The following is a 56,135-nucleotide window of genomic DNA, read 5'->3' on the forward strand; positions in this document are numbered from 1 at the left end:
AACGACGCGTGCAGAAAATCGCGCCGCGCGGGCCCTACTTCATCAGCGCCTCGGCCTCGCTGCGGAACGCCTTGCGGGCATCGTCGCGGGAATAGAACATGTGCCCGCCCGGATAGACCACCAGCTTCACCCGCGGCGGCCGCGCGAAAGCCGGCAACTGGTCGAGCAGGATCTTCGAGCCGTAATACGGCGTGGCGAGATCGAACAGGCCGTGCCCGACCAGCAGCTTCAGCTTGGGATCGAGCGCGAGGATCTGGCGGATGTCGTTGGCCGATTCCGGTGGAGTGATGCCGCGGCCGAAATCCCAGCTCATGTTCACGGCCCCGCTCAGCAACTGATAGGAGCCGTCGGGGCGCCAGTTCAGCTTGCGCGTCGTGAGCTCGACCGCGGCGCTGGTGAGCGGCGCATTCAGCACCTCGCCCGACGGATCGGAGCTGCGTGAATGGCTCGAATCCGGATAGGGATCGATGCCGAGCACCGAGCCGTCGTAGCGGCCGGTGACGCGGCCGTTCTTGCGGTCGAACTCGCGACGAAACTCGGAGACGTCGAAGCGGCCGGCGAGTCGCCGGCTGACCGCCTGATCGATTCCGGTGAGGCTCGCGACCTTGTCGGCCAGCCGGTTGGTCGCTTCCACATCGGCCTCGCCCTTCACCAGATCGAGCAGGAAGTCGCCGCTCGCGTAACGCTCGACGTCCGCGAGGTCGGCCCGCGTCACCGGCCCCTTCGTCTGCCTGGCGACGGCGGCATAGCTCGGCAGGCTGGCGACATATTGCATCAGGCTCGAGCCGGAATAGTCGCGGAAGTCCATCAGCGGCGACAGCAGGATCAGGCCGCTCACGCCGACGCCCTGGTCGTGCTGCAGATTGCGAATGATCTTCGGCCCACGGATGCCGCCATAGCTTTCGGCCGCGATGTATTTGGGTGACGCCAGGCGATCGTGCTTTTCCAGCCAGCGCCGCACCACCAGCGACAGTGACCGCACATCGCCGTCGACCGAAAAGAACCGCTTGCGGACCTCGTCGCCCGACGCCACGAAGCGGCTGTAGCCGGTGCCGACGGGATCGACGAACACGAGATCGGTGAAGTCGAGCCAGGTGTCAGCGTTGGGCAACAGCTCCGGTTGCGACGACGGCGTCACTCGGGCGGCATCGATTCCGATCCGCCACGGCCCGGCATTGCCGAGCTGCAGATAGGCGGAGGACGCGCCCGGCCCGCCATTGAAGAAGAAGGTCACCGGACGGCTGCCGCGCTCAGCGCCGTCGAGCTGATACGAGGTATAGGCGATGTCGGCCTGGGGCTCGCCCTTGCCGTCGAACAGGCGGATGGAGCCGGCGGTGGCGCTGAACGACAGCTTGCGGCCGGGCAGCTCGAGTGTCTGCGTGGTGGTGGAATCGGCCGGCAGCCGATGCTGCTCGGCCGTCGACGGCGACGCCGCAGGGCTGGACGGGCGCGTGCTTGCAGCGCCGCTGCGGGACGAGCCGGGTGGCACGGCGTCCTGCGCCGCTGGGGGCGCGTCCTGGGCGCGCACGGGCTGGCCGGCGATCAGTGCGGTCAGGACCAGGGCCGCCAGACTCTGCCTCGCAACAAACGACTTCAGACGTGCCATCAACACCCACTCCTCTGCCCGCGCCGGACCCACTCGGTCGAAAGCACCACTCTGTAGGGCATGAACCGCGGCGCACCCACAAGCTCAACCAACTCTTCCGTGATCCAGATCACTGAGGAGCGGGTGCGAGGTGCGGCCAGTTGTGCTATGGGCTCGAACCTCTCGATCCGGTCCGACGTCCTATCCATGGGACAGAAGGCGCGCCGCCGGGTGCGATCACGGAGTTCATCATGACATACCGGACGTTCTTCGCCGCAGCCCTGACCGGGCTCGCCGCCCTGGCGCTCGTCGGGCCGTCGGCGGCTTGGGCGGGGCCGCCCGCTGCGCTGGTCGAGGACGTTCAGGGCGAGGTCGCCGGCGCCGAGCTGATGGACTATGTCGCGCCCGGCCAGGTGATCAAGCTCGGTCCCGATGGGGCCGTGGTCATGAGCTACCTCAAGTCCTGCCGTCGCGAGACCGTCAGCGGCTCCGGCAGCGTCACGGTGGGGCCCGGCGAGAGCAAGGTGGATGGCGCGACGCTCAAGAGCGACATCGTCAATTGCGACGCCAGCCATGCCCAGGCGACCACCCGCGAGACCAGTGAGGTGGCGGCGACCATCGTGCGCAGCATCGGGCCGGACTCGGCACCGGTGGCGCAGGCCGTCATCTACGGCGCCTCGCCGATCGTCGAGGCCAAGGGGCGCGGCACGCTGATCGTCGAGCGGCTCGACCAGCCCGGCGAGCGCCAGCAGATCGAGCTGACGGGGCGGCAATACAAGGGACGATTCTACGATTTCGCCGGCACCAGCCATCCACTGACGCCGGGCGGCATCTACGTCGCGAGCTTCGGCGCAGCACGCCTCGTCTTCAAGGTCGACGCACAGGCCAAAGCGGGCCCCGGCCCCGCGGTCGGTCGATTGATCCGGCTCAACTGAGACCGAAAGCAGCTTGCGGTGGCGATCGGACGCCGGACGCGCGACGCGCTTGCCGTCATCGCCATTGCGCTGGCCTGCGCCGGCCTGCTCGCGTCGCCGGCGTTCGAGCGCGGCCGCGGCCTGTCGCTGGATGCGCTGACATGGCTGCGCTTCGAGACATTCGGTAACCGCCACGACGCCGTCACCAGTCCGGCCGTCGTGATCGCGATCGACGAGGAGAGCTACCAGGCCGCGCCCTTCAAGGGCGCGCCGCTCCTGACCTGGACCGGCGAGATCGGCCGGGTGCTCACGGCCACGCTCGAGGGTGGCGCCAAGGCTGTCGGTTTCGACATCGTGTTTCAGACCTCGATCGAGCAGTCGGAGATTCCGCTCGGCGATTCGACGCTGGGCGAGAAGACGCGCGGCTTCGACCGCGAGTTTCTGCGCGCACTGGCGGCTGCGGCTGCCGGCGGCAAGGTGGTGCTGGGCGAGATCTTCGGCGAGCCACCCATCCTTCCCGCCCCCGGCCAACGCATTGCCGTGCGACAGCAGCAGAATCTGAGGCCGCTCAACACCTACACCGACAACGACGATGTCGTCCGGCGCCATCCGCTGACCCTGTCGGCAGAGAACAAGACGATCCCGAGCATCGCGCTCGAACTGGCTGCACGGGCGATCGGTCGATCCCCGGTGATCGCCGCCGATGGCGTCACGCTCGGCGACTACCGCGTTCCCGGCAGTGTGCCCGGCACGATGACCCTGAATTTCGCCGGTGGCGCCCAGGACATCCCGACCTACTCCTTTGCCGATCTGCGCGCCTGCGCGCTCAAGGGCGACAAGGACTATTTCCGCCGCGAGTTCGCCGGCAAGGTCGTCCTGGTCGGCACCGTCGGCATCGAGGACCGGCGGCTGACCTCGAAGCGCTTCGCGACCCGCGCCGAGGGCGCGCGCCGCCCGCGCTGCGTGCTGGAACCGCGCGAGGTCGCCAAGACGTTCGCGCGCAGCACGATCGCCGGCGTCTACATCCATGCGACAGCGGTGAACAACCTGGTGCGGCAGGACGCCGCGGTCGAGCTGAGCCGGCCCGCCATCTTCGCCATCACGGCCTCACTTGCGCTCGCCGCCGCGCTGCTCGCGCGCCTGCTGCGGCCGACCCTTGCAGCAGCCATCCTGGCCGCGCTGGCCGTGCTCTACACAGCGATCGCGACCGCCCTCTTCAACCAGTCCCACGTGCTGCCCATTGCAGAACCTCTGGCCGCCGGCGTGCTCGCGCTGGCGGCCACCACCTTCTATCGCTTCATGGTGACGGACAAGGACCGCCGGCTGCTGCAGAAGAGCTTTGCCTATTATCTCGCACCGCGCGAGATCGACCGCATGCTGGCCTCGCGCCGACTGCCGCAACTCGGCGGCGAGACCCGCGAGGTCACCGTATTCTTCTCCGACATCGAAGGGTTCTCGCGCATCGCCGAGCAGATGACCCCGGAGCAACTGATGGCGCTGACCAACGAGTATCTGTCGGCGATGACCGACGTGATCGAAAGCCATGACGGCTATGTCGACAAGTATATCGGCGACTCAGTTGTCGCCGTGTTCGGCGCCCCGCTCGACGATCCCGACCATGCGCGCAGCGCCGCGCGCGCGGCGCTCGATTGCAAGGCGAAGCTCGCCGAGCTCAACCTGATGTCGACCGCCTTCCAGGGCATCAAGGTGGCGCAGCGCATCGGCATCAACAGCGGCGCGGCGCTGGTCGGCAATTTCGGCTCGCAACGCCGCTTCAACTATTCGGTCATGAGCGACGCCGTGAACGTGGCCTCCCGTCTCGAAGGCGCCAACAAGTTCTACGGCACCACGATCATCGGCTCCCACAGCACGGTGGCGCTCGCCGGCGACGAGTTTGCCTGGCGAGAGCTCGATACCATCCGCGTCAAGGGCCGCGAGCAGTCGCTGAGGATCTACGAGCTGCATGGCCGCGCTGCCGAGCTCTCCGCGCCGGAGCACGCTCTGCTCGCCGGCTACGCGGCTGGCCTCGCGCATTGGCGGGCCGGCGAGCTGCCGCAGGCCGCCGATTGCTTCGCGCAGCACGCGGCGGACGATGCCCCGCATCGTCTGTTCGCCGAGCGTGCAAAGGCCGCCGTGGAGGGCGGCCCCGCCGCCTGGGACCCGGTGCGCAGCCTTCAGGAAAAATGACGCGGCGATGACGGTTTCGCAGCTGCATGTCGTTGCGCCGATCCGGGTGACGGACCAGAGCGCCTGCTGGAGAAACGATCCGTCACGCAGCGGCCTCTGACGCCCATTTCCGAGCGAGATCGGCCCTCATCCCGGCCCCATTGCCCCACCATACCGGCCGCGATGGACAAGCACGGCCAAGGTCGGCTAGACGACACGGCGCTTCAACCGACCAGCGAGCCCGAGCGACGCATGACCACGCCCAAGCGATACGAGCGGATCGCCTTCGTCGCGAGTCCGAGTGCCGAAGCGCAGGCGGCGCTGACGCAGCTGAGCGCCCTGTACGGCAACGCCGATCCGGACCTCGCGGACGTCGTGGTCGCCCTCGGCGGTGACGGACTGATGCTGCAGACGCTGCACGATCACATGCGGTCGGGAAAGCCGATCTACGGCATGCATCGCGGCACCGTCGGCTTCCTGATGAACGAGTTCAGCACGATCGATCTGCACGGCCGGCTCGAGGCGGCGCAGGAGTCGGTCATCCATCCGCTTCTGATGCGGGCAACCGACGCCGACGGCGTGGTTCACATTCACCACGCCATCAACGAGGTCTACCTGTTCCGCCAGACCGCGCAGACCGCGCGCCTTCGCATTCTGATCGACGAGCGCGAGCGCATGCCGGAGCTGATTGCCGACGGCGTGCTGGTGGCGACGCCGGCCGGCTCCACCGCCTATAATCTTTCGGTGCAGGGCCCGATCCTGCCGATCAACGCGGCGCTGCTGGCGCTGACGCCGATCAGCGCGTTCCGGCCGCGGCGCTGGCGCGGCGCCCTGCTGCCGAACACCGCCTATGTGATCGTCGAGGTGCTCGAAGGCGACAAGCGCCCCGTCGCGGCGGTCGCCGACCATGACGAGGTCCGCAACGTCAGGCGCGTCGAGGTTCTCTCCGACAAGACGATCTCGATGCGGATGCTGTTCGACGCCGGCCACAGCCTGGAAGAGCGGATCCTGAGCGAGCAGTTCGGGTATTAGAACTTTTCTTCTAACCGCCGCCAGTGTGTCGCGGGACGATGCCCCGCTCTCTCCGACGTCATTCCGGGGCGCGCGCCGCCGAAGGCGGCGAGCGAGCCCGGAATCCATAGCCACAGGATGGTGTGAGGCACGAGCAGGTCGTGGCGCTTGCCTTCGCCACCCCCCCCCCGCTCGGGGTTATGGATTCCGGGCTCGCGCCGCTGCGCGACGCGCCCCGGAATGACATGCGGAGACAGCGGCACGTCCGCTCGAAACACCATACTCCGCAACGCTTTGTTAACCCGGCGCTCCGTATGGTTAATGCGCGTTGACCACCTTCACCGGTGATGCCTTCAGGCCGGCCCAATGTATCGCATCGACTTCAACAAGCTGCGCTTCCTCGTCTGCGACGACAATCCGCACATGCGCCGCATCCTGCGGACGCTGCTGCATTCGTTCGGCGCCCGCGAGGTCAACGAGGCCGAGGACGGCGCCACCGCGCTCGAAATGTACACCCACTTCTCGCCGGACATCGTCATCACCGACTGGGCGATGCCGATCTTCGACGGCCTCGAGCTGGCGCAGATGATCCGGCAGCCGGAGGCCAAGGGCAATCCCTACGCGCCGATCATCATGCTGACGGGTCATTCCGAGAAGCGCCGCGTTACCGTGGCGCGCGACGCCGGCGTGACCGAATTTCTCGCCAAGCCGATCTCGGCGAAGGGCCTCTATCAGCGCATTCTCAACGTGGTCGCCAATCCCAGGCCCTTCATCAAGACCAAGACATATTTCGGTCCGGACCGGCGCCGCAACACCAACACCGCCTATATCGGCCCCGAGCGCCGCATCGGCGGCGAGGCCGAGATTTTCCAGCAGCCGTCACTTCTGGATAAAGCGCGCTCCGCAGTTTAGGCGCGCAGCAGTGAGCCGTTGTTAACGCCGTCCCGCAATCGCCGAGCAGTACGGCCGGCTCCTCGGCTATGAGTCTTCACGTCCACAAGTTTGCGTTGGTCGGCATCACCTGAGGATATCGAGATGGCGAAAGACAAGGCCCCGGCAATCCAGGTCAAGACCTACGCCTCGCACCACGTGATCACGCAACCCAATCCGCTGAAGAAGGTGCTGCGCCGCGCCGAGGAGAAGGATCTCGACGATCCCATCGCACGGGCCGAAGCAGCCCTCGCCGGGCTGTCCGGCGAGTTCAAGTCGTGGATGGACACCGAGGCCGAGCGCCTGTCGAAGGCCTACGCAGCCGTCCTGAAGGACGGCTTCGACGACGACGCCTGCGAAGAGATGTTCCGTGCCGCGCATGACATCAAGGGCGATGCCGCGACCTTCGGCTATCCCGCGGCTGCGGCTGTGGCCGACAGCCTGTGCCGGATCATCGAGCACGCCCCCGATCTCGAAAAGGTCCCGGCCGAGCTGTTCGAGCATCACGTCAACGCCATCCAGGCGATCGTGCACGATCATACGAAGTATGACAGCGCGACGGTGGCGAGCGAATTGAGCCGGCGCCTGCGCCGCGTCGCCGACGACTACCTGGTTCAGGTCAACCGCAACCGCCCGGAGCATCTCGAAGCGATCCTGGCGCCGAGCCTGGTGCCGAGCGACCAGCCGTGATCGCGTAGGCTGGCGCTCGAGACGCAGCGAAATAACGAACGCTATTCAACAGCGTCGACTGCGAACCCCACCGCAAACTTCGAGCGCACTCTCTCTGCGTCATTCCGGGGCGCGCTACGCGCCCCGGAATGACCCTGAGATAGGGGTCCTCCCTCCTGACGTAGTCGCCGCGGGGCCGCGGGTCGCGCGTCACGCGGCGATCAGCCCGAACTCGAGCCCCGCCACGAAATCCTCGGCCATCACTTCGTCGCAGAATTCGCGGGCCTCGTCGCGGGCCGACTCGGTGGCGAACCTTCGGAGCAAGATCAGCAACGGTGCGGCAGCATCGCGGTCGGTCGCGCAATGGGTGAGCACGCGCTCCACCATCTTGCGGCGCAGGATGGCGGCGCCGCTGAGCGTGTCGGCAAAACCGTTCTCGCGGCAGACCTCGAGCGCGACGGCAAATGCATCGAACGTGGTGTCGGGAATGCCGGCCTTGCGCAGCAATCCCTGCAGGCTGGCGCGGCCGCGATCGTTGAGCAGCGCCGATACCCGCGCCCGCGGCATGTCGGCAAGCTCCGACAGCGCGATCTCGAACAATTCGACATTGCCCGAGAGCAGCGCCCGCAGGATCAGACCGGCAGTCAGTTGCGAGGTCGCACGCAGATGCGCGACGAGCCCGCGCAACTCCTCGCCGCGCGAGCGCGATGCGATGTTGATGGTCGAGCGGTCGCGCGCCTCGCTGGTGATGCGCCCTGCCCGGTCGGCGCTGAGCCAGTTCCGGGCGACCACGAACTGCGCCAGCGTCTCGGAGAGCTTGTCAACCAGCGCCGCCCGCGTCGCGGCCGGCAGATCGTCCAGCACCAGCATGGCTTCGCGGATCGCGGCGAGATGGCCGTGCCGCTCGACGATGCGATCCCAGGAGAATGGGGCAAGCTCGGCATAGGCATTCTCGATCAGCTCGAGCGCAGCCGCCGCGCTGCCGACCTCGGCGATCGCGGCGCAGACCGGCGCCGGCAGGCCGATGCGGCGGGCAATGGCGCATTGCGTCTCGGAGTTGCCGGTCGCGACGATGTCGACGAGGTCGGCATCGATCAGCAGCGGCGAATGTTCGAGGATGATGGCTGCGACGGATGGCTGGTCGGTGGCCAGCGCCTGGACGATGGCGGCGGGCGCCTCCTCCGAGCGGGCGAACACCTCCGCCATGGCCTGCCGCACCAGCGGCGACGGATCATCCAGCAGCATGAGGAGCGCGCCCTCGGCGGCGCCGCGATCCTCGTCGCAGAGATCCGACAACAACCATGCCCGCGCGAGAGCCCTGGTGGCCTCTGCCCGCTCACCGGCGGGCGCGGTTCTGACCCAACTGAGAAACTGCCGAACAATCATGGTCTTTCCGGCTTACGCAACTTTGCAAACAAGGCCACGAGGGCCTCAACAGCACCGAAAATAAACCACGACGCTTAACAAAGCGTTCACCATAAGTCGCTGGTTTTGTTGATGTTTTGTTAAGGTCGGAAATGAAAAACATACTATGATACCTCTACCCTATCCAATTCGCCGTAGTCCAACGGGCAAAACATGGCGACGTCCGGCCGCAAGAGCCGCGGCCGAACGCTCGAAATAGATCTTTTGGATCAATGACTCGGACCTGGCTCCGCTCGGGGCGTCAGCCCGAGAAGGTGCCGTGGGGGTCGCTGAACAGGTCGAGCCTGCGCTGACCATTGCCGCTGCCATTATTGTTGCTGCCGGCGTCGGCAGACCCGGCGCTTGCCACCGAAGACCGCCCCCACAATTCGCGCACCGTCGGCGACACGGTGGACTCCGACTGGCCGTCGACCTGGAACAGCGAGCGGAACATCGGATCGGCCGGGCGGCTGGAGGTCGATGCCGTGGCGGTCACGGCTGCCGCTTGGGTCGAGCCGCGCGCGTCCGGGAACATCGAGAGAAAAGTCGCGGTGTCCGTCGTCGGCAGCGCACTTCCGCCGGCGGCGTTGGCCGCGACATTGGTCGTTGCCCCGCCATAGAGCGCGAGTGCTCCGCGCGTGGTCGAAGAATTGGCGGCTCCAGAATAACGTGTATTCAAGACCGAATAGACCTGGGAGACACTGCGGGCCTGGCCGTCGCGATCGTAGAAGATCGGGCGGTTGGCAGCTGCCGCGCTGGGAAACAGCCGGGCCGCCGAGGCGTTCGGCGTATCCTGCGCGCTGGTGATCAGCTTCGCCGCGCCGCCCGCCCCCATGAAATGCGCCATATAGAGCTCGGCGTCGGTCGGCCGCCGGCCGATCATGCCGGTGAGCTGGAAGCTGTTGGACTGCGTCAGCGCCGCAGCCATCGCGGAGGACGCCTTGGGATCATCGCGCAGCTTCATGATCGCCTGCCGCATCGCGGGGTCAGCGACGGTGTAGTCCCCGGACGATGTCCGGGTGATGGCGTCGGCATATTGGCCATAGCCGAGATCGGCGCCGGCCTGCTTCACCGTGCCGAGCCAGGTCTGGTCGATGAACTGGTAGAGCCCCCGCGCCGAAGACGTTGATGCGCCAGCGGTCGGGTTGAAGTCCGACTCCATCTTTGCCGTCGACAACAGATATTCGAAGCTGGTGCCGACGGTATCGGCCGCCTGCTTGATAGCCCCGGCGACCTTCGCCCGGACGCTGTCGAGAAGCCCCGCAGGTGAGGAGTTGGAAGCGTCGACCGACATGAGAAGACCCGCTGTTTGCAGATTCGCTGGCAGACGAACGCGCCGGAAATCTCCGGCAAAGTGCGGCGGGTATGGTTAATGGCGGGTTAATTTGGCGCCCGGAGCAGGGCCAATGAACGACCCGGATATTCCCGGAGGCAGGTCTCTGACCTACTTGCGATAGACCGCAGCCGGATCAAACAGCCGGTCGGCCTCGACGAACACCAGCCGGGCACCACCCTCGCCTTGCTCCACCTTGCGATAGAAGCAGGAGCGGCGGCCGGTGTGACAGGCCGCTCCTCGCTGCTCGACGCGCAGCCAGACCGCGTCCTGGTCGCAATCGGTGCGCATCTCGACCACGCGCTGGGTCTGACCCGAACTCTCACCCTTGCGCCACAAGGCATTGCGCGAACGGCTGAAATACCAGGCCTCGCCGGTTGCGACGGTTTTCCGTAGCGCTTCGTCGTTCATGTGGGCGACCATCAGCACGTCGCCACTGGCGGCATCGGTGGTCACGCAGGTGACCAGCCCGGCCGCGTCGAATTTCGGCAGGAAGGCCAAGCCTTCCTCGCGCTCGACTGAGGATGAGGACACGAAACTCTCGCTAAGATGCTGCTGGGCTTACCGTTGCGGCGAGCGCACCATCGACAGGAAGCGCCCCTGCTCCGCCGGATTGTCCCGGAACATGCCGGTGAAGCGGCTGGTGAAGGTGACGGCACCGTGTTTGGCGACGCCGCGCACGGACATGCAGGTATGCTCGGCCTCGATCATCACGGCAACACCGCGCGGCTTCAACACCTCGTCGATCGCAGCCGCGATCTGGGCGGTGAGATGCTCCTGGGTCTGCAGCCGGCGGGCGAAGATGTCGGTCAGGCGGGCCAGCTTGGACAGTCCGACGACACGCTCGACCGGCGTATAGGCGATATGCGCGCGACCGTAGAAGGGCATCATGTGATGCTCGCATTGCGACGTGAACTCGATGTCGCGAATCAGCACGAAATCGTCGTAGCCGGCGGTCTCGCCGAAGGTGCGGTCCAGCACCTCGGCGGGGCACTGGTGGTAACCCTGGAACAGCTCGTCATAGGCCTCGACCACTCGGCGCGGCGTATCGATCAGGCCCTCGCGGGTCGGATCCTCCCCGATGTAGTTGAGCAACGTATAGACCGCGGCCTCGGCCTCGGCCCGCGACGGACGCGGCCGATCGGGCCGTACGGCGGCGGCGAGGAATTCGGCTGGATCGAGCTCCGCGGGGCGCTCCCCAGCCAGCTTCGGATCGGACGGCTTGCCGTCCGGCTTGGTGCCACGCAGCGTCTTGATCAAAGCGTCCATCTCGTCTCCGTTCGACCGGTCGGCGGTCCCGACCGGAGTGTCACCGGCAGAGCGTCACCCGAACTCAGGTGTTTCCCCCAGACGAGGCGCGAGCAGACCTGAGGTCTCTGGCACCGCACGCCTGTGGATGTGGCTGGAATTCCTGCCAATCGTTTCCATATAGTCGCAATATAGGGCGATGAAACCCGGCCGCCAAGGCCGACCCGCCGGGAATTCCGGAACGGAAGCCACATGCTGAACGACATCTACAACAAGCGCATCATCGAGCTCGCAGGCAACATTCCGCGCCTCGGACGGCTGGAGCACCCGGATGCGACTGCCACGGCCCATTCCAAGCTGTGCGGCTCCACGGTCAAGGTCGATCTGAAGATGGACGGCCCCGTCGTCACCGATTTCGCCCACGACGTGAAGGCCTGCGCGTTGGGCCAGGCCTCCTCCTCGATCATGGCCCGCCACGTGGTCGGCTCGACTGCTGCCGAACTGCGCGAATTGCGCGACACCGTCCGCCGCATGCTGAAGGAAAACGGCGCCCCTCCGGACGGCAAATGGGCCGATATCGCCCTGCTCGAGCCGGTCCGCGACTACAAGGCCCGCCATGCCTCCACGCTGCTGACCTTCGATGCGGTGGTCGATGCGATCGGCCAGATCGAGGCCAAGGCGAACGCCGAGGCCGCAACTCCGTAGCCCGCACGATCGCATCAGTCTCTACTCAAAACAGCCAGAGCTCCCCGGGAAAGACTGCGCTCGCCCGGGCTATTGCTGTGGCGTCGCTGCGACCGTCGCTGTAGGAAGAGCCTCCGCGGTGCGAGAAAGCTGCTTGTCGAGCGCCACGGGGAAGCGGTCCTGCTGCTTGTCTCTTGCCTTGTCCTGAACCTTCGGCGCGAGCTCGGCGACCGGCGTCGTGCCCTTGGCCGGAAGCACGTCCGCCAGCAGCTCCGTGGTCATGACGTTGGTGGTGCGAAGCTCGGCGCGGGACAGCTCGTGCAGGTCCTCCCACGGCGGGACGTTGAGGGCGAGCAGCAGGAGGTCGCCGGCGCCGCCCATGTCGAAGGTGTATTTGGCGAGGCGCCCGATGTCGCGTTCGACGATCATCAGATCCTGCGCCGAGTAGCTCGCCGCCTTGGCGTCGTCGGCGCGGTCGCCCATCCAAATCTGGTGAACGCGGACATGCGCCGTGTCGGGCACATAGCGCGTGGTGCCCGCAAGCAGCAGGAACACGCACATCGACTCGCAATAGGCCTCGGGCACGATCCTCGGTCGCTCGTTCGCCCGGCTCGGACGCTGCGTCATGCCGACGGTGGTGCGCATCTTCAAGGCGCGGAACCGGCGGCCCAAGGTGATCGCGTCGTTGACCGAGCCGCCGCTGGAATCGAGTACCAGGGTGGCGCCGGTCAGGTCGCGATCCCGCGCGAACTCCTCGAAATCCTTCGGGCTGTCGCCGGTGACAATTCCGACCGCGCTGATCCAGCCGCAATTCGGCTCGCAGGCGACCCAGCTGAACCGCATCGGAAGCTTGCGCTCTTCGAGCGCGCCACCGGCGCGCGCCGAGTTCGACATGATGGAGACGGTGCCCCCGAGCACCACAGCCAGCGCTCCAACACCGAGAAGCATCCAGCGCAATCCACGCGACCGCAGCAATTTCACCTGCACTCCGTTCCCCCCATCAAGCTCGGTACGCAGTCCCTCGTCGTCGTCGCGGCAAGACCTGACAAATCGGCCTCAAATCCGTTATGAGTCTGTCACATCCTTGCCTGGAAACGTATCCGGGCAATCCCCGAGCGTCCAGGTGTGCCGCACCGCAGCGCCGCTGAAAACCGGCCATTGTTGCATCACATCATCACACGAGCGCGCGAGATCGTGGTTCCTGCCAAGGAACCGATCACAGAGCGCACATCAGTCCGGCACTGCGCCCATGAAGCACTCATGCTCTGATCAGAACTGCCATTCTGCGCACATCCCGTCAGGGTCGCTGTCGCATATGCCGCGACACGCCGCCCGCGCGCTGATCTGGCTGTATCGCCACACGCTGTCGCCCCTCGTCGGCTATAATTGCCGGCATCTGCCGACATGCTCGGTCTATGCCGATGAAGCCATCTCGCGCTACGGACTCTGGGCCGGCGGATGGATGACGCTTGCCCGGCTGCTACGCTGCCAGCCATTCGGCACGTCCGGCATCGACAACGTCCCAGCCGAGATGCCTGCGCAGGCGCGCTGGTATCTGCCGTGGCGCTATGCGCGCTGGCGCGGCGTCAACGGACCGGGCTGATGCAGCGCAACGTAGCAAGCGCTATGCATCATTTGATTTGAAGCAAATCGGACTGGAAGAGTTTCGAGCTAGGATTAGTCTCATGCGGAGCGGGTCGTTCGAAGGAACGGTGCTGCAGGCCTTGCATTGATGTTGAAACTTCCGTTTCGGGAGGACCAACCATGCGCTGGACGATCAACCCGAGATCGCGCCGATCCCGCACAGGCATCGGCGCGGATCATCAGGGCGGCGACGGTCACATCAGCCACGATGCCAGACAAATCGATCTGCTCTGCATCCTCGCCCTGCTGATCGCTATTATCGGCGCCTGGCGCTATCTTGCCGACAGCACCACCCTGCCCCCGACGACGACCTCCTACATCGTGCCGAGCCAAAGCGTGCATTGGTAGCAGGTCGCAAGCGCAGCTCTCTCACCCGGACGATTCACGTACTACCAGCGCGGCAGCAGGAAAAACTCGTCGCGGCGCGGAGGTGGCGGATAGACCGGAATGGGCTCCGGCGCCCGCGGCGCGCGCCGCGCGCGCGGCGGCGGAGCCGTCTCAGCGGGTCCTGTGGCTTCGGCTGAAATCGTTGCATCGGCAGCGGGCGATCGCACCGAGAGCAGGACGTTAGACTCCCGCGTACGCCAGCGATAGCCGATGCCGAACTCCAGCGGCTGTGCCCGCTCGAACAATCTGGCGTAGCTCATCTGGTACATGCCCGGAAACTTGTCGATCGGGCCGGCATATCGCCCGAACGGAAAGAAGCGCCACGCTCTCGCATCATAGCTCGCCAGCGGAATGCCGGAATCGTCCTGCACGATGGTGGCGCTGTTCTTCAAAAGCCAGCTGCGAACCTGGGAGAAGCTGCTCTCGTGCAGCAGATAGGATGCGCTCTTGAGCAGGCTGTTGCCGGGAGCCAGCGGTTCGCAGAACCTGAGGAATCCGCTGGCCTTCACGCCGGAATCGGACAGATCCGTCGAAAAGTAATAGAGCGTCTTCTCGACGCCGTCGGCGCCGGCAAACACGATGCGGGCGCCCTTGGTCGCGTTGCGCGCCGGCGGCTCGTTCGCCGCGTGCACCACGCCATTGTCATCCAGCCAGATCAGGCTCGCGCTGTGGATGGTCTTGCCGGTGCGCGCCAGAAAGACATAGAGGATCGGCAGCGCTCCCTCGATCTCGCCCTCGCGCAGATCCACCTTCATGTTCTTGGTTATGAAGAACGAGAAACTGAGGATCGACTGCAGGGAACGTTCGACATAGGCCAGCGCGGGTCCGATGCTGCCGCGCGGCAACCGGCCAAGATCGGGGATCGGTCCGGTCGGCTCGAGCGCAGCCATCACATAGGTGGTGGCTTTCGGGGCGAACGCGTCGGCATAGAGGAAGTCGGGCCCCGAGAAAAAATAGAACATCGTGGGCCGCGGCGCCGCGGCATTGGTATCCGTCCAGGTCCGGATCTTCGACAATTGCCGCTGCTCGAGCTGATTGAAGGCATTGTCGAAGAACGCCGCGTGGCGCCGCCAGCCGGGATCCTGCGTCAGCGCTGCCAGCGGCGAGCCGGGCTGCGGCGCCATCCCCGCCAGCACGCGCGCGGTGTCATCCGAAGTGATGGTCTGCCCGCGGACCTCGCAACTCGTCACGACAATGAGACAGGCAACGGCGAGCCACACTTTCGACAGCAGAAGTCTCGACACCAACAGCATTTCACTCCGAACCCGACATGGCTGTTGCAGCGGTACGGCGCGACCGCGCGTGAGCGAACCAATAGATCAGCAATCCGGACAGCATCGCCATGGCGCCGACCCCGGCCTGCCACGGCCGCGAAGCAACCAGATAGTACATCATGAACCCGGTCACGCTGAGGAAGATCAAGGGCGTCACCGGATAGCCCCACGCGCGATACGGCCGCTCGATGTCCGGCTGGGTGAGACGCAGCCTGAACAGGCCGAGCACGGTCAGGAACGAGCAGGACAGCAGCGAGAACTGGACGACGTCGAGCACCGCCTCGAAGCTCTCCGTGAACAGCATCAAGGTCGCCACGGTGAGTTGAAACAGCACGGCATAGGCCGGGGCGCCATTGCGCGAGCGGCGGGCGAACACCGCGAGCGCCGGAATGTCCTCGCCCATCGTCATCAGCACGCGCGGGCCGATCCACATCATCGCGGCGATCGAGGGCACCAGACCGACGCAGATCATCGCGGCGACGAAGCGCCCGCCGGTTTCGCCGAAGATGTGCGTGCCGGCGATGCTCGCGACCTGCAGCTGGCCGGCGAGCTCGCTCGTCGGCGCCGCCCGGAGGAACACCGCATTCAGCGCGATGTAGAGCACGAGCACGATCAGTGTCCCGAACAGCAGCGCCCGCGGCAGGGTTCGCTCCGGCGCATGCAGTTCGCCGATGATGTAGGTCGCCGCGTTCCAGCCCGAGAAGGCGTACATCACGAATACGAGGCTGGTCGCAAAGGCTGCGCTGGTGACATAGCCGAAGTCGGACCCGGCCGGCAGGAACCTGACGGGCTGCGGCGCCGAGATGGCCCAGCCGGCGACCAGGAATGCGACGATCAGGCCGAGCTTCAGCACGGTCGACAGCAGCTGGAAGCGGCTGGATTGCCGGATGCCACCGAGTTGCACGACGGTCACGAGCCACACCGCGCCGACCGCAAGCAGCATTGGCGGAACGTCCGGCAGCACCGCACGGCCATATTCGCCGAACGCCATCGCCGCGAGCGCCACCGGCGCCGCGAAGCCGACAGTTGCGGAGACCCAGCCGGCCATGAAGCCGATCGCCGGGTGAAACGCGCGGTTGAGGAAATTGTACTCGCCGCTCGAACGCGGGAACATCGCGCCGAGCTCGGCATAGGACAGCGCCCCGCACACCGAGACGAGGCCGCCGACCGCCCACAGGAGCAGGATTGCGAAGCCGGAGGGAATGTCCTTGACCTGAAAGCCGAGGCTGGTGAACACACCGACGCCGATCATGTCGGCGATCACGATGGTGATCGCGACCGGCAGCGACACGGACGGGATCACGGCACTGCCTGACCCGCCCGCCCAGGTCGTGTCGCCTGCCTCGGATGCAGCCATACCGTTGAGGGGCACGCGCCACCCCTTCCCTTCGTCACTGGCTCATGTTCCGGCCGAACCATTCAATCATAGTTAACGCGCACTAAATAAGGCCGCACAAAGATGGTAATATGAGACCTTTTCATGCAATCCGGCCTCCGCAGCGTTGCGTTGGGCCATGCTGGGTCTCACAATCGGGACACGATCGCGTGCTGTGTCCGCTGCTGCATCGGAATTCGCCAGGCGCCATCCTTAACGCGACCTCAACGTCGGCGGCGCAGTTTGAAATGAGCCGATTTGTAAAGTGGGGCCTCGCTGCGGTCCTGCTCGTCTTGGGGACTTATGATCGGGATCGGTCTGAGATTGTCGAGCTGTCTTGGGCTGCGCCATTGGCCGCGGCCGCCTCGGCCCGCGCTGACGCCGCCCCTTGGATCTCGACGCGCGGCCCATGCTCTGGCTGCGGCCACGCTCTCGCTGTCGTTGGCGCAGTGCGGCCAGACACCGGATCCGGCAGCACTGGCCGCCAATGCGGCGCCGGCGCAAGGGCTGACCTTCGAGGAGCGTTTCCCCGCACCGGAGTTCCGTGACCGTTTTCCGAGCGTCGGCGAGAGCCTGCCGCTGCGCACGCCTGCGGACTTCGCGCCCAAGCCCCCGCCCCCTCGGCTCGCATCGCTGGAGCCGCAAGAGCCGGCGCGCCGGCTGCGCGAGGACCTCACGACGCTCGTCAGCATGAAGTCGTCGGCCTTCCCGTATTTTGGCGACAACCCCGCGTCGGACGCGCCGTTCCTCAACGTCTCCAACGGCGAGCGCCGCGGCCATCGCAGCTTCTCGGGCCGCGTCTACTGGCAGGACCAGACCTACAATGACAACCGCGTGCTGGTGCACGTTCCGGAAGCCTTCGATGCCCGCAAGCCCGGCGTGATCGTGGTGTTCTTCCATGGCAATGGCGCCACGCTGGAGCGTGACGTGCGCGACCGGCAGATGGTGCCGCAGCAGATCACCGCCTCGGGCGTCAACGCCGTGCTGCTCGCGCCGCAGATGGCGGTCGATGCCGCGGATTCGAGCGCGGGCAAGTTCTGGCAGCCGGGCGGCTTCAAGCGCTTCATGGATGAGGCGGCGACGAATCTCGCCCGCCTGACCGGCAATCCCGCAAGCGCAAGGACGTTCGCGAGCATGCCGATCGTCATCGTCGGCTACAGCGGCGGCTTTCTTCCCGCAGCGTGGAGCCTCGAGGTCGGCGGCATCAGCGAGCGCGTGCGTGGCGTGGTGCTGCTCGATGCGGTCTATGGTCAACTCGACAAGTTCGCCGGCTGGATCGAGCGCAACCGCTCCGGCTTCTTCGTCAGCTCCTACACGCGCTACACTGCACGCCACGATCGGGAACTGATGACGATGCTGCGAAGCCGCAACATCGAGATCTCGGACGACATGGACCGGCCGCTCCGCCCCGGCAGCGTCGTCTTCGTCGAGACCGACGAGGGCATCACTCACCGGGACTACGTCACACAAGCCTGGACGCGCCACCCCATCAGAGACGTGCTCACGAAGATGGCGGCCGCCCAGCCGCCGATCCGGATTGCGGCCGGAGCCTCGAGCACCGTTGGCGACTCATCGAGCCGCTGAGACCAAAGGTTCTCAGCTCTTCGGCAGCTTCGGCATGTTCTCGACGAAGCCGTTGAAGCAGGCGAGCCGCTCGTCCTCCTCCTTGGTGAACTTGCAGTCGGCCACCGCTTTGGCCTTCGTCGCCTTGGGCTTGGCTGCGGGCGGGATCACCGCGTCGTAGCAGTTCAGCCGCTCCTTGGTTCCGTCGTCGATCTCCAGGCACGCCTGGAGCTTGACGGCCATCGACTGCGGCTTGGCCGGCGCTGCGGCTGCGGTCTTCATCCCCTTCGGCTTGACCTGCACCAGCGGGCGGTCTCCGACCATCGGCGCGCCGCTCTGGGCCAGCGCAGATGTGCAAAACAGCACTGCGGCGAGGCTCAACATTGTTTTTTTCATGCCATGTCTCTTTCATCCAAACCGCGGGCGAGAAAGATCAACCCTCTCGGGATCGCGCGCGGCCTAGACCGCGCGCCGCGATGGCGCGATCTTTCGCCCGACAGCCACCCACCCCAGCGGCTTTAATCCGGCCGGACCGGTTTTGCCAAGCGTCAAGCGGCGGTTTGCGGTGGACCTTACGCCAGCGCGGCGACGCGCGCCCGCGGCCTGCTCGCCAGAATGGTCAGCAGCGCCACCATCACGAACCCCATGGCCACATAGCCCGTGGCACCGAGAGCGTCGCGCGAGAACAGGCTGCCGCCGACCGCGGAACCGATCGCCTGGCCGATGTAGAGCACGGAGGTGTTGAGCGACACCGAGGCCGACGCGAGTGGCGGAGCGGCAGCAACCAGGCGGACCTGCTGCATCGAGTTGGTGGACGCAAAGCCCAATCCCCAGATTGCCACCGCGATGGCCATCACCGGGTAGACGCCTGCGCCGATGGTCCAGACCACGATCCCCACGAGCAGCAGACAGGTGAACAGCAGCGAGGTGCGATAAGCGCCCCAGCCGTCGACGATGCGGGTGGCGATCACGACGCCGAGGAAGCCGCAGGCGCCGTAGATCGCAAACACCAGCCCCACCGCGTTGGCGTCCGCGCCGGTCAGCTTGTTCAGAAGCGGGCCCATGAAGGTGAAGATCACGAACTGTCCCGACATCTGCAACATCGTGACCATCAGCAGCAGCACCACCACGCGATTGCGGCCGAGCGCGATCCAGGTTTTCAGATCGACCGGCGCCCCCTTCAGGCCCGACGGCAGCCGCCAGGTCAGCAGCACGAAGCTGACCGCGCCGGCGGCACCGACCGCAAGATAGGCCGCCCGCCAGCCCGAATGGCTGCCGATGAAGGTGATCAGCGGCAGGCCGACGGCGGCGGCCAGCGACCAGCCGAGGAACACATAGGCGATGGTGCTGCCGCGCTTGTCCACGGGGCTGATCAAGGCAGCGGTGCCGGCGGCCTGCGGCGTATACAGCGCCCCGACCGCGAGCATGACCAGCCGGATCGCGAGCAGGCTCCGATAGTCCGGCGCGAAAGCGGAGGCGAGATTGCCGAGCGTGAGCACCAGCAGCGTCGCCGCCAGCAGGTGGCGGCGGTCGAATCGGCTGGTCAGCCAGGCCGTCAGGGGCGAGCCGATGCACAGCACCACCGCGCCGAAGGTGATCAGCAGGCCTGCGGTGTGAACGCCGACGCCGAGGCCGGCGGCGAGCTCGGGCAGCATCCCGGCGGGCGCCAGCACCGAGCAACCGGTGATGATGTTGCCGAGCATCAGCGCGGTCGGAGCCAGGCGCGGCGAGGTCAGACTGGATGTAGGGGAAGCGGATGTCATGCTCCATGATTAGCAGAGATTTTCATGCATCTGCATGAAAATCTCTCATGTCGCAGATGAGATTCTGTTCCTCATCGAGGGTCAGCGCGCCGACGCCTGCGGCGAGGAAGACTGAGTCCATGGAACCGGAAGTCCAGACGGATAGACGACGGCCTTCGATGGCGGGCAGCTCTCCATCAGCTTCTTCAGCGCATTCTGCAGGCCGTCGTTCCCGACCGGAAACGTCGACACGCCGGGACTTACCGTATTCGGTGGCGCATCGCTCAGACCCGCACCGGGCAGCGACGCCAATGCTTTCATCTGGCTGCCGTTGAGAAAGAGACCCCATCGTTCGAGATCACCGGCGCGGCGCGGTGGCGAGAGGAAGTTGAGCCTGAGATCGCCGCTCACCATCGCCAGCGTCGCACCCGTCCCAGCCTTGCGCTCGACGTCGAGCTCGAAGCGATCCTGGTCGAAGCATACCAGTTGCAGGCGCGTGGTGCGGAACGAAGCTTCACCGTCCTTGCGGTTCAGGATGGTCTTGTAGGCGATGCCGCGACTGGCGGCCTCGAACATCCAGGGACTCTCGACCCGTTCGCGGCGGTCGAGCGCGAAGCGCGCGATCTCCTCGCGCGTCAGGATGCGCATGCCCTCGAACGGCACCGACCGCGCCACCGTGAGCAGAGTTGGATCGGCGCCGAGCCGGGTGATGTAGTCGAGCACCATCTTGTCGGAGCGCTCCATCGCCCGCTGCATTGCCTGCGCCCGCATCTCGCGGGTCGGCACCCCACCCGTGAAGTTGAGGATGACGCGTGGTGAATGCACCGCCAGCGTGACGTCCGGGGCAAGCTCGCGGTTGGGCGCGCCGAGGATGATGTAGGGACACGCCGAGTTGCAGATCGCGCCCCGGGTCCAGACCTCGCCATGCAGCTCGCGACCGGCCTGCTTGAGCCTGGTACAGGCCTCTCCCTCCTGAGGCTCGAAGCCGCATTCGCGCAAGGTGGTGCGCCCGACGCGAACCACGGCCTTCTTCTCGCGCAGAAGGTTGCCCATCGCGAGCGCCTGCTCGAGATTGCCGCCCGGCGAATTGAAGTAGATCGGCAGCTTGCGGTCGCCGATCTGCTTGATGAATTTGCGCAGGCGTGCGGCCGCGCCGCCATCGATCTTGCCTTCGGCCGCGATCCAGCTGTCGCAGCCCGGACCGCAGGAATCGGGCGCACCCTTGACGAGGGCAAAGGCGATCGGGGCCGAATTGTCCGCCAGCCGCGGCGATTTGACGGGACGCTTGGCCGGCTTGAGCTCTGTTCCCGGCTTGAGCGGAGCGGCGGGCCTCGCCTGCGCTGCGGCCCTCTGTGGCAGACCTGGCTTCTGCTGGAGCGCAGCTTTGGGCGACGCGGCCGGCTTGCCCGTCGGCGCGACCACCGCCATCGACGGCGCGATGGTCACCCCCAGCGCGAGCAGGACGGCTGCCATCCGAATGCCACAGCGCCCGACAAAAACGGAGAGCGGCGCCTCCCCTGCAGACAACATCGCCACGCGTCCCCACGCCCCGAACACTTGAAGTTGTATCATACCGGCACGCCGCGGCAATCTCCGCCGCGTCCGCGCCGGCACCGATCCGCCGGTTTTTCCTGCCTGTTGCCCGGTTGCAGCCTGGAAATCCCCTGCTATACCCCTTGCTCCCGCTTACCTGCGCTCGTTCGCAGGAGTGAGCTAAAGGAGAGAGACAATGCCTGACTCGAAATCCCCCGACTCGAAATCCGACCAGTCCAAAGCCGGCTTCCAGTACAGCCTCAGCAATCTGAAGCCCGCCGCCCCGGTCGAGAAGATCACCATCAGCTTCCCCGACGGCGCCAAGCGCGAATATCCCCGGGGCACCACCGGTTTCGACATTGCCAAGGGCATCTCGCCCTCGCTCGCCAAGCGCACGGTCGCGATGGCGCTGAATGGCGACGTCGTCGATCTCAACGACCCGATCAACGACGATGCGAAGCTCGAGCTCGTCGACCGCGACGACCCGCGCGCGCTGGAGCTCATCCGGCATGATTGCGCACACGTGCTCGCCGAAGCCGTGCAGTCGCTGTGGCCGGGCACCCAGGTGACGATTGGCCCGGTGATCGAGAACGGCTTCTACTACGACTTCTTCCGCAACGAGCCGTTCACGCCCGAGGACTTCGCCGCGATCGAGAAGCGCATGCGCGAGATCATCGGCCGCGACAAGCCCTTCACCAAGGAGGTGTGGGACCGCGAAAAGACCAAGCAGGTGTTCCGCGACAAGGGCGAGGCGTTCAAGGTCGAGCTGGTCGACGCCATTCCCGGCGACGAGCCGATCAAGATCTACTACCAGGGCGACTGGTTCGATCTGTGCCGCGGCCCGCACATGACCTCGACGGGAAAGATCGGCAACGCCTTCAAGCTGATGAAGGTGGCGGGCGCCTATTGGCGCGGCGATTCGAACAACCCGATGCTGACCCGCATCTACGGCACCGCCTTCGCCAAGCAGGAGCAGCTCGACGCCTATCTGAAGCAGATCGAGGAGGCGGAGAAGCGCGACCACCGCAAGCTCGGCCGCGAGCTCGACCTGTTCCACTTCCAGGAGGAAGGCCCCGGCGTCGTGTTCTGGCACCCCAAGGGCTGGAGCATCTTCCAGGCGCTGATCGCCTACATGCGTCGCCGCCTGACGGGCGACTATGACGAGGTGAATGCGCCGCAGATCCTCGACAAGTCGCTGTGGGAGACCTCGGGCCATTGGAACTGGTATCGTGAGAACATGTTCGCGGCGCAGTCCGCCGGCGACGAGGCCGAGGACAAGCGCTGGTTCGCGCTCAAGCCGATGAACTGCCCGGGCCACGTGCAGATCTTCAAGCACGGCCTGAAGAGCTACCGCGACCTGCCGCTCCGGCTCGCCGAGTTCGGCGTCGTGCACCGCTACGAGGCCTCCGGCGCCATGCACGGACTGATGCGCGTGCGCGGCTTCACCCAGGACGACGCGCATGTGTTCTGCACCGAGGACCAGCTGGCCGACGAGTGCCTGAAGATCAATGACCTGATCCTGTCGACCTACTCGGATTTCGGCTTCGAGGGCGAATTGACGGTGAAGCTCTCGACCCGGCCGGAGAAGCGCGTCGGCACCGACGAGATGTGGGATCACGCCGAGCGCGTGATGGCCACCGTGCTGAACGAGATCAAGGCGCAGAACAACCACATCCGCACCGAGATCAATCCGGGCGAAGGCGCGTTCTACGGGCCGAAGTTCGAATACGTGCTGCGCGACGCCATCGGCCGCGACTGGCAGTGCGGCACCACGCAAGTCGACTTCAACCTGCCGGAACGATTCGGCGCGTTCTACATCGATGCCGACGGTGCCAAGAAGGCGCCGGTCATGGTCCATCGCGCCATCTGCGGCTCGATGGAGCGCTACATCGGCATCCTGATCGAGCACTATGCCGGCAGCTTCCCGCTGTGGCTGGCGCCGACCCAGGTCGTCGTCACCACCATCACCTCCGAAGGCGACGAATACGCCAAGCAGGTGCTGGCTGCGCTGCGGCGGGCCGGCTTGCGGGCCGACATTGATCTTCGCAACGAGAAGATCAACTACAAGGTCCGCGAGCACTCGCTGCAGAAGATCCCGGCTCTGCTCGTCGTCGGCAAGAAGGAGGCCGAGACGCATTCGGTCTCCGTGCGCCGGCTCGGCCGCGATGGCCAGACGGTGATGCCGACTGCGGAGGCGATTGCGGCCCTGGTCGACGAGGCGACGCCGCCGGACGTGCGGCGCCGCGCTCGCGAGGCGGCGTAACAACGCGTGAGATCCCGGTTGTCGCTCCCGCCCCAGCCCTGACGGGCTCGGGTGTGAGCTCATCCGGGCGCCCCGGCTAGGCTGACAGGCTGGCCACCGCACCAACCGTATTTCCTTCCCTTCTCGCCTCCTGCAGCGCCACGTCGGCGCATTCGGCCATGTAGAGAAACATCGTCGCGAGCATCCGCTCGATCGCCTCGCGCCCCCGCGGCAGAATGGTGATGGCGTCGGTGCCGCGGATGAGCAGGCCCTTCTCCTCGGCATCTCGCAGCAACGTCAGCACGTGCTTGCGCGACACCGAAAAACGGGTGGCCAGACCGTTGATGGAGAACGGCACGGGGGCGGCTGGCGGGAATGGCTGGTCCGGCCCGGCCCCCTGCGCCAGGCTGAACAGGATCACCATGCCGGCGGTCCGCTCGGCAAACGGCTCGAGCTCCGGCGCGCCATCGAGGATGCGGAGGCCGGCGATGAAGCGACGGCCGAGCTCGAGCACGAAGGTCTTCACGAAAGCCGGATCGTTCAACGATGCCCGATAGGCCACGGCGGCCGGCAGCACCGCGCTCATGGCGTCGAACTGCACACCCCAGCGCTCGCGATGCAGTGCGATCAGCCGGTCGGTCGGGACCAGCGGCCGCCGCCGGCGGTCCAGATTGGGAGCCGAAACCACCAACCCGGTCGCGCGCATCAAGGCCAGCATGGCCTCGCAGCGCCCGCCGCTGCACAGGTCGAGCCTGGCGCACATCTCCTTCATGGCGCCGACGGTCAGACCGAGCTGGCCATCGCGCTGCTCGGCGAAATGCAGATACAAAGCGACATGCGGAAACAGGGCCCGCGCCCGGTCGCTCAGCAGCGCATTGAGGATGCGATCGCCCCGATACAGCCTGATCGCCGAAGCCGTCGAGGCCCGCATCGCCCGCGCGAATCCGGGCATCCCGCGCAGCTGCGCGACGGCGTCGGGTGAAGGTATCAGTGCGGTCATCGGCACGTCAGATCTTGCACGTCAGACAACTCCCCTCGGATCTCTAGCACTATGTTTTTACCGGCCCGCCCAAGGTTCGACAATTCGCTGCGATTATCGTGCATTGGACAAACAGCCGCATCGAAAGTGCCCCGCTCGCCTCGTCATGCGCGAAGTCTTCGTCGGAACCCGCAAAGGCTGTAGGATTGGCGGCGGTAGAACCGATCAAAAGGCCGTGCCGCAGCCTCGTTGCAGGCGGAGGCGCATGCTATCTCTCCTGGGTGCAACGAACGAGATTTCACGACGTGCCCGACGCGATTGAACTCCTGAAGACCCGCCGTTCCGTCAAGCCGCGCGAGATGAGCGGTCCCGGCCCTACCCCCACCGAGCTCGACACCATCCTGACCATCGGCGCCCGCGTGCCCGATCACGGCAAGCTCGCGCCCTGGCGCTTCATCGTGTTTGAGGGAGACGGCCGCCGTCGCGCCGGCGAGGCCATCGCAGCCGTCTTCGCCAAGAAGAACCCGCAGGCGACCGCTGCCGAGCTCGAGGTGGAGAAGAACCGCTTCATGGAGGCGCCGCTGGTGATCGGCCTCGTCAGCTTCACCCGGCCGCATCCCAAGGTGCCGGCCTATGAGCAGGAGCTCTCGGCCGGCGCCAGCGCGATGAACATCCTCACCGCGGCGACCGCGCTCGGCTATGGCGGCTGCTGGCTGTCCGGCTGGTTCATGTTCGACCGCGAGGTGATGGACGGGCTCGGGCTGAAGCCGGAGGAGAAGCTCGCAGGGCTCATTCATATCGGCAGGCCGACCAAGCCGAGCGAGGACCGCCCGCGCCCGGCGCTGGCGGACATCGTGACGCGGTTCTGAGGAAGGTCGAATAGCGGATAAGGAGTAGCGAGTAGCTAGTAGTGGCATCCACCGCTCTCTCCCCTCGTCATTCCGGGGCATCGCGAAGCGATGAGCCCGGAATCCATAACCACGAGCATTCATGGGGCGCGAGCTGGCTGTGGCGCGTGTCACCGCCAAATGGCAGCTGGTGGTTATGGATTCCGGGCTCTCGCTTCGCGAGCCCCGGAATGACGAGGGGAGAGAGCTGAGGACGCCACTCTCATCTCGGCACTCCCTACTCTCTCCTCGTCCCATCACGCCGCCTTCGATGCTCTTGGGCCAAACCGGGCCAGGAGGGCCGCGATCTCCGACGCCGGCCGCGCGGCGCTGAACAGGAAGCCCTGGACCTGGTTGCAGCCTTCGGCGCGCAGCCAGTCGAGCTGGTCCGTGGTCTCGACGCCCTCGGCCGTGGTGGTGATGTTGAGGCTCTTGCCGAGCCCGGAAATGGCGCGGACGATGGCGAGGCAGTCGGAGCGCTGCGCGAGGTCCTTCACGAAGGAGCGGTCGATCTTGATCTTGTCGAACGGGAAGCTGCGGAGATAACTGAGGCTGGAATAGCCGGTGCCGAAATCATCCATCGAGATGCGGATGCCGAGCCCGCGCAGCTGATGCAAGGTGGCGAGATTGGCCTCGGTCTCGGCGAGCAGGATCGACTCGGTGATCTCCAGCTCCAGCCGCTCCGGCGGCAGCGACGATTGCGCCAGCGCCTGGACCACGACTTGCACCAGGTTGCGGCTGCGGAACTGGACGGCCGAGAGATTCACCGCGACCTTGATGCCATCGGGCCATCGCGCGGCCTCATGACAGGCCTCGCGCAGCACCCATTCCCCCAGCGGCACGATCAAGCCGATGTCCTCGGCCACGGGAATGAACTCCGCCGGCGAGATCATGCCCTTCTCCGGATGGCGCCATCGCAGCAGGCATTCGAAGCCGGAAATGGTGCCGGTCGCGACCTCGACCAGCGGCTGATAGTGCAGCTCGAAATCACCCTGTGCGAAGGCGTGACGAAGGTCATGCTCCATGTCGCGGCGCCTCTGTGCCCGGAGATCCATCTCCTTCTCGAAGAAGCGGTGCACGCCGCCGCCCTCCTCCTTGGCGCGGTAGAGCGCCATGTCGGCATTCTTCATCAGCTCTTCGCTGGTCGAGCCATCGGACGGCGAAAGCGCGATTCCGATCGAAGCGCCGATCACGAGCTCATGACCGTCGATTTCATAGGGCGCACTCAGCGCCTGGATCAGCTTGGCTGCGAAATCGCTGGCCTCGTTGAGCGACGGCGTGTCGGCGAGGATGACGGCGAATTCGTCGCCCCCGAGCCGCGCCGCCATGTCGCCGCCCCGCACCCGCTCCCTGAGCCGGTCGGCCACCGCCTGCAACAACCGGTCCCCCATGGGATGGCCGAGCGAATCGTTGACGTTCTTGAACAGGTCGAGATCGACGCAGAACACGGCAATCGATCTGTTGCCGGATGCGCCGGGCTGCAGCACCTGCCTGAGCCGCTCCTGATACAATTCACGATTGGGCAGGTTGGTCAGGCCGTCATGGTGAGCCATGTGCGCGATCCGGGCCTCGACCTTGCGCCGTTCGGTGATGTCGACGATGGCGACGAGGAAGCCGTCGCGTCCCTCGTAGGAGATCCGCCGGCCATAGGCCAGCACGTCGATCAGCGAGCGGTCCGCCGTGTAGTGCCGCCATTCGCGATGGAAATCGTCCCGTGCCGTCAGCCGCTCCATCGCCTCGTCCAGATCGGCCATGTCGCTTTCTGGCCAGAGATCCCAGATCGTCATGCCGAGCAGCCGGTCGCGGTCGTAGCCGTAGTGCTCGGCGGCGGCGGCGTTGACCTTCATGATGCGCCCCGTCTCCGTGTCGAAGATGCCCATCGGCAGCGGATTGGCATCGAACAACAGGCGGAACGACGCCTCGCGGCGCTTCAGCGCGGTGACGTCGGAGACGGTGAGAGACACGATGTCGCCGAACGCATGCACGCCGAGGCGCAGATTGCGATCGTCGCAATCGAGCTCGAACTGATCGCGGCCGCTGTACGCAACGATGGCGAACAATCGCGCCAGCACGTCGGCCGTGCCGAGCATCGTCCCGCCCTGCCTCAACCTCCGCCATTGCAGTTCGGCCGCCGAGAGCTTGAGGAGGCTCGCCGCGGATTGATTGTGATGGACGACCTGGAAGTCGCAGGGCACGCCAGCGCTGTCACGGATGGTGGCGAGCGAGACGACCCCGTCCTCGGTGGTGGAGAAAATCGAATCGAGCAGATTGTACTGCCCGGCGCGCTCGTTGATGTAGGTGCCGACCAGCGTCCTGCCCCAGCGCGAGCTGGTCGGCAGCGCCAGCACGTCGTAGGTGCGCACCATGCCGTCGCGCACGCAGTACGCGGTCGACAGATGCGGCTTGCAATTCGTCACCGCGCAGATCGCCGCTTCCGTCAGCACCGTCGCACAGTCCGGCGAGACGGATTCGACCGGAATATCCCAGCCGTCATTCTGAAGCCATTGCTGGACATAGCGGCCACTGCGGGTGATTTCGAGACGGTCGTCCTCCTCGCGCAACAGCGCGACATGGTCGGCGAGGCGACCGAGGCTTCCCAGCATCACGTCTTCATACTGGGGCAGGCTCTGGCCGGGCTTCAATGCCGCGTGCCATTTGCGCTTGAGTACCGGAATGTCCTCGAACAGATCATTGCTGACCGCCCCGGACGTCTTCTTCTTGGCACTCATCGCATCGTACTCAATCGCCAGCTGCTTGTAGCGGTACTCCATGCAGATTTGTCTTTAATGGGCTGTAAATCCAGATTGGCCCTGCAGCGGCCGGCAGCGAATATGACAGTTCAAAGTCGTTCCATGGTTATTGCGCATTAGAGACTATGACAGTCGCCTCGCATCTCGCGGTCGCCGGCGCGTGACATCCTGCGCCGATACGATCAGCCGCGATGATGGGATGCGAAGAGGCGATCCCGCGGCGGAGATCCGCCCGGGTGATGCACCTTGCGAGACCCTCGATCAGCGTGAGGGCGCAGGGAAGGCCGGACCTCGACTGAGGCCCGTGGCCCGCCTGCTCAAAAAAATGCAGGCGGCAGGTACCACAGGTTCAGCCGGAAATCCGGCCCTCCCTGCGCGATGGCTTTAACGGCTGCTTCGCGTTCTCCCTGGTGCGCCGGGCTTTCTGGCCACCATCCTCAACGCAAGGCAAAGCCTCAACGTGAGTTGATATCAGCGTCGGGATATCAGGACCGCGCGACTTGACCGTGCGCAGCGAATTGTTCGTCGGCGCGAGCAACCCCGCGCTGCAATCCACCACGCCCACCGCTCCCCGCCCCGCGTGCCGTGACGACCGCGATACGCCCCTCATCCCGGGACGGGATGCGCGGAAAGATCGTTCTGATTTGCCCGACGAGGCAAGGACTAATAAGTGCGACAAAGTAACCCGACGGGCAAAGGCGTCACGAGTTGGGCAGTCGTGTCGAGCACCACTGCTTCGACAATCACTTCTGTCGTGCCGGCCTCGAGCCGCAGGGCTATTGCATATTGCGTCTATGTTTTGCGCCCCTCTCCCTCCGCGTCGTCATGGCCGGGCTTGTCCCGGCCATCCACGTCGTCCAGCATGCTGAGAACGACGTCATGCCCGGGACGGAGCCCGGGCATGACGATGTGGAGACGGTTTCGCGACACACTCAGATTGACCATATGCGATAGCCCTGCCTCGAGCCGGGACCCAGCCACCGGCTGCGGTGATGCGGGCCGCTGACAGCTACGTCCCCCGATAGCATCCGCGGTATGGGTCCCGGCGTTCGCCGGGACGACAGCGGTGGTGGGACGCGATCCTACAAAAACTCTGCGCTCGCATCACTCCTCCTCCAGACGAATGCCTGCGTCGCTGAGCGCCTCCATGAGCCGCTCAATGTCCTCGGGTTCGACCGTGCTGCCTGGGCAAAGCGCGTTGAGCTCGTCGAACGTGATCCAGCCCTTGCGTTCACCGATCTCGATGGCATGGCGGATGATGTCGGATATCTGCATACAGCTCTCCCCGGAGATTGGCTCTCATAGATGGCGGGAAGAGTCGGTGTCGCGTGCGCGCGCCTTACCGCGCCAGCACCTCGACCTCGCCGTCGACGCCGTTGACCACGCTGAAGGAGCGTTCGAACACCTTGCCTTCGTTCTTGGCGATGGCGCGGTAGTCGCCTTCGGAGAGCACGACCTTGGGGAAGGCGCCGACCGATTCCTTGATCACGTCGCCGCCGGGGTTGATGACGGACCAGGCGGTGTTGGCCAGTGCCTCGCCGCCCTTGTCGGAGACGAGCTTCAAGGTGATGACCGCGGCGCGGTGGGTGACGGTGACGTCGGTGAGCTTGCTGGCCTGGACACGGATGTCGGAGCGCACCACCGAATTGGCGTCGCCATAGTTGGAGACGATGTAATAGGTGCCCTCGGGCAGCATCAGCATGTCGCCTGCGGCGACGTTCGGCACCAGCGGCGCGCGCTCGCGGCCGTCGAACTGGCTGCCCTTGTAGATCGCGAACGAGATCTGGTTCTGCGGGATCTTGCTGGTGCCGACCCTGCCCTCAAGGCGCAGGCCGCCAGCCGGCAGCAGGAAGGATTCGCGATCGGTCTCCGTCTTCAGGCTCACCGTCCTGACCGCGCTGACGAGTCCGAGCGCGACGTGAACGACGTAGTTGCCGGGCGGCAGCACGATGTTCGGCGTGGCGCCGCGATCCTCACGCAGCATCTTGAAGGCGCCGGTCTCGTCGGGCCGGTCGGAGAAGACGCGCCAGACCAGCCCGCCATTGATACCCGGCAGATCCTTTCCATAGCGCGCCGACAGCGACAGCACGCCCTGATTGGGCGCCGCCGCGGGAGGAGCGGCGACCGGCGGGATGGCGGCGGGTGCTCCGGGGGGAATCGCGGCCACCGGCGGTCCGGGCAAGGCCTGCGGCGCAGGGGGCAGGATGGGACCTGCCGCAGGGCCGGAGGGCGGGGCCAGGCTGACGGCGGCACCGGGATCCGGCACCGAAGCCGGCGGAACCGGCGGCGGACGATCGCTGAACAGCTGGGCCGCGGCTGGCGGTGCGAGGAGTCCGGCGAACGGGCACGACAAAGCGAGCACAAGCCATAGCTGCCCGCTGCGCCGGAAACCCTGGGATCCGCGACCTCTCGTCATCATCCTGCTTTTGACCGAAAACGCGGCGAATTCAAGCCTGTACTGCGCTGTCCCCGGGGAACCGGACGCGGCCGCGCGGCTTGGCCGCAGGCCTGCGCGGTGGCACGGGCGCAGCCTCGAGCGAACCGCTCTGCCCCTTCAAATCGACGGCATCGGGTGCTCCCGTGAACCGGCATGAAGGATGCTTCTGGTACGCTCGACGGCGTCATGAGTCCGTTGCCGACTCGTTGCACAAAGTTGCGTAAGCGTGGAGACGACAAGTGCTGGATATCTTGAAGGGACGCCGCCAGGGCGGAGGCGAAAGCGCCAATGTCGGTCTCGGCACGATCCGCAAGCCGGTCATCGGGCTTGCACTCGGCGGCGGTGCGGCGCGCGGCTTTGCCCATATCGGCGTGATCCGGACCCTGATGGCGCACGGCATCGTGCCGGACGTCGTGGTCGGCACCTCGATCGGCGCGGTGGTGGGCGGCGCCTATGCGGCAGGCCAGCTCGACACGTTGGAGGAATGGGCGCGCAGCCTGCAGATGCGCAACGTGCTCGGCTATCTCGACATCCGTCTCAACGGCTCCGGCCTGATCGGCGGCGAGAAGCTTGCGGCCCAGCTGGAGGCTTCGCTCGGCCGCGTCGCGATCGAGGAACTGCCGATGAAGGTTGCGACCGTCGCGACCGAGATCCGAACCGGACACGAGATCTGGCTGACCCATGGCAGCCTGGTCGATGCCATGCGCGCCTCCTACGCCCTGCCCGGCATCTTCGCGCCGGTGCTGATCGGCGACCGCTGGCTGGTCGACGGCGCCATGGTCAATCCGGTGCCGGTGTCGGCCGCACGCGCGCTCGGCGCCGAGATCGTGATCGCCGCCAACCTGTCGAGCGACGTATTCACGCATTCGACGACGATCTATTCGCATGGCCAGCCGGTCGAGGTGCCGGAAACGGTGATGGAGAGCGCGCCGGCCAAGCGTCGCTTCGGCAAGCTGTTCTCGCCGGAGCGCGCGGTGAAACGGCAGTTCTTCGGCGGCGGCGGCCGGCCCGGGATCTCCTCGGTCATGGTCGACGCCTTCAACATCATGCAGGACCGCATCACGCGCGCCCGGCTCGCCGGCGATCCGCCCGATCTTCTGATCTCGCCGCGCGTCGGCCAGATCGGCTGGTTCGATTTTCACCGTGCAGCCGATCTCATCGCGTTCGGCGCCAGGGCCGCCGAACGTGCGCTGGATTCGATCCAGGACGCCATCGGCGCGGCGGCGCCGGCCGGCGGCGGGGCTACGCCGTCTTGATGTACTGACGCAGCGCTTCCTGCTCGGTCTCGTATTCCTGGACGCGCCACTTCACGACGTCGCCGATCGAGATGAGGCCGACCACCACGCCGCCTTCGATCACCGGCAGATGGCGGAACTTGCCGTTGGTCATCATCTCCATGATCGAGGCCACAGTGTCGGCCGGCTTGCAGCTGACGACGCGGCGGGTCATGACGCTGGACACCGGCTCGGTGAGCGCCGTGGCGCCCCGCTCGCCGAGCGAGCGGACGATGTCGCGCTCGGAGAGAATGCCTTCCATCCGCGTGCCCGACATCACCAGCACCGCGCCGATCTTGCGATCGGCCAGCAGCTTGGCGGCTTCGGCGAGTGTGGTCTGGGCTTCGACGCTCTCGACCTTGTGGCCCTTGGTGTCGAGGATCGCACGTACTGTCATTGCTCATCTCCTTGAGAGGCCGATGCGCCTTCTTGAGCGAGGCGTCCTTGCGGCCGATGCATGCAGTCGTCTTCAGTCACGCTGATCGTCGAGTCACGAGACTCGATCGCAGTCTGGCAATGCGCCCGTCGCGTTTGGGTTGCACTGCGCTCGGCAGACCGGCGGATGGCCAGGAAAAAGGCCTGCCCTATTTGCCCGGAGTCGTGCCCCGGTTGCATCGGACGCAAATGATGAATGAATTCGCCCGCGCTCGCAAGCGCAGGAATGCGGCAACTAACGGTCGATCGGCTCCGACGGCAACGCAGGTGCAGCATCGTCGCGCACATGCGGGACCGGATCGAACAGCGCGAACAGGATGAGGCCGGCGACGAAACCGCCGATATGCGCCTGCCAGGCGACATCGGCCCCCTCGGCGCCGGGTGTGAGGTCGAAGGCGCCGAACAGGATGTTGACGCCGAACCACACCGCAAGGAAGCCGAGCACCCGCGGATTGCGCAGCGCACGCGACAGCGACAGGGCCGGCACTTTTGCCGCCGCCTCGGCATCGCCGCGGCTGAACGACAGGAAGCCGCCGCGAACGAAGGCAAAGCGCATCGCCGCGGCCATCGCGCCCGACACCGAGGCCGAGGCACCGATCATCGGCGCCAGCGCGTGCTCATGGGTGACCAGATGCGCGAGCGCACCGGCTGCGGCCGTGGCTGCCATGAACAGATAGAACCTGAGCGCGCCGAAGCGGCGCGCCAGCGCGCTGCCGAACGGCAGCAGCCACAGCACGTTGAAGCCGATATGCGTCAGATTGGCGTGCAGCAGCGAGTAGCTGACGAAGGTCCAGATCTTGGCGGGTGTGCCGCCCGGGAACGGGCCATCCAGCAGGGTCTGGTCGTATCGTTTCGGCACAAAGGCGAACAGGTTGATGATCGCCGCGTCCCACTCCTCGGGCAGCAACACGCGCAGATGGATCACGGCGATCAGGACGATATAGGCGGTCAGCGCGCCCGGCAGGTTCAGCATCGGCTCCCGCGTGTCCCGAAGCGGCGGATCTTGCGTGAGGTCTGACGGGGAATCCAAGGGAACGCACGCCTTCGACGAGAGGAACAGATCTGTCAGATAGGCGGCTTTGGCGGAATTGCGCAAGCGCACACATGCAGAGTTGATGTGCGGTCTGGAGACCGGCTTGCACGGGCCTTGAACGAGCGGGGTCTGAAAAGAAAAGAGGGAGAGCCCTGAGAAAGCCCTCCCTCGCAAGATCCGCCGGTCTTTTTGCGCGTCCGGAGAGCCCGGGGTTCTGTCCCCACCCCTCCCCGTCGCGGCGACCGGACTTGTTGTGTTCGACGCCTCGTGTACCTCACCGTATCGCGGCGGACCTTCCACCTTCCGGCCGCGATCGGATGAACGCTTTCTTAACGATGCGGCGGCCGAAGCCAAGCACATCGTTAATTTAACCTTAACGCGCGGAAGCCGAGGACAAGGCCGGCACGATCGCACCATCGGCATGGACGCTGCACAGCCCCTCCTGCACAAACAACCAGGGAGGCGCCTGGACGAAACCGGGACAGCGATGTTCTGACAACGTCGAGGGCGCGAGGGGTCATCCAGATGAAACATCCGTCCAATCGCGAGCTCTTCGCCTATTGGAACGACAGGCGCGGCCACGCCAAGGCGCCGGAGCGCTGCGACTTCGAGCCGTCGGCCGTGCGCGAGCTGCTCGGCGACATCTTCGTCCTGTCCTGCGATGCCGACAGCGGCTTTCCGTTCCGCATGGCCGGCACGCGGCTGTGCGCCCTGCTCGGCGGCGACGTCAAGGACAAGAGCTTCCCGGCGCAGTTCACGCACCAGAGCCGCCGCGAGATCGAGGAGATCGCGACGGTGGTCTGCGAGGAGACGCTGCCGGCGATCGCCGGCGTGACGGCGCTGGCGCCGGATCGCACCACGGCCCATTTCGAACTGCTGCTGCTGCCGTTCGCCCCCCGCGCGCACGAGCCGATCAGCCTCACCGGCCTGCTCGCCCCGTTCGAGGCGCCGCAAGGTGCGCTCGGGCCGCTCGAGATGGTCTCCTGGCGCTACATCCATCCTCCCGTCGAGCCGATCGTGCCGCGCACGCTGCGCAAGCTGGCGCTCGCCCGCGGCCTGATGGTGTATGAGGGCCTCCGCTGAAGCTCCCGTAGCCCGCATGGGCGCAGCGACATGCGGGCTACGCCAGTGCAGTCGTATCGGCCGGGACTGCCCACACAGCGGTGAACAACATGAACGCTCGCGGTGCTGCGATAACGCTGAATTAACCGTGCAGCATTTAGTTTCGTTGCTGGATCCGCCGGTCAGCTAAGAACCGGCTTTGAGTGGCGAAACATGGCGTTGCCGAACAAAAAACAATCCCTTCCGGCCGCCGAGGAGCGCCGCCGTTTCCAGCGGGTCAAGGTCCACCTGCTCGGCCGCTACATGCTGCCCGACCGGCGTGAGTTTCCTTGCCAGGTGATCAACATGTCGCCCGGCGGCCTTGCGCTGCTGGCACCGGGCATCGGCAATGTCGGCGATCGCGTGATCGCCTATCTCGACCATATCGGCCGCGTCGAGGGCAAGATCACCCGCATCATCGACAACGGCTTCGCGATGACGATCGGCGCGACCGCGCGCAAGCGCGACAAGCTCGCCGCGCAGCTGACCTGGCTCGCCAACCGCGACATCCTCAATCTGCCGGAGGATCGCCGCCACGACCGTATCATTCCGCGCAACCCGATCGCGGTGCTCACGCTCGAGGACGGCACCAAGATGACGTGCCGCATCATCGACATGTCGCTGTCGGGCGCGGCCATCGCGGCGGAAAGCAAGCCGCCGCTGAAATCCCTGGTCATGCTCGGCCGCGTGCAGGCGCGCGTGGTGCGCAATCTCGAAGGCGGCTTCGCCATCGAGTTCATGCACGCGCAGCTCGCCGAAACGCTCGAAGAGAGCGTTACCGCGCGGTAAAGCCGCAAGTCCTGCAAATCCCGCAACTTCACGGAGTGCACGGCGTCCGCCACCGCGGGCGCCGTGTGGCGTTCGGCCATCGCACGCGGTGCCCAGCGCAGTTAATGCGCCGTCCGAAAAGCGCCGGCCGGCCTGCAACGGCAGCGCTTTGCGTCTTAATGCACAGCATTTGAATCAAGTGCGATCGATTCAAATTTTAGGCAAATTCGATTCAACAGATCTTCGAATTATCGTCTTGTTTGAATTGGGTTTTCGTCAAATCCATCGTGGCGATTTAGCGGCAGCGAAAAATCTTTGTGAGACACATGGTCCCAACAAAACGGGGGCCAAAATGGTCAAGCGGACGGGACAGGCAAAAGGGTTGGCGGTGGTCGCCTTCCTGATGGCGATGGGGACGATGGCGCAGGCCGGTGATGACCGGGTGCTCTATGCGAGCCTCGGCGACACCACGCGGGCCCCGATCGGCTGGATCGAGTTCTGCACCGAGACCCCTGTGGAATGCCGCGGCGGCGCGTCGCAGCCCCGCGACATCGTGCTGTCCCAGACGGCGTGGCGGGACCTGATAAAGGTCAATCGCTGGGTCAATGAGAACGTCAAGCCCATCACCGACATGGACCATTGGGGCGTGGTCGAGAAATGGTCGCTGCCGTCGGACGGCTACGGCGACTGCGAGGATTACGTGCTGTTGAAGCGCAAGCTGCTGATCGATGCCGGCTGGCCCCGCGAGGCGCTGCTGATCACGGTGGTGCGCGACAAGAAGGGTGAAGGACATGCCGTCCTCACCGTGAAGACCGACAAGGGCGAATACGTGCTCGACAATCAGAACGAGAGCGTCGTCGCCTGGACCGACACCGGCTACCGCTTCGTCAAGCGGCAGTCGCAGAGCGACCCGAACGTCTGGGTCTCGCTCGGCGACGCCCGCCCGGCAGTGGCCACCGCCAGCGCCCGAGAGCGCTAAGGAGCGCCCGAGAGCGCTGAACCTAGAGGCAGCGACATTCGAGTTACGCGACCCGGTCACATCCCCACCCCTCCCCGTCCCAGACCGGTTCGCGCGCGGCCAGCTCTCCCCCAAGGGCTGGCCGCAACTTTTTTTGGCCTTGCTTTGACGATATGCCGCAGGCAAGGCGCGGCGGTTGCCGGCCAACCTTGTTTTCCCTCGACCGTCGGGTTTAGGTTGTCGGCATGATGATGATCCTGCGAAGCGCGACGCTTCTGGCCGCGGCCCTGACCCTGGCGAATTGCTGCATGTCGGGCACCGGCTGCTCGGGTCCGATGGCCTCGGCCAATCCGCCGGCGGCGACCCCGGCGATGGCTGCCGCCCCCGCCATGGCGGGACCGCAGACGGCTGCCGCGGCCGATTGGGACGGACGCGTCGCCACCTCCGAGTCCGACACCGAGATGGTGATGGAGCCCGATATCGGCAGCCCCGCGCGCAAGGGCGGCAAGCGCCGCGGCGACCAGCGTGTGGACGTGATGTCCTCGCAGTCGAGCTCCGGCGCTCGCGGCCGGATGAGCTGGGAGGAAGAACAGGCAGCCGACCTCGCCGACGAGGCACGCCTCAAGCAGAAGCTCAACATCTGCCGGAACTGTAACGCGACCCAGTAAGTCCCTGACGCCTCGGGCTCAGGACTGTCGCTCAAGGTCCAATGATACCGCCACACCATGGCCTGCCGAACCGCAGTTTTCGGCCTTGCACGCCTCTCTTTTGTCCGATTTGCTAATAGAGTCTTGCGGCCGGGACCGGGCGCGGCGGTCTTGCGTTGTCTGCGCGGGGCCCGTCCCGACGATATGACTTTTCCGCCGCTCCATTTTCGAGCGGCTTCCGAAGCTTTTTCCGATTCAAGGTGGTTTCGTGATGAACCCGGTGACGCGCGACACCAGACACTATGTCGAAAAGTCCAACGTCGGCGCCGTCAAGAGCTCGCAGCCGATCGCGCTTGCAGCCGCAACTCTCCTGGTGCTGGTGGCCGGTATCGGCGGCATCATGCTGTGGCGGGCCTATGGTGGATCACCGAGCGAGGCCGAGCGCGGGGCGGTGACGCGGCAGTTGCAGGCCAGAACGGTGCAGGCCTCCGAGCAGTTGGTGGAAAAGACCAAGGGCCTGGAAGCCACCCAGCAGGAATCGATCGATCAGCTGCAGATGGTGCAGGAGCAGTTGCAGAGCATGCGCCACCTGCTCGCCGCCCAGCAGGCCGACACCAAACGCCTGTCCGATCAGGTCTCCACCCTGAAGGACTCCATCGATGGCCTGCGCCAGTCCTTCGCCAGCACGCAATCGTCCGAGCAGGCCGCGCCGCCGCCGCGCAATCGCAGCATCCGTTCGCGCGCCCATGCGAACCGCAACGGTCATCGGCATCGCCGCAACCGCAGCTAATTCGAACTCACCAATCCTGCCTGTACAAATCCTGCCGAATTTTCCCGGGGCCTTGTGAAGTGCTTCACATAGCAGGCGGCGGAATCGGGCCATCTTGAGGTCACCGGATGGCGAGCCAATTTCAGGATGGCGCAGGGCCAATTTCAATATCCGGGGCTGGCAAGGTCGTTGGCGCCATACTGCGCCGACGGCCTTGTTCTTTGTAGTTGTCCCCGATCGCAGCATCTTCGCGGAACCGCGTTGCCGGACCGAGCGCTCTCCGGCTGGTGACTTGCTTTTGAGCGCCACTTCTCTGCTCAATGCGCACCTCACCGTTCGGGAGGAGCCGCATGTCCGTCGAAGCTGAACCGACATCCGATGTCATCGGATTGACCAAAGTCGCCCCGTTCTCACGCCGCGGCTTCATGACCGCGTCCGCCGCCGTGACGGCCGGCTACACGCTCGCCGCCGGCCCCGTCCGGGCCGAGGTCATCACCACCGACACGAGCGGCCTCAATGCCGGCGATGCCAAGGTGAAGGTCGCCGACGGCGAGATGCCGGCCTATTTCGCGAGGCCCGCCAGCGCCAGCAATCCGCCGGTCGTGCTGGTGGCGATGGAGATCTTCGGTCTGCATCAATACATCAAGGACGTGACGCGGCGCCTCGCCAAGCTCGGCGCGTTCGCCGTCGCCCCCGACTACTACTTCCGCAAGGGGGCGGACCTCACCAAAATGACCGAGATCAAGGATCTGCTGCCGATCGTCAACGCCAAGCCCGACGCGGAGCTGCTGTCGGATCTCGATGCAACGGTGGCCTGGGCCAAGTCACAGGGCGGCGACACCTCGCGTCTCGGCATCGTCGGCTTCTGCCGCGGCGGCCGCAATGTGTGGGAATACGCGGCTCACAATGGCGGGCTGAAGGCCGGCGTGGCATTCTACGGCCCGCTGACCGATCCGCCTAATCCGGTGTGGCCGAAGAGCCCGACGCAGCTCGCGCCGGAGATGAAGGCCCCGGTGCTCGGACTCTACGGCGAGGCCGACACCGGCATTCCCGTCACCAGCGTCGAGGCGATGAAGACCGCGCTCGCGGAGAACAAGAAGACCGCCGAGTTCAAGATCTATCCCGGCGCGCCGCACGGCTTTCATGCCGACTACCGCCCGAGCTATCGCAAGGACGCTGCCGAGGACGCCTGGGCGCAGATGCAGGCATGGTTCAAGAAGTACGGCGTGCTGAGCTGACGACGCGCATTTTCCCACTGCGTGGAAGGAGCGAGCGAAGCCCGGATGCGCGAAGCGGCATCCGGGTTCATCGTTGCACGTCATGCGAGCCCGGATATCGCTTCGCGCATCCGGGCGATGTCGGCAGCGTCCGGACGACGAGGATGCGCCGGGGATCAGCGCCGCCGTCGCACTCTTGCCGGTTGACGGGCGCCCTGCTCGAGCTCCCAGGCCATCCAGACCAGTGCGGCACCGAGACTGACGACGATGCCCATGAAGAGGAAGGTGAGTTCAGGGGATGTGAGTGAATTCATCATGCCTGGATCCCTGCAAGCGTTGCGCCAGCTCTTTCTCCATTGCCGGCGTTCATTGCACCGGCAAGAAATCGTGACGAGATATCGTTAAGGCGAAGTGACTGCCAACGCATTACCCCACCCGCGGGTTCACCCGTTCATTCGCAGACTTCGATCGGACGAAGGCGCCAGCCGTGCGCTGTCCGCACGCGCTTCTTGACGACATAGCAGCCGCCGAGATCCTCATAAGTGTAGGGGTAGTAGTACGGATAGCCTCCGTAGTAGCCGGGATAGCCGAAGCCAAACCCGAGCGCGAAGCCCGGACCGAAGCCATGATGGAATCCGCCATGATGGAAGCCGCCGCCATGAAAGCCGCCCGGCCCGCGCGCCAAAGCCGAGCCGGGAAGCACCATCAGCGCGACAGCGCCGCCCACCAGCAATCCCATCATCTTCTCGCGCATCGATCCGTCTCCAAATTCCGCAGGCCAGGTTGAGCCGCTGCAATGATGTCCATCATTGCAACGCCAACTCTTAAAACCTGATTTGGAACAGCTCGCGGGCAGAGACGCTCACTTCTGCGCGATCTGATGTCTGCACATCACATCGCCGGGCCACGGCAACACTCAGCAACCTCTGCAGATGCTCTTGACCTTCCGATCGACGGTCCGGTTCTCGTGCTGAATCTCGGCGTCCTCCGTCGCATCGCCGGCCCGGTTCGGTCCCGTCGCAGCAGTCCCGCCGGCGGCGCCGCGCCCGGTGCCGGTGGTCGTGCCCGCATTGCCGGACCCGGAGCCGCCGACGCCCGAGCCTGTCGATTGCGCCGTCCCGAGACTGTTGGTGCCGTTGGCGCCCGGCGTTCCCGGCTGCGACAGCCGCGCGCCATTGCCGACGCCGTTCGGATCGGCCTGCGCGTTGCCGAGACCGGCGGCATTTCCGGTGGAAAGACCGCTCGTGCTGCCTGCGCCTGTGCCCGCTGCTCCAGCAGCGCTGCCTGCATTGGGAGCGCCGACGGCGCCGGTCGCTCCGCTCCCGGTGCCGCTGGTCGCGGCGCCACCACCTGCAGCGCCGCCGCCTGCTCCACCGGCACTGCCTCCGCCACCTTGCGCGAACACGGCGGTCGCGGTGCCGAGCCCGGCAATCACGATCAATGTGCCGAATGAAAGTCTGGCCATCGGATGCTCTCCCTTTACATCTCAACCCGACCGGCGAGAGCGTGTTCCGGAACGAATAGGGAGCGGAGAGGATTGATGGGCCGAGGAGAGCCAGGGTTCGTGCGCAAACTGATCGCCTTCGACCAGGACACGTTCGACAAGCTCAAGCAGCTCGGCCGCGATCAGATGCTGAGCCTGCAGGATCTCGCCGACGAGGCGTTCATGGACCTGCTCGAAAAGCACGGTGTGCCGGCGGACCTGAAGGACGCACTGCGCAGGAGTGCAGCTGAGAACGGCGATGGCCCGGGCACGCCAAGCGATGGCACCAAGCCGAAGGCCAGGGTCAAGACCAGGCCGCGAAAGAGGAGCAAGACGTCAGCATGAGCACCGAACCCGATCCGTTCGAGCAGGGCGAGCGCGCGGCGCGCGACAATATTCCGGCCGAGGCCAATCCCTATCAGGACGGCAGCGAGCAGCATGCGTTGTGGGCGAGCGGCCACGAGCGGATCGCCAGTGCGCGCGAGGCCGGCGAGTCCGAGGGCACGTGACATCGGGCACGTGACATCGGCGTGACCAGCCGCTCGCGCGCTCGGGCGCCTCAGCCGATTTTCTTCAGCCCCTTGGTATAGCGCGGTCCCTTGGCGACGTAGGCCTTGGCCGCGATGCCCATGCGCTCGACCTGCGCGGGCTCGAGCGTGCGCACGACGCGGGCGGGCGCGCCGACGATCAGCGAATATTCCGGAAAGTCCTTGCCTTCGGTGATGATGGCGCCGGCCCCGACGACGCTGCCGCGGCGGATGTGCGCGCCGTTCATGACGATCGAGCCCATGCCGATCAGCGCGTCGTCCTCGACGGTGCAGCCGTGCAGGATCACGTTGTGGCCGACCGTGACGTTGCGGCCAACACGCAGCGGGAAGCCGGGATCGACGTGACAGGTGGCATTGTCCTGGACGTTGGAGCCTTCGCCAATCTCGATCCAGTCATTGTCGCCGCGAATGACCGCGCCGAACCAGACGGTGACCTCCTGGGCGAGCTTCACACGGCCGATCACGGTCGCATTGTCGGCGATATAGTAGTTGCCGTCCGCAGGCAGCTCGGGCCCCTGCCCGTCGAGTTCGTAGATGGCCATCTAGGTCTCCCGTTCGCAGGAGACCTTGGCACAGCCCGTCGAATAATTTCAAGCAACCGGGCAGCAGCCCGGCCGGGATTTGGAACTCAGGTCAGCACGCCGGCTGCGCGCAGCGTCATCACGACGAACGTCCCGGACATCATGCTCCAGAAGCCGGCGATCACGGTGGCCAGCATCACGAACTCGAAGCGGCGGCGCTCGATGCGGGCGCCGCGCAGCGTGTTGCGCATGATGATGAAGGGGGCGGCGAACACCAGGAACGGCACGGCCGCAAAGCGGCGCGGCGTCACACCCTCCTGCAGCAATTCGAACCCGGGCGGACGCTCGGCGTAGGCCTGATAGCCGCTGGCCAGAGCGCCGGCCAAGGCGAAACCGATCAGGAGCGAGAACAGCGAATTGAACGCCTCTGCCGACATCGTACGCACCCACACACTTGCTGAACTGCCCGATGCTGGTTTGGCAAAATACCGAGGCGCCCGCCACATTATCCTTAAGAAAGGGTTAATCGAGCCTGCGGCAAATGCGCAGGCTCCTGCCGGTAAGATCCTGCAGAAAAGCGTATCGACGTGGCATAGTCGCGGTGATTCGGCCCAGAGATCCCCTGCCCGCCATGACGATGTTTTCGGTCCGCAGTGCCCGCCCTTCGAACGGACATGGCCATGCCGTGCCGATCATGATCGGCTGCATGCTGACGGCCGCTGCCGTGGCGGTCGTAGCCTACCTGCTATGGCCGACGTGGCGAGCCGGCGCCTTCAAGGGACCGGAGCGCCTGCCCGTGAGCATCGGCGGCACCATCTTCAACGTACCGGCGGCGGCCATCAGGGTGAAGATCCAGCGCCATACTGGCCCGCAGGAACGGGTCGATCTCGGCTTTGACTATCCCTCGCTGACCCCGCCCGAGGCGCCACACCATGTCAGCGCCGATCAGATCGATCAGGCACCGCATCCGATCGACCGCATCTTCGTCTCGATCTCGGCGCATCACGATGCGCTGTCGCCGGAGGCGCGGCTGAAGACGATCTATCCGCGCTATCTGAACCCCGCGCCGGTCTCGGTGCAGGACGGCCTGACGATGCGCGGCTTCCGCGCCGGCACGCCCTACGATGTCGAGGACCTGTTCGCAGCCGAGCAGCCCGCATTGGTGGCGCGCTGCACCCGCGATGCGTCCACTCCCGGCATGTGCCTCAGCGAGCGCCGCATCGAGGGCGCAGACCTCGTGTTTCGCTTCCCGCGCAGCTGGCTATCGCAATGGCAGGACGTCGCGGCCGCGATGGAGCGGCTGACGGCGCAGATGCATGCGGTGAAGTAGTCGTTGGTGTTAGCCCGGATGAGCGCAGCGACATCCGGGTCCTCCGACACGGCGGGTGTGAACCCGCATGTCGCTTCGCCCATGCGGGCTACGCCAGGCGCGCCTTGTTACTCACCATTGAGCTCGTGAGCACGGCACGTGAGCGTCGGCAGATGACGCCGACACATTGGCGCGGTGGAGGGGTATCTCTCGACGAACATCACGCGCGGAGAGAGACCGCTCACCCAAACGAGCAGGCTGATAGGCCGGCGTAGCCCCCTCCCACAAGGGGAGAGGGCGTATTCATGAGCACCGCGCCTATAGTCGTACTTGCACGGCGCCCGATGCCGATTGCGCAGATGCTCGGCTACTTACCTACTCGACCAGGTCGTCTTCCAGGATCGCCATCTGGAACTGGAACGAGCGATCGTCGTCCTCGTCGTCGACGAACAGAACGCCAATGAACTCCTCGCCGATATAGACCTCGGCGGAGTCCTCCTTCTTCGGCCGCGGCACGACGCGGATCTTGGGATTGCCGAACACGCGCTTCAGATACGCGTCGAGCTTCCTGACTTCCTGAACGTCCACGGGTGATCTCCAATCAAAGCGGTTTGCTTGTTGTCCAGGGACGTGACGCAGCGCACGCCCGTGACTCGAAGCTTGTTAGTTCAGCCCGTCGACCCCGGCACGGGCGCCAGCGTCATCGACGGACCTGAAAGGGACGACGTGGATCTCACATTCAGTCCGCCGCGGCAATGGCGGATCGTCAGATCCACAGACCGTCGATGTGTTCGCACGAAATTCAGTGGTTGAAAAGCTCTTGACTCGGAGATTGCGCGTGCGCGCGTTGCGGCTCAGATGCCGATTGCGTTGATCATCTGGTCCATGGTGCGCGACGGCTCGGCGCAACCCGCCTCGCCGACGATCTTCGCCGGCACGCCGGCGACGGTAACGTTGTTAGGTACCGGCTTGACGACCACCGATCCCGCCGCGATGCGCGCGCAGTGACCGACCTCGATATTGCCGAGCACCTTGGCGCCGGCGCCGATCAGCACGCCGTGGCGAATCTTCGGATGGCGGTCCTCGTTCTCCTTGCCGGTGCCGCCAAGCGTCACGCCGTGCAGGATCGAGACGTTGTCCTCGATGATCGCCGTCTCGCCGCAGACGAAGCCGGTGGCGTGATCAAGGAAGATGCCGCGGCCGATGCGCGCCGCAGGATTGATATCGGTCTGGAACACGGCGGAAGAGCGGCTCTGCAGGTAGAACGCGAAGTCCTTGCGGCTCTTGCGATACAGCCAGTTTGCAAGGCGATGCGTCTGCAGCGCGTGGAAACCCTTGAAGTACAGCAAGGGATCGATGAAGCGCGAGGTCGCGGGATCGCGGTCGTAGACCGCGACGAGATCGGCGCGGAAGGCGTGGCCGAGATCCGGCTCGTCGCGCAGCGCATCATCGAAGGTCTGGCGGATGAGGTCGCCGGACAGCGCGGAATGATCGAGACGGTCGGCGACGCGATGCACGACCGAGTCTTCCAGCCGGCCGTGATGCAGCACCGTCGAATAGATGAACGTGGCAAGCTCGGGCTCTCGCCGGACGATCTCTTCGGCTTCGTGACGGATCCGGTCCCAGATCGGATCGAGCGTCGCCAGCTTTCCGCTCTGGGGATGGGTCTGATGCATGGCCATGGCTGCGTCTCGCGAAGTTCAGTGGGCAGGCAATATAGCACGGCGCGTGGATTGATGTCCTCCGCGCGCCCGCGCTCGGGTCATCGTTCCATCCCAGCCAGCCTCTCTCCCAGAGAGCACGGGATTGAGACATTTCCGTTACGCGCAGGTCTCAGCCGCGTTCCCGCTCGGGCGCGGCGTCGGCTCAAGGTGGTCAGCGGGAACCGGAAATCAAGGCTGCACCCATGGGGAAACAAACTTGCGCCCCCCTCGGGCAACCGGCCGTGAGGCAAAAAGGAGCCACCCGGCAATAGAAACCGGACCGTCCCCCGCGCGATCACGGGGCCCGCTTTACCATCCATCAGCCTGCGTCTATTGGTAAATATGGCCCTGACCATGTTTTGGCCATGGTGCTCCGAACCGGGGGATGCAGGCATCAGTAACATTCAGATCCTGGACGAACGCGCAGCCGAGGCCGGATCGGCCTGGCTCCCCGTCATCGTCATCCCGCTCTTCCTGGTCGCGCCGGCGCTGTGGAACGGCTATCCGCTGCTGCAGTGGGACACTGGCGGCTATCTGGCGCGATGGTACGAAGGCTATCTGGTGCCGAGCCGCTCCACGGTGTTCGGCCTCTATCTGCATTGGGGCGAAGGCTCCAGCTTCTGGCTCAATCTCGGCCTGCAGGCGCTGGCAACCCTGTGGATCCTGCAACTGACCTTGCGCGTGCTCGGGCTCAATCAGCCGCTGCGCCTGCTGTGGATGGGCCTGCTGCTGATCCTGACCACCGCCCTGCCCTGGCTTGCCAGCATGCTGCTGACCGACATCTTCGCCGGCCTGTCGGTGCTGGCGCTGTTCATCCTGGTGACGCAGGCGCGCCGGATCTCCGCAATGGAGAAGATCGCGCTGTTCGGCTTCGTCGCCTTCGCCTCCGCCACCCACAGCGCCACGCTCGGCGTCCTGTTCGGCCTGTGCTGCGCGGGCTGGATGGCCTACCCATGGCTGCGTCGGCAGATCGCACTCTCGGGCCTGGTCCAGGCCAGCCTGACCATCGTCGCAGGCGCCGCGATGCTGCTCGCCGCGAACTTCGCCCTGTCCGGCCAGCTGGCGTGGACGCCGGGCGGCACCGGCGTCGCCTTCGGCCGCATGCTGCAGGACGGCATCGTCGCGCAATATCTCAGGGATCATTGCGGACGCGAAAAGCTCAAGCTCTGCCCTTATCGCAACGAGCTGCCGCCCACGGCCGACGACTTCCTGTGGGGCAACAGCATGTTCAACAAGCTCGGCCGCTTCGAGGGCATGAACGAGGAGATGGGCTTCATCGTCAAGCGTTCGCTGGCGGCCTATCCGCTGTGGCAGGCCAAGGCGGCGGCGGTTGCCACCGCCGAGCAGCTCATGCATGTGGCGACCGGCGAAGGCACCAGCGGCTGGGTGCCGCACACCTACGGCATCATCGAGCGCTACATCCCGGCGCAGGTCCGGCAGATGCGCGCGGCGCATCAGCAGCATTGGGAGATCAATTTCGCGGTCGTGAACTGGCTGCACGTGCCGGTCGCGCTCGGCTCGATGCTGGCGGTGGCGGCGATCGCCGCGCACGCAATCTGGCGCCGGCGGCGCGACGACATCACCCTGCTCGCCGTCACGGTGACGCTCGCCCTGCTCGGCAATGCCGTGATCTGCGGCGTCATCTCCGGCCCGCACGATCGCTATGGTGCCCGGCTGGTCTGGATCGCGACGTTCACGGCGCTGATTGCCGTCGCCCGCTGGCTCGGTGGCGAGCGGACCGACGGAACGGCGGAGACTCTCCCTTAGCCCGCATGAGCGACAGCCGGGGCCAAGGCGTCGGCGAAAGCGACATGCGGGGTCACACGAGCTGCGTCGGAGAACCCGGGGTCACTTCGCTCGCCCCGGCTACGCGGTCACCGCCGGGCGAGGAAATCGATTACGCCTGCCTTGTAGACCTTGTCGCCGACGGCGCGCATGTGGTCGCGGTTGGGAATGTCGAGCACCTCGGCGCCGGGAATCAGCGCACCGAGCGCGGGGCCGGAGCCCGCCACGTCGTCCGTCGTACCAACCGCGACCAGCACCGGCACCGCGATGCGGCCGACCTCCTCGCGCGACAGCAGGCCACGCGAGCCCCGCATGCAGGCAGCGAGCGCGAGACGATCCGAGCGGGTCTGGTCCGCGAAGGCGCGAAACGTCTTGCCGACGGGATCGGTGACGTCATCGATCGACGGCGCCTCAAGCGCAGCCGCGACGTTCTCGCCGGGACCGCCTCCCTCGATCATCGCCATGCCGATGCCGCCGAAGATCGCCGAGCGCAAGCGCTCCGGCGTGGTCAGCGCGATATGAGCCGCGATACGGCCACCGAGCGAGTAGCCCATCACATCGGCGCTCGCGAGGCGCAGATGGTCCATCAGCGCGGTGACGTCGCTCGCCATCTCGGGAAGCGCATATTGCGCCGGATCGTACAGCTTGGCCGACTCGCCATGGCCGCGATTGTCGAGCGCGATGACCCGGCGGCCGGCCTTGCGCAGCTCGGTCACCCAGCCCGGATAGATCCAGTTGACATTCTTGGTCGAGGCGAAGCCGTGGACGAGCACGATCGGATCGCCCTCGCCCTCGTCGATGAAGGCAATGTCGACGGCGCCGTTGGAAAAGCTCGGCATGAGCAGGAGTCCCGGAAATTCTGGAGTGACGATGATGCGACGAAGTCTAGCCGCAGGGCGTCGCCGCGGCCAGATCGGTGCTGGCGGCATCGGCCTGCATTCGTCGCAGACGGCGCCGCTTGCCGCGGTCGATCACGCCCTGCGTCGCACGCTCGGTCATGGATTTGAGCGATGCGACGAACCCGAGCAGGCTCATCAGGGCGCCGAACAGCCAGAGCGCCAGGTTGAACGCGCCGGCAGTGAGCAGCAGTGCGCCGCGGCCGAGCAGCTTCAGAATCGCGCGGGTCTGGCCGCCTTTGGCTTCGGCGAGCCGCGCGGCACGGGCGATGTCCTTCGGGCCCTCGGCGAGCTTGAGCGAATCGAGCGCGCCGCGCGTGCCGGCCTTCTCGGTGATGCGGCCGACGTCCTTGCCCAGGCGCACCAACGCGCCGGCCTTCTCGGCCCGGAACGCGGCGCGGATCGCGGTCGCGGTTTCGCCCGGCCGCAGCACCGAGCCGGTGGCCACTGCCTGATGGAGCATCGGCGCATCGACGACCTCGCGCGCCGAGCGTCCGGCCCAGGCCGCAAGCCCCTCGCCGAGCCGGCCGACCTTGCGGGCATCCTTGACCAGGGTCAGCCCAGCCCGCACCGGCGCGGCGCCACCCGCCGAGACATAAGTCGCCGCGGTCACGGCGAGCCCGGCGGCGGCGAGGCCGAGCACGAGACGATCGGTCTCCTCGCCCATCACCAGATGCTTGCCTTCACGCACGGCGTCGCGAATGTCGCCGAACACGAACAGGTCGCCAGCGACGGTGCCGGACAGGCTCGCGACGTCGTCGGCCTGGCCGGTGACGAGACCGGTCGCAAAGCGCCTCGCCACGCTCGCCGGCGCCTTCTCGGCGGCCGCGGCATCGCTCACCCGCTGCACCTGCGTGGCATCCAGCGCGACCTCGTGCTCGCGCGCCAGCGCAATGAAGCTCTCGGCGAGCTCCGGATCGCCGGCGGTGAGCGCCTCGTCGATGTCGCGGGCGATCCGCGACGGATCGGTCCGCAGCGCTGAGGCGACCTGCAACTCCGACAGCCGGGCTGGATCGTCGGCGGCCGCGATCACCGCGCCGGCGTGCCAGGCATGCGGCCACAGCGCAGCGCCGATTGCGGCGCTGACGGCAAGGCCGGCCGCGGCCAGGCTGAGCCTCCACTTGATTCGCATCGAGATCACGCCGCCTTCACGTTTTCGCGCATCGAGCCATCCCAAGACATAGGATATCCCGCCCGGGACACAACGGCCCCGACGAAAGAAGGGCTTCTCGGCGCGGGCGGCTTTGTGTCGAATCCACACGCGTAAAAATATCGGCGTGCGTCGCGCCCGACGAGGTTCCCAACCCGAGGAATTGGCCTTATGGCTCAGCATGGTGCGCCGCCGTTTTCGTGACGGCAAGGTGCCTCGGTGCTGTCACGTCGGCCGCTTCCCGTGCTGAATGTCGCTCTGATCCGATCTGCTCTTCTTGCCACTCGAGGTGATACCGATGGCCGATAACATCGTCCCGCATTTCCACAACGACGCCGGTGTTCCGGTGATCGAGATCGGCTCGCATGAGTTCATGTGCGTGGGCGCCAATCCGCCGTTCGACCATCCGCATGTCTTCCTCGATCTCGGCAACGACAAAGAGATCATCTGCCCCTACTGCTCGACGCTGTACCGCTACGCGCCGGACCTTGCCGCCGGCGAGGCACGGCCGCCGGAATGCGTCCTGAAGGACGTCGCCTGATCGGCGTGTCGTGGCACTGCGGACCGTCCATGTTGCGGGAGCCGGCATCGGCGGCCTGACCGCGGCGCTCGCGCTGGCGACGAAGGGCTTTCGCGTCGTCGTGCTGGAGAAGGCCGAGCGGCTGGAAGAGGTCGGCGCCGGCTTGCAGCTGTCGCCCAATGCCAGCCGCGTCCTGATCGATCTCGGGCTCAAGCCGCGGCTTACCGCGTGCGCGGTGGTGCCGGAGGCGGTCTCCATCATGAGCGCGCGCGCTGGCGGCGAGATCGCGCGGCTGCCGCTGGGAGCAGCTACGAGCGAGGCGGCCGGCGCGCCCTATTGGGTGATCCACCGCGCCGATCTGCAGGCGGCGTTGGCGGCCGAGGCGATGGCACATCCGGACATCGAGCTGCAGCTCGGCTGCCAGTTCGAGGACGTCGCCGCCCACGCCAAGGGCCTCACCGTGGTGCATCGCCGCGGCAATGAGCGCCGACAGGATGTGGCGCTGGCGCTGATCGGCGCCGACGGCGTGTGGTCGGCGGTGCGCCATCATCTCTTCCCGCAAGCGCGCGCCGAGTTCTCCGGACTGATCGCCTGGCGCGGCACGCTCGACGCCCGGCAATTGCCGCGCGACTACACCAGCGCGCGGGTGCAGCTGTGGATGGGACCGGATGCGCATCTCGTCGCCTATCCGATCTCCGCCGGCCGCCAGGTCAATGTCGTCGCCGTGGTGCCGGGGACCTGGAACCGGCCGGGCTGGAGCACCGAGGGCGATGCGAACGAGCTGAAGGCCGCCTTTGGCCCGCCGCGCTGGCCGGCGGCGGCGCGGCTGTTGCTGAACGCCGTCGACGGCTGGCGCAAATGGGCGCTGTTCGCGGTGCCCGAGGGCATCGAATGGACGCAAGGCAACGTCGCCCTGCTGGGGGATGCCGCGCACGCGATGCTGCCGTTCGCAGCGCAGGGCGCGGGCATGGCGATCGAGGACGCGGCGGTGCTGGCGAAATGCCTGAGCGAGGCCCGGCCCGACGGGCTCGCCGCCGTCGAAGGCGCGCTGAAGCAGTATGCCAGGCTGCGCCGGCCCCGCGTCGGCCGGGTGCAACGCACCGCGCGCAGCCAGGGCCGCATCTACCACATGAGCGGGCCGCTGGCGCTGGCCCGCGACATCGGCATCAAGGCGCTCGGCCCGCAGCGCCTGTCGGCCCGGCAGGACTGGATCTACGACTGGCGATTGTGAGGCGCGAGGGTCAGTAGACCGAACCGTCCCGCGGCAAGGTCGACGGCCCGCCGGAGGCCATCGGCCGTGCGTTGCGCCCGGGCTTGACCGACTTGCCGCCCTTGGCAGCGACGGGCGCCGGCGGCGTCTCCACGCATTTGTTGCGCCGCCAGGCCTCCTCGGCGAACTGCGACTGGCCGCGGACGGCGACATAATCGTTGCGATAGGCGACCTCGGCCACCAGCGCGCCGCCGGTCCCGGTCTCGGCCTTGGTCATCAGCCCCTGCAGCTCGGCTGTGCGTGCGGCGAGCGCCTTGCGCTCGGCTTCGAGCTGCTTGCAGTCGTAGAGCTCGTATTTGGCCGGATCGGCGAATGCCGTCGACACGCTGTCGCTCATGCCCGCGCAGCCTGCGAGCAGCGGGCCGAGGGCACAGAGCCCTGCGGCGAGCGCAAGGCGTCGGAAGGTCGGGCGATGGCAAAGCGTGGTCATGCAGCCTCGATAGGTCAGCCGTCTTAAAACATCATCTCAATCGCGGGCTGAGCCCGCGCACCGTTCATGGATCGCTTTCGCGTGGCCAGTCCGTGCCTTACAACGGCCGCCTCGTCCAGTCCTTGCATCTGTCGGAGCCGATCTGTCCGGTCACTTCAGCTCGGACGCACTCTCAAAGCAGCTGGTGACGGCCGGATTGAGGCTTTACCAAGGCAACCTCGCTGGCCTAAGCAGAGGGTCAACCGAAGAACCTCGCACAAGCTCGTTCCGTATCGAAGGATCATGCGCTAGGTCTTTGACTCCAAAAGCGGACGTGGCGGAATCGGTAGACGCAAGGGACTTAAAATCCCTCGATGGCAACGTCGTGTGGGTTCGAGCCCCACCGTCCGCACCAGCGTCAGCACGCGGGCGCCTACGCGGCCTGCGCGCGCACCATCAACTCTGCCATCGTCGTCGATGTGAAGCTTGGCCGTGCCTCCAGGCGTTCGATCCAGGCGACGAGGTTCGGTCGGCCGAATGTCAGCTCCGCCCATTCCGGCGTGAGCGACAGGAAGCTCGCCTGCGGACCGGCCTGGAGGTCGGCGAGCGACAGCTGGCCACCCGCCATGAACGGCTGCTCCCCAAGCAGCCGCGACAGCTCCGCAATGACCGTTCTCGCCTGCGGCATCGCCCGCGCGATCGCGGCTTCGTCGGTCGACGTGCCAAAGAACTGCGGCCCGACGATGCGCTGGAAAATGATGACGTTGCAGACGCCATGGAACAGGTACCAGTCGCTGATGTTCATCACCTGGTCCATCCTCGCCGCCTGCCGCACGTCATCGGGCGTCAGCGGCGGCTCCGGCAGCACGCGGTCGAGATAACGCAGGATCGCCTGGGTCTCGTAGAGCACGAATCCATCATGCGAGAGCGCCGGCACGCGGCCGAACGGATGCCGTTCGAGATGGGTGGAAGATTTCGAATCGCCCGGCGCCAGCGCGGCCAGGCGATACGGCGCGCCCTTCTCCTCCAGCGTGGCGAGCACGCTGCGGCCGAATGGGCTCCCCGGCACCGAATGGACGACGAACTCGGACATGCGTTTCTCCCCCGCTGACGACGACTTGCTCACGACGATGATGATGAGTGGAGCTCGGCCTCGGCGACGTAGCGCTGCAGCAGGCCCGGCCAGCCACCGTCGACATCGCGGCGCATGGATGCGCCGGCTTCTTCACCCATGGTCTCGAACTTGTGGTGCAGCAGCTCGATACGCGTCGTCTCGGCACCTTCGGCGAAGAACCGCACGTCGACCTCCGAGCGCATCGCCGCATCCGGCTTCCATTGCGCATTGATCTGCCAGAGCATCACGAAACGATGCGGCGGCTCCCAGAGCGTGACGGTCGCGACCACCGTCTGCGTCCCGTCCTCGGCAATCTCGAGCCAGCGGCCGCCCAGCTTCGGCTCCAGCAGCACCTTCGCAATCGGCTTGCCGCCGACCCCATGCGTGTGCGGCCACCACCGGGTCAGCCCGCCGGTGAACACCGCAAAGGCATGATCGAGCGGCGCCCTGACTTGGACCCGCTTCTCGACCGGGGCAATCACGCCGCGCTCATTCATTCCCGTCCCTCGTCCTTTTGATCTGCCAATGCGTGCGCTCGGCTTCGATCTTGAAGGCAAGCAGCGCGTCATCCCAGAAACTGTCGAGCCAGTCGCGCAGCTCGGCCAAGCCCTCCCGGCGCAGCGAGTAGATGCGCCGCACGCCCTCGCTGCGCTCTTCGACCAGGCCTGCGTCCTTCAGCACTTTGAGATGCTGCGACACCGCCGGCCGCGATACCGTCATCCCCGCGGCAATCGCATGCACGGGACAGGGCCCGCCGCGCAGGCGCTCGAACACCTGCCGCCGCGTCGGATCCCCCAGGACCGCGAGTGCCGTTTCGTAAGTCATGACTTACCGTAAGTTAACACTTACGCAGTCGTCAAGAGGTTTCGGGGCAATGTCTGCGACCGCCAGTTGCGGTGGGAAACCCGCCGTTAACCAAACCGCGATGAAGTTGATCGTGGACCGCCGCCACACCGCGTGGCGACGCCGGACGCGCGGGGCAACCCGCCACGAATCGAGAGACACGATGCTGGGATTCCGCAGCCGGAAGACTGATCACCTGGACGCCTCGCCTGCGTCCGACGACACCGCAAATGAGACGTTCCAGGATACACTGGCACGATGTCTCGACGATTGGGCCGCCGGCCGGCTCAACCGTGACATGGCCGATGTCGACGCCGCCGCGCTACGCGCGAAGCTCAAGCCGCAGCTGATCGAGGCGATTCACCGCCTTGGCAACGCACTCGCAACGCGCGCGTCGCAGGATCTCGATTCCATCGTCGACCTCTGCATCAACAGCAACGAAGCCTCGATCAGCGCGGCGCGCCTGATCGGCGCGTCGAACAATCAATCGGAGCGCTGCCAGGGTCTCGCCTCGGCCTCGGTCGAAATGCAGGCGTCGGTGCAGACCATCAGCGCAACGTCGACCGCTGCGGCGGACGAGGCAGCGGCGACGCGACGCGCCGTCGAAGACAGCGTCACCGCGGTACGCGGCACGCTGCAGACCATGAACGGCATCGCGAGCTCCGTGCGCGACACCTCGGCCAAGATCGCCGACCTGAGCGCGGCCTCGGCGGAGATCGGCTCCATCGTCGGCACCATCGACGCGATCGCCAACCAGACCAACCTGCTGGCGCTGAACGCCACCATCGAGGCGGCACGCGCCGGCGAGTTCGGCAAGGGCTTCGCCGTCGTCGCCGCCGAGGTGAAGAACCTGTCGCAGCAGACGACCAAGGCGACCGAGGACATCAAGGGCCGCATCGAGCGGCTGCAGGCGGAGATGAGCGGCATCGTCGAGGCCATGGCGGGCGGCGCCAAGGCGGTCGAGATCGGCATGACCGAGATGACCAACCTGGCGCAGACGATCGACCAGGCCGGCGCGCGCACCGCCACGGTCAGCGCCAAGATGGACGAGATCTCCGGCATTCTCGCCGAGCAGAGCGCGGCGACCGACGAGGTCGCGCAGGGCATCACCATCATCGCAGATCTTGCGACCGCCAACGCCAACGAGGTGATGTCGCTCGCGGACACCATGGGCAGGACCGACGCCAAGGTCGGCAAGATGCTGGGCGAGATTTCCAAGCTGTCGCTCGACAATCAGGTGGTCAGGCTCGCCAAGGCCGATCACGTGATCTGGAAGAAGCGGCTGGTCGACATGTCGGTCGGGCGGCTGCAGCTCCGCCCCGACGAGCTATCAGACCATCACAATTGCCGGCTCGGCAAATGGTACTACGGCGAAGGCGGCCAGCGCCTCGCCGGCGATGCCGCGTTCCGCCACCTCGAACGCCCCCACGAGGCGGTGCACCGCCACGGCAAGGAGGCCGCCCGCTTGTTCAGCGCGGGGCGCATCGACGAAGCGCTGGGCGAGATCAGCAAGGTCGAGGTGGCCTCGAGCGAGGTGCTGGCGGCGCTCGATCAGATCAAGGACTAACCGCGCAACGCCGCTCCGTTCACCACCGGTAGCTCGCAACGCTCTTGCCGGCATAGGAGCGGGTCACGGCGGAAAACTCGCCTTCGAACGTCGCGGCGAGCGCGATGCCCTTCCGCCAGTTCATCTCGGCAGAGACCGTCGTCAGTGCCACATCACGCGCCCCGGCCGCGCCGTTCACCACGAAGCTTGCTCCGGGCAACGCCTGGAAGCTGGCCCATGCGGCAGTATCAGGGTTGAAGTCACGCGCCCATGCGGCGCGACCACGCAAGGTGAGCAGAGCATCGTTCACGGCAAAGGATTTGCCACTGCGCACGCCGAGTTCGGTCCGCGGCGACGTCACGGTGCTTGCCAGATAGGACAGCGCGAAACTGTTGGCGCCGGCGGTGACGGCTTCCGCGTAGCCAGGAAGGCGCGTGATCGTTACCTGTGCGGCCGCATAGGGCGTCAGGTCGAGGCCGCCGAACCAGGTCGTAGCAAAGCGGCTACCGCCTTCGAGACGGCCGGCGAGATTGTTGGCGCGGAAGCGCGCGCGCAGCTGATCAATGCCCGAGATGGTGAGCGTGCGATCGGTCGTGACGTCATGCCAGCCATAGGCGGCGGCCGCGCTGACATAGGCCGGGCCCGCCATGTGCTTGATGTATGCGCCGGCCTGGAACATGTCGCCGCGCCCGGTGCCGCCGGCGGCCACGTTGAAACTGGTGGCGCCGCCCGCCAGCGCAAAGCCGGCGACGGTTGCCGGCGACAGCCAGTGGTCGGCCCCCGCAGCGGCGCCGAACATGCGGCTGGTGGCGGTGCTGGATCCGACCGGCGCATTGCCGTCGGTGGTCTGGCCACCGCCGAAGCCCGCGGCCCAGGTTCGCCAGCGCGCCTCGAATGGCGGTGCATGCGGCGCAGCTTGGGCTTTCAGGCCGAATGTTTCACCGACCGTGCCACGAAGCGGGACGCTGGCATAGGCGTTCGCGAGATCGGCCGCATCGGCCAGGTCCCTTGCGGTCGTCTGGTCGCGGCTGCGGTCGGCGGCGGCAACATCGGTCATCGCGGTCGTGAACTGCGTGAGCGCGCGCACCATGGTCGGCTGCACCGCGGTGGCAATCTCGCCGGAGGCCTGCGTCAGCCCCGGCGCGGACAACCCGCCATAGACCAGCGGAATGCCGCCATGGCTGTTGAAGGAGTTGACCAGCGCGTTGGCGACGTTGGTCTGATTGATGGTGAAGCCGGTGTTGGACGGAGCGGTATAGGCCAGCGCGAGATCGAGATAGGCGTTGTTGGCGTCGTAGCTCAAGCTCGACTTGAATCCCGATGGTAGACTGCTGTTCACCACCGAGCCGAAGGTGCCGCTGATGCCACCGCCGGCATTGACGATGGTGTACTGCTTGGCGACGTAGCCCCCGGCCGCAGACGACACACTGACCGTGGCGCCCGCCAGCGTCGCCGTTCCCGAAACGTTGACGCGGTCAGCACCGGCCGGGGATATCTCGACCATGTAGGACGCGGCCGCAGTGAACGTCAGACTGCCGTTCACGGTCAACAGGCCGACTGAATTGCCGGGGGCGAGTGCGCCGCCGTTGATCATGGTGCTGCCGACGGTGCCGTTGCCGCCGAGCGTGCCGCCGGCATTCACGGTAACCGCCGAATTGGCGATCGAACCGTTCACCGACAGCGTGCCGCCATCGATCAGTGTTGGCCCGGTATAGGAGCTGGCGGCGGTCAGGATCGTGGTGCCGGCCTCGACGCGCACCGATCGCGTCCCTGCCCCGCTGCCGATGATGATTGGGGCGAAAGTGTAGTTCGTGCCGGTATGGTTGAACACGATCTGGCTGGTGCCGACACCAAGCTGGACCGAGGCCGCGCTGAGCGTCCCGGGCGCCGTGGCCGCTTCGCCGAGGCCGGCGCCGATATTGAGCGTGCTGTTTCCGCTGGCGTAGTGGCCGAGGATCAGGTTCGGCCCCGACACCGTGGCGCCATTGCGAATGGTGAGCGTGCCGACACCCCTGTCACCAATGAAGATGTTGGCGCCATCGGTCCAACTCGATCCGATGCCATCCACCGTGATGGCGC

General features: G+C 66.1%; 56 protein-coding genes and 1 tRNA gene (1 of these 57 cut by a window edge). 26 read left to right on the forward strand and 31 right to left on the reverse strand.

The features are described 5' to 3' along the window. Nucleotides 1-34: 34 nt before the first annotated feature. Nucleotides 35-1,606 (reverse strand): S10 family peptidase, encoded by a 1,572-nt coding sequence (locus HL666_RS05710; protein ID WP_172180335.1) that lies wholly within the window; start codon nt 1,604-1,606, stop codon nt 35-37. A 230-nt stretch (nt 1,607-1,836) separates the two neighbouring features. Here HL666_RS05710 and HL666_RS05715 point away from each other — a divergent pair, with 230 nt between their 5' ends. The 5 genes from HL666_RS05715 (at nt 1,837) to HL666_RS05735 (ending at nt 7,296) form a co-directional block, all read left to right on the forward strand. Next, nucleotides 1,837-2,520 (forward strand): hypothetical protein, encoded by a 684-nt coding sequence (locus HL666_RS05715; protein ID WP_172180337.1) that lies wholly within the window; start codon nt 1,837-1,839, stop codon nt 2,518-2,520. A gap of 18 nt (nt 2,521-2,538) precedes the next feature. Beyond that, on the forward strand, nt 2,539-4,686 hold the full coding sequence (locus HL666_RS05720; protein WP_172180339.1) for an adenylate/guanylate cyclase domain-containing protein: 2,148 nt from the start codon (nt 2,539-2,541) through the stop codon (nt 4,684-4,686). Nucleotides 4,687-4,917: 231 nt separating this feature from the next. Beyond that, complete coding sequence (locus HL666_RS05725) at nt 4,918-5,697, forward strand: NAD kinase (RefSeq protein ID WP_172107936.1); 780 nt, start codon at nt 4,918-4,920, stop codon at nt 5,695-5,697. 345 nt (nt 5,698-6,042) lie between these two features. After that, a complete protein-coding gene (locus tag HL666_RS05730; RefSeq protein ID WP_172107934.1) occupies nt 6,043-6,588 on the forward strand; it encodes a response regulator in 546 nt (181 codons plus the stop codon). A 123-nt stretch (nt 6,589-6,711) separates the two neighbouring features. Then, a complete protein-coding gene (locus HL666_RS05735) occupies nt 6,712-7,296 on the forward strand; it encodes an Hpt domain-containing protein (protein ID WP_172107932.1) in 585 nt (194 codons plus the stop codon). A gap of 189 nt (nt 7,297-7,485) precedes the next feature. Here the strand turns inward: HL666_RS05735 and HL666_RS05740 are convergent, their stop codons facing one another. The 4 genes from HL666_RS05740 to folE all read right to left on the reverse strand — a co-directional run bounded on the left by HL666_RS05740 (nt 7,486) and on the right by folE (nt 11,281). Further along, nucleotides 7,486-8,661 (reverse strand): DUF2336 domain-containing protein, encoded by a 1,176-nt coding sequence (locus HL666_RS05740; RefSeq protein WP_172180341.1) that lies wholly within the window; start codon nt 8,659-8,661, stop codon nt 7,486-7,488. Between the two features lie 280 nt (nt 8,662-8,941). Next, nucleotides 8,942-9,973: a transglycosylase SLT domain-containing protein gene (locus HL666_RS05745; RefSeq protein WP_172180343.1), complete on the reverse strand. Its 1,032-nt coding sequence runs from the start codon at nt 9,971-9,973 to the stop codon at nt 8,942-8,944. Between the two features lie 150 nt (nt 9,974-10,123). Next, nucleotides 10,124-10,546, reverse strand: coding sequence for a phosphoribosyl-AMP cyclohydrolase (gene hisI, locus HL666_RS05750; protein ID WP_172107926.1), 423 nt, complete (start codon nt 10,544-10,546; stop codon nt 10,124-10,126). 27 nt (nt 10,547-10,573) lie between these two features. After that, complete coding sequence (gene folE / locus HL666_RS05755; protein ID WP_172180345.1) at nt 10,574-11,281, reverse strand: GTP cyclohydrolase I FolE; 708 nt, start codon at nt 11,279-11,281, stop codon at nt 10,574-10,576. A gap of 231 nt (nt 11,282-11,512) precedes the next feature. Here folE and HL666_RS05760 point away from each other — a divergent pair, with 231 nt between their 5' ends. Beyond that, nucleotides 11,513-11,965: an iron-sulfur cluster assembly scaffold protein gene (locus HL666_RS05760; RefSeq protein WP_172107922.1), complete on the forward strand. Its 453-nt coding sequence runs from the start codon at nt 11,513-11,515 to the stop codon at nt 11,963-11,965. A gap of 69 nt (nt 11,966-12,034) precedes the next feature. On the opposite strand, the gene HL666_RS05765 is transcribed toward HL666_RS05760, so the two are convergent. Next, complete coding sequence (locus HL666_RS05765; RefSeq protein ID WP_172107920.1) at nt 12,035-12,931, reverse strand: COG3904 family protein; 897 nt, start codon at nt 12,929-12,931, stop codon at nt 12,035-12,037. A 262-nt stretch (nt 12,932-13,193) separates the two neighbouring features. Here HL666_RS05765 and yidD point away from each other — a divergent pair, with 262 nt between their 5' ends. Together yidD and HL666_RS05775 are read left to right on the forward strand one after the other, a co-directional pair. Then, nucleotides 13,194-13,547: a membrane protein insertion efficiency factor YidD gene (yidD, locus tag HL666_RS05770; RefSeq protein ID WP_376698577.1), complete on the forward strand. Its 354-nt coding sequence runs from the start codon at nt 13,194-13,196 to the stop codon at nt 13,545-13,547. A 161-nt stretch (nt 13,548-13,708) separates the two neighbouring features. Beyond that, the gene (locus HL666_RS05775) at nt 13,709-13,936 is read left to right on the forward strand and encodes a hypothetical protein (protein WP_172107916.1); all 228 of its coding nucleotides are present in this window, start codon (nt 13,709-13,711) and stop codon (nt 13,934-13,936) included. A gap of 41 nt (nt 13,937-13,977) precedes the next feature. On the opposite strand, the gene HL666_RS05780 is transcribed toward HL666_RS05775, so the two are convergent. Both HL666_RS05780 and HL666_RS05785 read right to left on the reverse strand, forming a co-directional pair. After that, a complete protein-coding gene (locus HL666_RS05780; protein WP_376698578.1) occupies nt 13,978-15,219 on the reverse strand; it encodes a hypothetical protein in 1,242 nt (413 codons plus the stop codon). Nucleotides 15,220-15,229: 10 nt separating this feature from the next. Then, nucleotides 15,230-16,606, reverse strand: coding sequence for an APC family permease (locus tag HL666_RS05785; protein WP_172109742.1), 1,377 nt, complete (start codon nt 16,604-16,606; stop codon nt 15,230-15,232). 393 nt (nt 16,607-16,999) lie between these two features. Between HL666_RS05785 and HL666_RS05790 the strand changes: the two genes are divergently transcribed. Beyond that, entirely contained in the window at nt 17,000-18,208 is a 1,209-nt protein-coding gene (locus tag HL666_RS05790; RefSeq protein WP_246741495.1) for an alpha/beta hydrolase, read from the forward strand. A 12-nt stretch (nt 18,209-18,220) separates the two neighbouring features. Here HL666_RS05790 and HL666_RS05795 read toward each other — a convergent pair whose 3' ends face one another. The 3 genes from HL666_RS05795 to HL666_RS05805 form a co-directional block, all read right to left on the reverse strand. Next, nucleotides 18,221-18,583, reverse strand: a complete 363-nt coding sequence (locus HL666_RS05795; protein WP_172107912.1) for a hypothetical protein — start codon at nt 18,581-18,583, stop codon at nt 18,221-18,223. A 176-nt stretch (nt 18,584-18,759) separates the two neighbouring features. Next, a complete protein-coding gene (locus HL666_RS05800; RefSeq protein ID WP_172107910.1) occupies nt 18,760-19,950 on the reverse strand; it encodes an MFS transporter in 1,191 nt (396 codons plus the stop codon). An 81-nt stretch (nt 19,951-20,031) separates the two neighbouring features. Beyond that, nucleotides 20,032-21,402 (reverse strand): COG3904 family protein, encoded by a 1,371-nt coding sequence (locus HL666_RS05805; protein WP_246741471.1) that lies wholly within the window; start codon nt 21,400-21,402, stop codon nt 20,032-20,034. Nucleotides 21,403-21,658: 256 nt separating this feature from the next. Here HL666_RS05805 and thrS point away from each other — a divergent pair, with 256 nt between their 5' ends. Next, a complete protein-coding gene (gene thrS / locus HL666_RS05810) occupies nt 21,659-23,725 on the forward strand; it encodes a threonine--tRNA ligase (RefSeq protein WP_172180347.1) in 2,067 nt (688 codons plus the stop codon). Nucleotides 23,726-23,801: 76 nt separating this feature from the next. Here the strand turns inward: thrS and HL666_RS05815 are convergent, their stop codons facing one another. After that, entirely contained in the window at nt 23,802-24,710 is a 909-nt protein-coding gene (locus HL666_RS05815) for a hypothetical protein (protein ID WP_172180348.1), read from the reverse strand. Between the two features lie 278 nt (nt 24,711-24,988). Here HL666_RS05815 and HL666_RS05820 point away from each other — a divergent pair, with 278 nt between their 5' ends. After that, a complete protein-coding gene (locus HL666_RS05820) occupies nt 24,989-25,552 on the forward strand; it encodes a nitroreductase family protein (RefSeq protein ID WP_172107904.1) in 564 nt (187 codons plus the stop codon). 275 nt (nt 25,553-25,827) lie between these two features. Here the strand turns inward: HL666_RS05820 and HL666_RS05825 are convergent, their stop codons facing one another. The 3 genes from HL666_RS05825 to HL666_RS05835 all read right to left on the reverse strand — a co-directional run bounded on the left by HL666_RS05825 (nt 25,828) and on the right by HL666_RS05835 (nt 30,739). Beyond that, a complete protein-coding gene (locus HL666_RS05825) occupies nt 25,828-28,341 on the reverse strand; it encodes a putative bifunctional diguanylate cyclase/phosphodiesterase (protein ID WP_172180350.1) in 2,514 nt (837 codons plus the stop codon). Nucleotides 28,342-29,424: 1,083 nt separating this feature from the next. After that, nucleotides 29,425-29,595: an RNA polymerase sigma factor region1.1 domain-containing protein gene (locus tag HL666_RS05830; RefSeq protein WP_172180352.1), complete on the reverse strand. Its 171-nt coding sequence runs from the start codon at nt 29,593-29,595 to the stop codon at nt 29,425-29,427. Between the two features lie 64 nt (nt 29,596-29,659). Beyond that, nucleotides 29,660-30,739, reverse strand: a complete 1,080-nt coding sequence (locus tag HL666_RS05835; RefSeq protein ID WP_376698579.1) for an RgsD C-terminal domain-containing protein — start codon at nt 30,737-30,739, stop codon at nt 29,660-29,662. A gap of 257 nt (nt 30,740-30,996) precedes the next feature. Here HL666_RS05835 and HL666_RS05840 point away from each other — a divergent pair, with 257 nt between their 5' ends. Beyond that, nucleotides 30,997-32,013, forward strand: a complete 1,017-nt coding sequence (locus HL666_RS05840; protein WP_172107897.1) for a patatin-like phospholipase family protein — start codon at nt 30,997-30,999, stop codon at nt 32,011-32,013. Here HL666_RS05840 and HL666_RS05845 read toward each other — a convergent pair. After that, nucleotides 32,000-32,428 carry a CBS domain-containing protein gene (locus tag HL666_RS05845; protein ID WP_172107895.1) on the reverse strand — a complete coding sequence of 143 codons (429 nt, stop codon included), beginning with the start codon at nt 32,426-32,428 and terminating at the stop codon, nt 32,000-32,002. The two genes, HL666_RS05840 and HL666_RS05845, sit on opposite strands and share 14 nt — an antisense overlap. 273 nt (nt 32,429-32,701) lie before the next feature. Beyond that, nucleotides 32,702-33,496, reverse strand: a complete 795-nt coding sequence (locus HL666_RS05850) for a rhomboid family intramembrane serine protease (protein WP_172180355.1) — start codon at nt 33,494-33,496, stop codon at nt 32,702-32,704. Nucleotides 33,497-34,024: 528 nt separating this feature from the next. Between HL666_RS05850 and HL666_RS05855 the strand changes: the two genes are divergently transcribed. From HL666_RS05855 to HL666_RS05880, 6 genes are all read left to right on the forward strand, one after another. Then, nucleotides 34,025-34,582, forward strand: coding sequence for a PAS domain-containing protein (locus HL666_RS05855; RefSeq protein ID WP_172130913.1), 558 nt, complete (start codon nt 34,025-34,027; stop codon nt 34,580-34,582). 192 nt (nt 34,583-34,774) lie between these two features. Continuing rightward, the gene (locus HL666_RS05860) at nt 34,775-35,389 is read left to right on the forward strand and encodes a PilZ domain-containing protein (RefSeq protein WP_172107890.1); all 615 of its coding nucleotides are present in this window, start codon (nt 34,775-34,777) and stop codon (nt 35,387-35,389) included. A 331-nt stretch (nt 35,390-35,720) separates the two neighbouring features. Beyond that, entirely contained in the window at nt 35,721-36,347 is a 627-nt protein-coding gene (locus HL666_RS05865; RefSeq protein WP_172107888.1) for a transglutaminase-like cysteine peptidase, read from the forward strand. A 224-nt stretch (nt 36,348-36,571) separates the two neighbouring features. Continuing rightward, nucleotides 36,572-36,994 carry a hypothetical protein gene (locus HL666_RS05870; protein ID WP_246741472.1) on the forward strand — a complete coding sequence of 141 codons (423 nt, stop codon included), beginning with the start codon at nt 36,572-36,574 and terminating at the stop codon, nt 36,992-36,994. Between the two features lie 250 nt (nt 36,995-37,244). Then, entirely contained in the window at nt 37,245-37,763 is a 519-nt protein-coding gene (locus HL666_RS05875) for a hypothetical protein (protein ID WP_172180357.1), read from the forward strand. Between the two features lie 329 nt (nt 37,764-38,092). After that, the gene (locus tag HL666_RS05880) at nt 38,093-38,980 is read left to right on the forward strand and encodes a dienelactone hydrolase family protein (protein WP_172180359.1); all 888 of its coding nucleotides are present in this window, start codon (nt 38,093-38,095) and stop codon (nt 38,978-38,980) included. Between the two features lie 155 nt (nt 38,981-39,135). Here HL666_RS05880 and HL666_RS05885 read toward each other — a convergent pair whose 3' ends face one another. The 3 genes from HL666_RS05885 to HL666_RS05895 all read right to left on the reverse strand — a co-directional run bounded on the left by HL666_RS05885 (nt 39,136) and on the right by HL666_RS05895 (nt 40,424). Then, nucleotides 39,136-39,276 carry a hypothetical protein gene (locus tag HL666_RS05885; protein ID WP_172115385.1) on the reverse strand — a complete coding sequence of 47 codons (141 nt, stop codon included), beginning with the start codon at nt 39,274-39,276 and terminating at the stop codon, nt 39,136-39,138. Nucleotides 39,277-39,410: 134 nt separating this feature from the next. Beyond that, on the reverse strand, nt 39,411-39,713 hold the full coding sequence (locus HL666_RS05890; RefSeq protein ID WP_172115429.1) for a hypothetical protein: 303 nt from the start codon (nt 39,711-39,713) through the stop codon (nt 39,411-39,413). Nucleotides 39,714-39,875: 162 nt separating this feature from the next. Then, on the reverse strand, nt 39,876-40,424 hold the full coding sequence (locus HL666_RS05895) for a hypothetical protein (RefSeq protein WP_172180361.1): 549 nt from the start codon (nt 40,422-40,424) through the stop codon (nt 39,876-39,878). A 75-nt stretch (nt 40,425-40,499) separates the two neighbouring features. Here HL666_RS05895 and HL666_RS05900 point away from each other — a divergent pair, with 75 nt between their 5' ends. Then, on the forward strand, nt 40,500-40,787 hold the full coding sequence (locus HL666_RS05900) for a hypothetical protein (RefSeq protein WP_172180363.1): 288 nt from the start codon (nt 40,500-40,502) through the stop codon (nt 40,785-40,787). After that, nucleotides 40,784-40,951, forward strand: coding sequence for a hypothetical protein (locus tag HL666_RS05905; RefSeq protein WP_172130923.1), 168 nt, complete (start codon nt 40,784-40,786; stop codon nt 40,949-40,951). Before HL666_RS05900 ends, HL666_RS05905 begins: the two co-directional genes overlap by 4 nt. A gap of 50 nt (nt 40,952-41,001) precedes the next feature. Here the strand turns inward: HL666_RS05905 and HL666_RS05910 are convergent, their stop codons facing one another. Then, on the reverse strand, nt 41,002-41,532 hold the full coding sequence (locus HL666_RS05910; protein WP_172180365.1) for a gamma carbonic anhydrase family protein: 531 nt from the start codon (nt 41,530-41,532) through the stop codon (nt 41,002-41,004). An 86-nt stretch (nt 41,533-41,618) separates the two neighbouring features. Beyond that, nucleotides 41,619-41,948: a DUF6949 family protein gene (locus HL666_RS05915; RefSeq protein ID WP_172115419.1), complete on the reverse strand. Its 330-nt coding sequence runs from the start codon at nt 41,946-41,948 to the stop codon at nt 41,619-41,621. Between the two features lie 194 nt (nt 41,949-42,142). Here HL666_RS05915 and HL666_RS05920 point away from each other — a divergent pair, with 194 nt between their 5' ends. Further along, nucleotides 42,143-42,841: a hypothetical protein gene (locus tag HL666_RS05920; protein WP_172180367.1), complete on the forward strand. Its 699-nt coding sequence runs from the start codon at nt 42,143-42,145 to the stop codon at nt 42,839-42,841. 354 nt (nt 42,842-43,195) lie between these two features. On the opposite strand, the gene HL666_RS05925 is transcribed toward HL666_RS05920, so the two are convergent. Next, on the reverse strand, nt 43,196-43,408 hold the full coding sequence (locus tag HL666_RS05925; protein WP_006611186.1) for a DUF3126 family protein: 213 nt from the start codon (nt 43,406-43,408) through the stop codon (nt 43,196-43,198). 266 nt (nt 43,409-43,674) lie between these two features. Beyond that, the gene (cysE, locus tag HL666_RS05930) at nt 43,675-44,502 is read right to left on the reverse strand and encodes a serine O-acetyltransferase (protein WP_172115415.1); all 828 of its coding nucleotides are present in this window, start codon (nt 44,500-44,502) and stop codon (nt 43,675-43,677) included. Between the two features lie 375 nt (nt 44,503-44,877). On the opposite strand from cysE, the gene HL666_RS05935 reads away from it, so the two are divergent. Beyond that, nucleotides 44,878-46,290, forward strand: coding sequence for a hypothetical protein (locus tag HL666_RS05935; RefSeq protein ID WP_172180369.1), 1,413 nt, complete (start codon nt 44,878-44,880; stop codon nt 46,288-46,290). Between the two features lie 107 nt (nt 46,291-46,397). Here the strand turns inward: HL666_RS05935 and HL666_RS05940 are convergent, their stop codons facing one another. Together HL666_RS05940 and HL666_RS05945 are read right to left on the reverse strand one after the other, a co-directional pair. Next, nucleotides 46,398-47,147: an alpha/beta fold hydrolase gene (locus tag HL666_RS05940; protein WP_172115411.1), complete on the reverse strand. Its 750-nt coding sequence runs from the start codon at nt 47,145-47,147 to the stop codon at nt 46,398-46,400. Nucleotides 47,148-47,193: 46 nt separating this feature from the next. After that, complete coding sequence (locus tag HL666_RS05945) at nt 47,194-48,336, reverse strand: hypothetical protein (protein WP_172180951.1); 1,143 nt, start codon at nt 48,334-48,336, stop codon at nt 47,194-47,196. Nucleotides 48,337-48,652: 316 nt separating this feature from the next. Between HL666_RS05945 and HL666_RS05950 the strand changes: the two genes are divergently transcribed. Beyond that, nucleotides 48,653-48,895, forward strand: a complete 243-nt coding sequence (locus HL666_RS05950) for a zinc-finger domain-containing protein (RefSeq protein ID WP_006611181.1) — start codon at nt 48,653-48,655, stop codon at nt 48,893-48,895. Nucleotides 48,896-48,905: 10 nt separating this feature from the next. Continuing rightward, nucleotides 48,906-50,105 (forward strand): FAD-dependent monooxygenase, encoded by a 1,200-nt coding sequence (locus HL666_RS05955; RefSeq protein WP_172180371.1) that lies wholly within the window; start codon nt 48,906-48,908, stop codon nt 50,103-50,105. Between the two features lie 10 nt (nt 50,106-50,115). On the opposite strand, the gene HL666_RS05960 is transcribed toward HL666_RS05955, so the two are convergent. Next, entirely contained in the window at nt 50,116-50,574 is a 459-nt protein-coding gene (locus tag HL666_RS05960; RefSeq protein ID WP_172180373.1) for a hypothetical protein, read from the reverse strand. A gap of 307 nt (nt 50,575-50,881) precedes the next feature. Between HL666_RS05960 and HL666_RS05965 the strand changes: the two genes are divergently transcribed. Beyond that, nucleotides 50,882-50,968 (forward strand) — tRNA-Leu (locus HL666_RS05965). Nucleotides 50,969-50,986: 18 nt separating this feature from the next. Here HL666_RS05965 and HL666_RS05970 read toward each other — a convergent pair. The 3 genes from HL666_RS05970 to HL666_RS05980 are packed head-to-tail and all read right to left on the reverse strand — an operon-like array spanning nt 50,987 to nt 52,492. Next, nucleotides 50,987-51,646: a glutathione S-transferase family protein gene (locus HL666_RS05970; RefSeq protein WP_210261765.1), complete on the reverse strand. Its 660-nt coding sequence runs from the start codon at nt 51,644-51,646 to the stop codon at nt 50,987-50,989. 29 nt (nt 51,647-51,675) lie between these two features. Continuing rightward, nucleotides 51,676-52,164, reverse strand: coding sequence for an SRPBCC family protein (locus tag HL666_RS05975; RefSeq protein WP_172115403.1), 489 nt, complete (start codon nt 52,162-52,164; stop codon nt 51,676-51,678). Further along, nucleotides 52,157-52,492, reverse strand: a complete 336-nt coding sequence (locus HL666_RS05980) for an ArsR/SmtB family transcription factor (RefSeq protein ID WP_172180375.1) — start codon at nt 52,490-52,492, stop codon at nt 52,157-52,159. The genes HL666_RS05975 and HL666_RS05980 overlap by 8 nt, the downstream gene beginning before the upstream one ends. A gap of 181 nt (nt 52,493-52,673) precedes the next feature. On the opposite strand from HL666_RS05980, the gene HL666_RS05985 reads away from it, so the two are divergent. Continuing rightward, nucleotides 52,674-54,077: a methyl-accepting chemotaxis protein gene (locus tag HL666_RS05985; protein WP_172180377.1), complete on the forward strand. Its 1,404-nt coding sequence runs from the start codon at nt 52,674-52,676 to the stop codon at nt 54,075-54,077. 19 nt (nt 54,078-54,096) lie between these two features. Here HL666_RS05985 and HL666_RS05990 read toward each other — a convergent pair whose 3' ends face one another. Then, on the reverse strand, nt 54,097-56,135 hold the 3' portion of the coding sequence (locus HL666_RS05990) for an autotransporter outer membrane beta-barrel domain-containing protein (protein ID WP_172180379.1). It continues 640 nt past the right edge of the window; the window shows 2,039 of its 2,679 coding nt (coding positions 641-2,679); the start codon falls outside the window, past its right edge — the gene reads right to left on this strand; its stop codon occupies nt 54,097-54,099.

It is taken from the genome of Bradyrhizobium aeschynomenes (assembly GCF_013178945.1).
Classification (GTDB): Bacteria; Pseudomonadota; Alphaproteobacteria; order Rhizobiales; family Xanthobacteraceae; genus Bradyrhizobium; species Bradyrhizobium aeschynomenes.

Bases quoted from the DNA above. Each gene is read 5' to 3' on its own strand.
- HL666_RS05710 (WP_172180335.1), bottom strand. From the start codon at position 1,606: ATGGCACGTCTGAAGTCGTTTGTTGCGAGGCAGAGTCTGGCGGCCCTG.
- HL666_RS05715 (WP_172180337.1), top strand. From the start codon at position 1,837: ATGACATACCGGACGTTCTTCGCCGCAGCCCTGACCGGGCTCGCCGCC.
- HL666_RS05725 (WP_172107936.1), top strand. From the start codon at position 4,918: ATGACCACGCCCAAGCGATACGAGCGGATCGCCTTCGTCGCGAGTCCG.
- HL666_RS05730 (WP_172107934.1), top strand. From the start codon at position 6,043: ATGTATCGCATCGACTTCAACAAGCTGCGCTTCCTCGTCTGCGACGAC.
- HL666_RS05735 (WP_172107932.1), top strand. From the start codon at position 6,712: ATGGCGAAAGACAAGGCCCCGGCAATCCAGGTCAAGACCTACGCCTCG.
- HL666_RS05740 (WP_172180341.1), bottom strand. From the start codon at position 8,661: ATGATTGTTCGGCAGTTTCTCAGTTGGGTCAGAACCGCGCCCGCCGGT.
- HL666_RS05745 (WP_172180343.1), bottom strand. From the start codon at position 9,973: ATGTCGGTCGACGCTTCCAACTCCTCACCTGCGGGGCTTCTCGACAGC.
- folE (WP_172180345.1), bottom strand. From the start codon at position 11,281: ATGGACGCTTTGATCAAGACGCTGCGTGGCACCAAGCCGGACGGCAAG.
- HL666_RS05760 (WP_172107922.1), top strand. From the start codon at position 11,513: ATGCTGAACGACATCTACAACAAGCGCATCATCGAGCTCGCAGGCAAC.
- yidD (WP_376698577.1), top strand. From the start codon at position 13,194: ATGAAGCACTCATGCTCTGATCAGAACTGCCATTCTGCGCACATCCCG.
- HL666_RS05775 (WP_172107916.1), top strand. From the start codon at position 13,709: ATGCGCTGGACGATCAACCCGAGATCGCGCCGATCCCGCACAGGCATC.
- HL666_RS05785 (WP_172109742.1), bottom strand. From the start codon at position 16,606: ATGGCTGCATCCGAGGCAGGCGACACGACCTGGGCGGGCGGGTCAGGC.
- HL666_RS05795 (WP_172107912.1), bottom strand. From the start codon at position 18,583: ATGAAAAAAACAATGTTGAGCCTCGCCGCAGTGCTGTTTTGCACATCT.
- HL666_RS05800 (WP_172107910.1), bottom strand. From the start codon at position 19,950: ATGACATCCGCTTCCCCTACATCCAGTCTGACCTCGCCGCGCCTGGCT.
- HL666_RS05805 (WP_246741471.1), bottom strand. From the start codon at position 21,402: ATGGCAGCCGTCCTGCTCGCGCTGGGGGTGACCATCGCGCCGTCGATG.
- thrS (WP_172180347.1), top strand. From the start codon at position 21,659: ATGCCTGACTCGAAATCCCCCGACTCGAAATCCGACCAGTCCAAAGCC.
- HL666_RS05825 (WP_172180350.1), bottom strand. From the start codon at position 28,341: ATGGAGTACCGCTACAAGCAGCTGGCGATTGAGTACGATGCGATGAGT.
- HL666_RS05830 (WP_172180352.1), bottom strand. From the start codon at position 29,595: ATGCAGATATCCGACATCATCCGCCATGCCATCGAGATCGGTGAACGC.
- HL666_RS05835 (WP_376698579.1), bottom strand. From the start codon at position 30,739: ATGATGACGAGAGGTCGCGGATCCCAGGGTTTCCGGCGCAGCGGGCAG.
- HL666_RS05845 (WP_172107895.1), bottom strand. From the start codon at position 32,428: ATGACAGTACGTGCGATCCTCGACACCAAGGGCCACAAGGTCGAGAGC.
- HL666_RS05855 (WP_172130913.1), top strand. From the start codon at position 34,025: ATGAAACATCCGTCCAATCGCGAGCTCTTCGCCTATTGGAACGACAGG.
- HL666_RS05860 (WP_172107890.1), top strand. From the start codon at position 34,775: ATGGCGTTGCCGAACAAAAAACAATCCCTTCCGGCCGCCGAGGAGCGC.
- HL666_RS05865 (WP_172107888.1), top strand. From the start codon at position 35,721: ATGGTCAAGCGGACGGGACAGGCAAAAGGGTTGGCGGTGGTCGCCTTC.
- HL666_RS05870 (WP_246741472.1), top strand. From the start codon at position 36,572: ATGATGATGATCCTGCGAAGCGCGACGCTTCTGGCCGCGGCCCTGACC.
- HL666_RS05875 (WP_172180357.1), top strand. From the start codon at position 37,245: ATGAACCCGGTGACGCGCGACACCAGACACTATGTCGAAAAGTCCAAC.
- HL666_RS05880 (WP_172180359.1), top strand. From the start codon at position 38,093: ATGTCCGTCGAAGCTGAACCGACATCCGATGTCATCGGATTGACCAAA.
- HL666_RS05885 (WP_172115385.1), bottom strand. From the start codon at position 39,276: ATGATGAATTCACTCACATCCCCTGAACTCACCTTCCTCTTCATGGGC.
- HL666_RS05890 (WP_172115429.1), bottom strand. From the start codon at position 39,713: ATGCGCGAGAAGATGATGGGATTGCTGGTGGGCGGCGCTGTCGCGCTG.
- HL666_RS05895 (WP_172180361.1), bottom strand. From the start codon at position 40,424: ATGGCCAGACTTTCATTCGGCACATTGATCGTGATTGCCGGGCTCGGC.
- HL666_RS05900 (WP_172180363.1), top strand. From the start codon at position 40,500: ATGGGCCGAGGAGAGCCAGGGTTCGTGCGCAAACTGATCGCCTTCGAC.
- HL666_RS05905 (WP_172130923.1), top strand. From the start codon at position 40,784: ATGAGCACCGAACCCGATCCGTTCGAGCAGGGCGAGCGCGCGGCGCGC.
- HL666_RS05910 (WP_172180365.1), bottom strand. From the start codon at position 41,532: ATGGCCATCTACGAACTCGACGGGCAGGGGCCCGAGCTGCCTGCGGAC.
- HL666_RS05915 (WP_172115419.1), bottom strand. From the start codon at position 41,948: ATGTCGGCAGAGGCGTTCAATTCGCTGTTCTCGCTCCTGATCGGTTTC.
- HL666_RS05920 (WP_172180367.1), top strand. From the start codon at position 42,143: ATGACGATGTTTTCGGTCCGCAGTGCCCGCCCTTCGAACGGACATGGC.
- cysE (WP_172115415.1), bottom strand. From the start codon at position 44,502: ATGGCCATGCATCAGACCCATCCCCAGAGCGGAAAGCTGGCGACGCTC.
- HL666_RS05935 (WP_172180369.1), top strand. From the start codon at position 44,878: ATGTTTTGGCCATGGTGCTCCGAACCGGGGGATGCAGGCATCAGTAAC.
- HL666_RS05940 (WP_172115411.1), bottom strand. From the start codon at position 47,147: ATGCCGAGCTTTTCCAACGGCGCCGTCGACATTGCCTTCATCGACGAG.
- HL666_RS05945 (WP_172180951.1), bottom strand. From the start codon at position 48,336: ATGCGAATCAAGTGGAGGCTCAGCCTGGCCGCGGCCGGCCTTGCCGTC.
- HL666_RS05950 (WP_006611181.1), top strand. From the start codon at position 48,653: ATGGCCGATAACATCGTCCCGCATTTCCACAACGACGCCGGTGTTCCG.
- HL666_RS05960 (WP_172180373.1), bottom strand. From the start codon at position 50,574: ATGACCACGCTTTGCCATCGCCCGACCTTCCGACGCCTTGCGCTCGCC.
- HL666_RS05970 (WP_210261765.1), bottom strand. From the start codon at position 51,646: ATGTCCGAGTTCGTCGTCCATTCGGTGCCGGGGAGCCCATTCGGCCGC.
- HL666_RS05975 (WP_172115403.1), bottom strand. From the start codon at position 52,164: ATGAATGAGCGCGGCGTGATTGCCCCGGTCGAGAAGCGGGTCCAAGTC.
- HL666_RS05980 (WP_172180375.1), bottom strand. From the start codon at position 52,492: ATGACTTACGAAACGGCACTCGCGGTCCTGGGGGATCCGACGCGGCGG.
- HL666_RS05985 (WP_172180377.1), top strand. From the start codon at position 52,674: ATGCTGGGATTCCGCAGCCGGAAGACTGATCACCTGGACGCCTCGCCT.